The sequence below is a fragment of the Microcoleus sp. M2_D5 genome (genome assembly GCF_036701935.1).
In the GTDB taxonomy this organism is placed as follows: domain Bacteria; phylum Cyanobacteriota; class Cyanobacteriia; order Cyanobacteriales; family Microcoleaceae; genus Microcoleus.
The window spans coordinates 1-56775 of record NZ_JAUBRP010000017.1; the positions used below are offsets into that span (position 1 = coordinate 1).

General features: G+C 45.8%; 60 protein-coding genes and 1 pseudogene (1 of these 61 only partly in view). 22 read left to right on the plus strand and 39 right to left on the minus strand.

The window, feature by feature from the left end:
* Positions 1-73: 73 nt before the first annotated feature.
* Positions 74-244 carry a hypothetical protein gene (locus tag QUA50_RS09625; protein ID WP_333262463.1) on the minus strand — a complete coding sequence of 57 codons (171 nt, stop codon included), beginning with the start codon at positions 242-244 and terminating at the stop codon, positions 74-76.
* A gap of 455 nt (positions 245-699) precedes the next feature.
* On the minus strand, positions 700-3555 hold the full coding sequence (locus QUA50_RS09630) for a diguanylate cyclase (protein WP_333262465.1): 2856 nt from the start codon (positions 3553-3555) through the stop codon (positions 700-702).
* A 523-nt stretch (positions 3556-4078) separates the two neighbouring features.
* Between QUA50_RS09630 and QUA50_RS09635 the strand changes: the two genes are divergently transcribed.
* The 7 genes from QUA50_RS09635 (at position 4079) to QUA50_RS09665 (ending at position 10373) form a co-directional block, all read left to right on the plus strand.
* Positions 4079-4759, plus strand: coding sequence for a class I SAM-dependent methyltransferase (locus QUA50_RS09635; protein WP_333262468.1), 681 nt, complete (start codon positions 4079-4081; stop codon positions 4757-4759).
* Between the two features lie 96 nt (positions 4760-4855).
* Positions 4856-5095 carry an SMI1/KNR4 family protein gene (locus QUA50_RS09640; protein ID WP_333262471.1) on the plus strand — a complete coding sequence of 80 codons (240 nt, stop codon included), beginning with the start codon at positions 4856-4858 and terminating at the stop codon, positions 5093-5095.
* 95 nt (positions 5096-5190) lie between these two features.
* Positions 5191-5436: an SMI1/KNR4 family protein gene (locus QUA50_RS09645; protein ID WP_333262474.1), complete on the plus strand. Its 246-nt coding sequence runs from the start codon at positions 5191-5193 to the stop codon at positions 5434-5436.
* Positions 5429-5974 (plus strand): RNA 2'-phosphotransferase, encoded by a 546-nt coding sequence (locus QUA50_RS09650; RefSeq protein ID WP_333262477.1) that lies wholly within the window; start codon positions 5429-5431, stop codon positions 5972-5974. Before QUA50_RS09645 ends, QUA50_RS09650 begins: the two co-directional genes overlap by 8 nt.
* 71 nt (positions 5975-6045) lie before the next feature.
* The gene (locus QUA50_RS09655) at positions 6046-7254 is read left to right on the plus strand and encodes an AAA family ATPase (RefSeq protein WP_333262479.1); all 1209 of its coding nucleotides are present in this window, start codon (positions 6046-6048) and stop codon (positions 7252-7254) included.
* 585 nt (positions 7255-7839) lie between these two features.
* The gene (locus tag QUA50_RS09660; RefSeq protein ID WP_333262482.1) at positions 7840-10053 is read left to right on the plus strand and encodes a PAS domain S-box protein; all 2214 of its coding nucleotides are present in this window, start codon (positions 7840-7842) and stop codon (positions 10051-10053) included.
* A gap of 26 nt (positions 10054-10079) precedes the next feature.
* On the plus strand, positions 10080-10373 hold the full coding sequence (locus tag QUA50_RS09665; protein ID WP_333262485.1) for a TIGR03792 family protein: 294 nt from the start codon (positions 10080-10082) through the stop codon (positions 10371-10373).
* A 237-nt stretch (positions 10374-10610) separates the two neighbouring features.
* Here QUA50_RS09665 and QUA50_RS09670 read toward each other — a convergent pair whose 3' ends face one another.
* The 8 genes from QUA50_RS09670 to QUA50_RS09705 all read right to left on the minus strand — a co-directional run bounded on the left by QUA50_RS09670 (position 10611) and on the right by QUA50_RS09705 (position 13377).
* The gene (locus QUA50_RS09670) at positions 10611-10823 is read right to left on the minus strand and encodes a hypothetical protein (protein ID WP_106147613.1); all 213 of its coding nucleotides are present in this window, start codon (positions 10821-10823) and stop codon (positions 10611-10613) included.
* Positions 10807-11082: a BrnT family toxin gene (locus tag QUA50_RS09675; protein ID WP_333235588.1), complete on the minus strand. Its 276-nt coding sequence runs from the start codon at positions 11080-11082 to the stop codon at positions 10807-10809. Before QUA50_RS09675 ends, QUA50_RS09670 begins: the two co-directional genes overlap by 17 nt.
* A gap of 122 nt (positions 11083-11204) precedes the next feature.
* Complete coding sequence (locus QUA50_RS09680; protein WP_333262487.1) at positions 11205-11471, minus strand: hypothetical protein; 267 nt, start codon at positions 11469-11471, stop codon at positions 11205-11207.
* A gap of 49 nt (positions 11472-11520) precedes the next feature.
* Positions 11521-11688, minus strand: coding sequence for a hypothetical protein (locus QUA50_RS09685; protein WP_333262490.1), 168 nt, complete (start codon positions 11686-11688; stop codon positions 11521-11523).
* Positions 11689-11771: 83 nt separating this feature from the next.
* Positions 11772-12050 carry a hypothetical protein gene (locus QUA50_RS09690; protein WP_333262492.1) on the minus strand — a complete coding sequence of 93 codons (279 nt, stop codon included), beginning with the start codon at positions 12048-12050 and terminating at the stop codon, positions 11772-11774.
* 93 nt (positions 12051-12143) lie between these two features.
* Positions 12144-12584 (minus strand): hypothetical protein, encoded by a 441-nt coding sequence (locus tag QUA50_RS09695; protein ID WP_333262494.1) that lies wholly within the window; start codon positions 12582-12584, stop codon positions 12144-12146.
* A gap of 132 nt (positions 12585-12716) precedes the next feature.
* Positions 12717-13055, minus strand: coding sequence for a hypothetical protein (locus tag QUA50_RS09700; protein WP_333262496.1), 339 nt, complete (start codon positions 13053-13055; stop codon positions 12717-12719).
* A gap of 52 nt (positions 13056-13107) precedes the next feature.
* A complete protein-coding gene (locus QUA50_RS09705; RefSeq protein WP_333262499.1) occupies positions 13108-13377 on the minus strand; it encodes a hypothetical protein in 270 nt (89 codons plus the stop codon).
* Positions 13378-13635: 258 nt separating this feature from the next.
* Between QUA50_RS09705 and QUA50_RS09710 the strand changes: the two genes are divergently transcribed.
* Entirely contained in the window at positions 13636-15006 is a 1371-nt protein-coding gene (locus QUA50_RS09710) for an NB-ARC domain-containing protein (RefSeq protein WP_333262501.1), read from the plus strand.
* A gap of 340 nt (positions 15007-15346) precedes the next feature.
* Positions 15347-15823 (plus strand): type II toxin-antitoxin system antitoxin SocA domain-containing protein, encoded by a 477-nt coding sequence (locus QUA50_RS09715; RefSeq protein ID WP_333262504.1) that lies wholly within the window; start codon positions 15347-15349, stop codon positions 15821-15823.
* Positions 15824-16529: 706 nt separating this feature from the next.
* On the opposite strand, the gene QUA50_RS09720 is transcribed toward QUA50_RS09715, so the two are convergent.
* Positions 16530-16664: a hypothetical protein gene (locus QUA50_RS09720; RefSeq protein ID WP_333262507.1), complete on the minus strand. Its 135-nt coding sequence runs from the start codon at positions 16662-16664 to the stop codon at positions 16530-16532.
* A gap of 176 nt (positions 16665-16840) precedes the next feature.
* On the minus strand, positions 16841-16969 hold the full coding sequence (locus QUA50_RS09725; RefSeq protein ID WP_333262509.1) for a hypothetical protein: 129 nt from the start codon (positions 16967-16969) through the stop codon (positions 16841-16843).
* 144 nt (positions 16970-17113) lie between these two features.
* Here QUA50_RS09725 and QUA50_RS09730 point away from each other — a divergent pair, with 144 nt between their 5' ends.
* Positions 17114-17950, plus strand: coding sequence for a hypothetical protein (locus QUA50_RS09730; protein ID WP_333262512.1), 837 nt, complete (start codon positions 17114-17116; stop codon positions 17948-17950).
* 202 nt (positions 17951-18152) lie between these two features.
* Entirely contained in the window at positions 18153-20255 is a 2103-nt protein-coding gene (locus QUA50_RS09735; RefSeq protein WP_333262515.1) for a M3 family metallopeptidase, read from the plus strand.
* A 113-nt stretch (positions 20256-20368) separates the two neighbouring features.
* On the opposite strand, the gene QUA50_RS09740 is transcribed toward QUA50_RS09735, so the two are convergent.
* The 8 genes and pseudogenes from QUA50_RS09740 to QUA50_RS09775 form a co-directional block, all read right to left on the minus strand.
* Positions 20369-20536: a hypothetical protein gene (locus tag QUA50_RS09740; protein WP_333055927.1), complete on the minus strand. Its 168-nt coding sequence runs from the start codon at positions 20534-20536 to the stop codon at positions 20369-20371.
* 852 nt (positions 20537-21388) lie between these two features.
* Positions 21389-22648 (minus strand): glycosyltransferase, encoded by a 1260-nt coding sequence (locus tag QUA50_RS09745; protein WP_333055928.1) that lies wholly within the window; start codon positions 22646-22648, stop codon positions 21389-21391.
* A 691-nt stretch (positions 22649-23339) separates the two neighbouring features.
* Complete coding sequence (locus QUA50_RS09750) at positions 23340-24299, minus strand: DUF362 domain-containing protein (protein ID WP_333262518.1); 960 nt, start codon at positions 24297-24299, stop codon at positions 23340-23342.
* Positions 24300-24381: 82 nt separating this feature from the next.
* Positions 24382-24682, minus strand: a pseudogene (locus QUA50_RS09755) (transposase family protein); the annotation flags it as partial.
* A 275-nt stretch (positions 24683-24957) separates the two neighbouring features.
* The gene (locus QUA50_RS09760) at positions 24958-25167 is read right to left on the minus strand and encodes a CsbD family protein (protein ID WP_333262521.1); all 210 of its coding nucleotides are present in this window, start codon (positions 25165-25167) and stop codon (positions 24958-24960) included.
* A 387-nt stretch (positions 25168-25554) separates the two neighbouring features.
* Complete coding sequence (locus QUA50_RS09765) at positions 25555-26382, minus strand: PHP domain-containing protein (RefSeq protein WP_333262523.1); 828 nt, start codon at positions 26380-26382, stop codon at positions 25555-25557.
* Positions 26383-26600: 218 nt separating this feature from the next.
* Complete coding sequence (locus QUA50_RS09770) at positions 26601-26882, minus strand: hypothetical protein (RefSeq protein ID WP_190740781.1); 282 nt, start codon at positions 26880-26882, stop codon at positions 26601-26603.
* Positions 26883-26921: 39 nt separating this feature from the next.
* Positions 26922-27200 (minus strand): hypothetical protein, encoded by a 279-nt coding sequence (locus tag QUA50_RS09775; RefSeq protein ID WP_333262526.1) that lies wholly within the window; start codon positions 27198-27200, stop codon positions 26922-26924.
* Positions 27201-27354: 154 nt separating this feature from the next.
* Between QUA50_RS09775 and QUA50_RS09780 the strand changes: the two genes are divergently transcribed.
* Positions 27355-27678: a hypothetical protein gene (locus QUA50_RS09780; RefSeq protein ID WP_333262528.1), complete on the plus strand. Its 324-nt coding sequence runs from the start codon at positions 27355-27357 to the stop codon at positions 27676-27678.
* 148 nt (positions 27679-27826) lie between these two features.
* Here QUA50_RS09780 and QUA50_RS09785 read toward each other — a convergent pair whose 3' ends face one another.
* Positions 27827-28294, minus strand: a complete 468-nt coding sequence (locus tag QUA50_RS09785; protein ID WP_333262531.1) for a hypothetical protein — start codon at positions 28292-28294, stop codon at positions 27827-27829.
* A 55-nt stretch (positions 28295-28349) separates the two neighbouring features.
* Here QUA50_RS09785 and QUA50_RS09790 point away from each other — a divergent pair, with 55 nt between their 5' ends.
* Positions 28350-28970, plus strand: a complete 621-nt coding sequence (locus tag QUA50_RS09790) for a histidine phosphatase family protein (RefSeq protein ID WP_333262534.1) — start codon at positions 28350-28352, stop codon at positions 28968-28970.
* Between the two features lie 60 nt (positions 28971-29030).
* On the plus strand, positions 29031-29414 hold the full coding sequence (locus QUA50_RS09795) for a VOC family protein (protein WP_333262537.1): 384 nt from the start codon (positions 29031-29033) through the stop codon (positions 29412-29414).
* A 137-nt stretch (positions 29415-29551) separates the two neighbouring features.
* On the opposite strand, the gene QUA50_RS09800 is transcribed toward QUA50_RS09795, so the two are convergent.
* Both QUA50_RS09800 and QUA50_RS09805 read right to left on the minus strand, forming a co-directional pair.
* Positions 29552-29842, minus strand: a complete 291-nt coding sequence (locus QUA50_RS09800; protein WP_190661269.1) for a hypothetical protein — start codon at positions 29840-29842, stop codon at positions 29552-29554.
* 42 nt (positions 29843-29884) lie between these two features.
* Positions 29885-30556: a phosphoribosyltransferase family protein gene (locus tag QUA50_RS09805; protein WP_333262540.1), complete on the minus strand. Its 672-nt coding sequence runs from the start codon at positions 30554-30556 to the stop codon at positions 29885-29887.
* Between the two features lie 168 nt (positions 30557-30724).
* Here QUA50_RS09805 and QUA50_RS09810 point away from each other — a divergent pair, with 168 nt between their 5' ends.
* On the plus strand, positions 30725-31411 hold the full coding sequence (locus tag QUA50_RS09810) for a uracil-DNA glycosylase (protein WP_333262542.1): 687 nt from the start codon (positions 30725-30727) through the stop codon (positions 31409-31411).
* A gap of 382 nt (positions 31412-31793) precedes the next feature.
* On the plus strand, positions 31794-32240 hold the full coding sequence (locus QUA50_RS09815; protein ID WP_333262545.1) for a hypothetical protein: 447 nt from the start codon (positions 31794-31796) through the stop codon (positions 32238-32240).
* Between the two features lie 442 nt (positions 32241-32682).
* On the opposite strand, the gene QUA50_RS09820 is transcribed toward QUA50_RS09815, so the two are convergent.
* From QUA50_RS09820 to tyrS, 3 genes are all read right to left on the minus strand, one after another.
* Positions 32683-33282 (minus strand): hypothetical protein, encoded by a 600-nt coding sequence (locus QUA50_RS09820; protein WP_333262547.1) that lies wholly within the window; start codon positions 33280-33282, stop codon positions 32683-32685.
* A gap of 36 nt (positions 33283-33318) precedes the next feature.
* Positions 33319-34029, minus strand: coding sequence for an orotidine-5'-phosphate decarboxylase (gene pyrF, locus QUA50_RS09825; RefSeq protein ID WP_333262681.1), 711 nt, complete (start codon positions 34027-34029; stop codon positions 33319-33321).
* Positions 34030-34145: 116 nt separating this feature from the next.
* Positions 34146-35378 (minus strand): tyrosine--tRNA ligase, encoded by a 1233-nt coding sequence (gene tyrS / locus QUA50_RS09830; protein WP_333262684.1) that lies wholly within the window; start codon positions 35376-35378, stop codon positions 34146-34148.
* A gap of 317 nt (positions 35379-35695) precedes the next feature.
* Between tyrS and QUA50_RS09835 the strand changes: the two genes are divergently transcribed.
* Complete coding sequence (locus QUA50_RS09835; RefSeq protein WP_333262549.1) at positions 35696-37615, plus strand: penicillin-binding protein 1A; 1920 nt, start codon at positions 35696-35698, stop codon at positions 37613-37615.
* Between the two features lie 199 nt (positions 37616-37814).
* Here the strand turns inward: QUA50_RS09835 and QUA50_RS09840 are convergent, their stop codons facing one another.
* The 4 genes from QUA50_RS09840 to rimI form a co-directional block, all read right to left on the minus strand.
* Positions 37815-38138 carry a DUF1825 family protein gene (locus QUA50_RS09840; protein ID WP_006632589.1) on the minus strand — a complete coding sequence of 108 codons (324 nt, stop codon included), beginning with the start codon at positions 38136-38138 and terminating at the stop codon, positions 37815-37817.
* Between the two features lie 287 nt (positions 38139-38425).
* Complete coding sequence (gene lepB / locus QUA50_RS09845; protein ID WP_333262552.1) at positions 38426-39019, minus strand: signal peptidase I; 594 nt, start codon at positions 39017-39019, stop codon at positions 38426-38428.
* A 396-nt stretch (positions 39020-39415) separates the two neighbouring features.
* Positions 39416-41893: an ATP-dependent Clp protease ATP-binding subunit gene (locus QUA50_RS09850; protein ID WP_333262554.1), complete on the minus strand. Its 2478-nt coding sequence runs from the start codon at positions 41891-41893 to the stop codon at positions 39416-39418.
* A gap of 741 nt (positions 41894-42634) precedes the next feature.
* Entirely contained in the window at positions 42635-43249 is a 615-nt protein-coding gene (gene rimI / locus QUA50_RS09855; RefSeq protein WP_333262556.1) for a ribosomal protein S18-alanine N-acetyltransferase, read from the minus strand.
* 180 nt (positions 43250-43429) lie between these two features.
* Between rimI and lysA the strand changes: the two genes are divergently transcribed.
* From lysA to QUA50_RS09870, 3 genes are all read left to right on the plus strand, one after another.
* Positions 43430-44848, plus strand: coding sequence for a diaminopimelate decarboxylase (gene lysA, locus QUA50_RS09860; protein ID WP_333262687.1), 1419 nt, complete (start codon positions 43430-43432; stop codon positions 44846-44848).
* 237 nt (positions 44849-45085) lie between these two features.
* Positions 45086-45979, plus strand: coding sequence for a diadenylate cyclase CdaA (gene cdaA, locus QUA50_RS09865; RefSeq protein WP_333231148.1), 894 nt, complete (start codon positions 45086-45088; stop codon positions 45977-45979).
* A gap of 20 nt (positions 45980-45999) precedes the next feature.
* Positions 46000-46746: an isoprenyl transferase gene (locus tag QUA50_RS09870; protein ID WP_333262559.1), complete on the plus strand. Its 747-nt coding sequence runs from the start codon at positions 46000-46002 to the stop codon at positions 46744-46746.
* A gap of 145 nt (positions 46747-46891) precedes the next feature.
* Here the strand turns inward: QUA50_RS09870 and QUA50_RS09875 are convergent, their stop codons facing one another.
* From QUA50_RS09875 to QUA50_RS09890, 4 genes are all read right to left on the minus strand, one after another.
* Positions 46892-47164: a DUF3143 domain-containing protein gene (locus QUA50_RS09875; RefSeq protein WP_333039717.1), complete on the minus strand. Its 273-nt coding sequence runs from the start codon at positions 47162-47164 to the stop codon at positions 46892-46894.
* Between the two features lie 90 nt (positions 47165-47254).
* Positions 47255-47734, minus strand: a complete 480-nt coding sequence (locus QUA50_RS09880; RefSeq protein WP_333208094.1) for a J domain-containing protein — start codon at positions 47732-47734, stop codon at positions 47255-47257.
* A gap of 159 nt (positions 47735-47893) precedes the next feature.
* Positions 47894-49480: a chloride channel protein gene (locus QUA50_RS09885; protein WP_333262562.1), complete on the minus strand. Its 1587-nt coding sequence runs from the start codon at positions 49478-49480 to the stop codon at positions 47894-47896.
* A 411-nt stretch (positions 49481-49891) separates the two neighbouring features.
* Positions 49892-51325 carry a hypothetical protein gene (locus QUA50_RS09890; RefSeq protein WP_333262565.1) on the minus strand — a complete coding sequence of 478 codons (1434 nt, stop codon included), beginning with the start codon at positions 51323-51325 and terminating at the stop codon, positions 49892-49894.
* Positions 51326-51396: 71 nt separating this feature from the next.
* On the opposite strand from QUA50_RS09890, the gene QUA50_RS09895 reads away from it, so the two are divergent.
* Positions 51397-51912 carry a pentapeptide repeat-containing protein gene (locus QUA50_RS09895; RefSeq protein WP_333262568.1) on the plus strand — a complete coding sequence of 172 codons (516 nt, stop codon included), beginning with the start codon at positions 51397-51399 and terminating at the stop codon, positions 51910-51912.
* Positions 51913-52063: 151 nt separating this feature from the next.
* Here QUA50_RS09895 and QUA50_RS09905 read toward each other — a convergent pair whose 3' ends face one another.
* The 5 genes from QUA50_RS09905 to QUA50_RS09925 all read right to left on the minus strand — a co-directional run bounded on the left by QUA50_RS09905 (position 52064) and on the right by QUA50_RS09925 (position 55132).
* Positions 52064-52192 carry a hypothetical protein gene (locus tag QUA50_RS09905; protein ID WP_333262570.1) on the minus strand — a complete coding sequence of 43 codons (129 nt, stop codon included), beginning with the start codon at positions 52190-52192 and terminating at the stop codon, positions 52064-52066.
* Positions 52193-52330: 138 nt separating this feature from the next.
* A complete protein-coding gene (locus QUA50_RS09910) occupies positions 52331-52585 on the minus strand; it encodes a hypothetical protein (protein ID WP_333102299.1) in 255 nt (84 codons plus the stop codon).
* A 27-nt stretch (positions 52586-52612) separates the two neighbouring features.
* Entirely contained in the window at positions 52613-53440 is an 828-nt protein-coding gene (locus QUA50_RS09915; RefSeq protein ID WP_333262573.1) for an N-acetylmuramoyl-L-alanine amidase, read from the minus strand.
* A 65-nt stretch (positions 53441-53505) separates the two neighbouring features.
* Positions 53506-54384, minus strand: a complete 879-nt coding sequence (locus QUA50_RS09920; protein WP_333262576.1) for a peptidoglycan-binding protein — start codon at positions 54382-54384, stop codon at positions 53506-53508.
* Between the two features lie 157 nt (positions 54385-54541).
* Entirely contained in the window at positions 54542-55132 is a 591-nt protein-coding gene (locus QUA50_RS09925) for a C39 family peptidase (RefSeq protein ID WP_333262579.1), read from the minus strand.
* Positions 55133-55357: 225 nt separating this feature from the next.
* Here QUA50_RS09925 and QUA50_RS09930 point away from each other — a divergent pair, with 225 nt between their 5' ends.
* On the plus strand, positions 55358-56775 hold the 5' portion of the coding sequence (locus tag QUA50_RS09930) for an NB-ARC domain-containing protein (RefSeq protein ID WP_333262582.1). It continues 184 nt past the right edge of the window; only the first 1418 of its 1602 coding nucleotides appear in the window; it begins with the start codon at positions 55358-55360; its stop codon lies off the right edge, out of view.

The window sequence follows — 56775 nt, forward strand, 5'->3', positions numbered from 1 at the left end:
TTGCACTTTTCACTCGCTCGCACGCTCTCGATCGCTTTCGCTACGTAACGTGCGATCGATTATTCAGCAAACCCTAAGTAATTCCCTGAATTAACGCGCGCCGAACTTCTGCATTCTGTTCCTTCAACACCGGGTGAGAATGTCCGGTGACTTCACCTTCGGCGAGAGTGAGGTGAGGTTTTTTTTCTCCTTCGATTTTCGGCACGGGAGTGAGAATTACGTCCCCTTGTCGGATGGGTTGCATAGGTTTTTTCTCAATTTTGTTTACTGGTGTCGATCTTTTCTACCAGAACTTAATGCTACATTTGTAATACAGGATTGTCAACAGCAACCAACCACATTCGATAACTCTTTGCTGCACTCACAGGGGTTATATTGAAGTGTTAAAGTCGCCTGGGTGAGGGTGGCTTTATAGATATTGTCGATGTGAATGAAAGATTTTTGGTGAAACCCGCCCCTACAAATATTGTGGTTAATTCATGGAATCAGTTATTACTTGACCTATTTGGGATTGCAACCTATCTCGTCTTTGTTGCTAAGGTTGCTGTCATGGCACGACCTCCTTTAACTATATTTATAGCAATTTAAATTAACCCTATTTTCCCAGCAAATTTGTATGTTGCGTCCGATACCAAAAAAGATATTTAAATCGAAACGATAGATTTATGACGCACCATACAAGTTGATTTAACTATTATATTATCCTTGAAATGTGGCAACCGCAACGCGATCGCGCCCTGCTTCTTTCGCCCGATAAAGCGACTCATCGGCCATTGCAATTAGCTCCCCCGGCTGCGATTTCGCCCCCGGAATGCAGCAAGCTACACCCAAACTCAGCGTTACATATTCGCTGACAGCAGACTTATCGTGAGCTATATGCAAACCCCGCACCTGTTGTGCGATCATTTCAGCTACGGAAGTGGCACCTTCAATATCCGTATTCGGCAAAACCACTACAAATTCTTCTCCACCGTAACGCGCTACTAAATCTGCAGCTCGCTTTACCGAATGCTGGATCACCGCTGCCACTTGCCGCAAACATTCATCTCCCGCTTGGTGCCCATAAGTGTCGTTGAAAAGTTTGAAATAATCAATGTCGCACATAATTAATGACAGCGGTGCTTCTTCCCTCGCCAAACGCCGCCATTCCGTATCGAGGTATTCATTAAAAGAGTGGCGGTTTCTTACCTCAGTCAAACTGTCGTAATTGGCCAAATACTGCAAGGCTCGATTCACTGTTTCTAACTGCTGTTTCTGCTGCTGCAACTGACGGTTGAGCTCCGCCAACTGCTGTTCGGCTGAGTGCGATCGCAACAAATTTCTCACCCTCGCCAGCAATTCCCTCTCGTCAAAAGGCTTTGAAATATAATCGTCAGCACCCGCATCCAAACTTTCGATCCGAGCGTCCATCCCCGATCGCGCTGTCAAAAAGATTACCGGAGTAGATTTCAATTCTGGCGTGTTCCGAATCTCCTTGAGCAAATCCAGTCCGTTTTGTCGGGGCATGATTTGGTCGCTCACAATCAAATTTGGCTGCAAACTTTTGGCTTTTTCTAAACCTTCAACCCCGTCACTCGCCACAGCGACTCGATAGTACGGAGTTAATAAAGTTTGGAGGTAAGCCTGCAGAAAATTGTTGTCTTCTACTACCAGCAACAGCGGTAATTCTCTGCGGTCACTTGTTAATTGTTCCAGATGATTTTTGTCGTCAAAACTGTTAGGTTCCGGCAGCCGTGCCGGGGGTGCGATCGCCCGGACATTTCCCGAACCCCACTCTCCGGAGCCGAATCCAGTCAGTCCAGCCAATTGGGCGATCGCACTCACCAACTGATTCGCTTCCACCGGCTTCGACAAATGCCTCTGAAACCCCGCCTCCAGCGCTTCGGCCGAATCTTCTTCCTCAATCCCTCCCGTCAGCGCCACGGCCGGCAGCAGTTCCCTGTGCTCGGACATTTCCATTGCTCTGATGCGGCGGATTAAATTGCAGCCGTCGGCTCCCGATACCGTCATATCGCTCACCAACACGTCCGGGCGCGACTGTTGCAACTCCGCCATCGCTTCGGCGGCGCTACCCACCGCTGTTACCTTGGCTCCAAATGCTTCGAGGCCAGTTTTGAGAAATTGCCGGATCTCGGCGCTGCTTTCGACAACCAGGACTTGCTTTCCCGCTAGGGGTTTGGAAACCGATCCGGGTCTGCTTTCGGTTTGGGCGATCGCAGCAGTGCGATCGTCGGGTGCATTTTTGTTGGCGCCCGGTAGCAGCACATCAAAGGTCGCCCCCTGACCGAGGCCGGGACTCGAAGCCCAAACACTTCCCCCGTGCAGTTCCACCAACTGTCGCACAATTGAGAGTCCGAGCCCGAGCCGATTTTGTTCCTTGTTCTGGAAGTTGTCTGCTGGGCGGAAGTAGTCAAAGATGTGGGGCAGAAATTTGGGGTCGATGCCGCAACCGCTGTCGCTGACCCGAATCAACACGCCCGACTCAGTAGGCTCGATCCGCACTTGAACTGGGTATGGTGTGGATTCTGGGGTGAATTTGATGGCGTTGGCCAGGAGGTTCCAGACTAATTGCTGCAAGCGTTCTGCATCCGCCAAAACGTAGCTGACGGCGGGGTCGAAATGTTTTTCTACGCGGAGGTTTTTGGCATCGGCGGCGGGACGGAGAGTGTCGATCGCAGATTCCACGATCGACGGGAGGTGAACTTCGCCGAGGTTGAGGCACACTTTCCCCCGCAGCAACCGCGAGAGGTCGAGGAGATTGTCTATTTGCCTGTTTTGTAATTTGGCGTTGCGCTCGATAATTTCCAAAGCGCGGCTGGTGGTGGCTTCGTTTAAATTGCGCGATCGAGCTAGCTGCGCCCATCCCAAAATCGCGCTCAGGGGCGATCGCAGTTCGTGGGAGGCGATCGCCAGAAATTCGTCTTTTGTCCGGTTGGCTTCGGCTTGGGCTGCTTCAAAGGCTTTGCGATTGGTGATGTCGAATCCGATCGCCAAATACTGACAGGGTTTTCCCTTACACCCCAACAGTGGAACTACTGATGCGTACACCCAATAATCACTTCCATTCTTGGCTTTACTCTTAATGTCTCCTTGCCAAACTTCACCTTTGGCAACAGTTGACAGCAGATTTTTGATAATTTCCGAAAATTTATATTCCGAATGGAGGATGCCGAAGTGGCTACCGATTAGTTCTGCCTGGGAATATTTGGATATGGAGCAAACTCGCTCGCTGACATAGTTGATAATTCCTCGCGCGTCAGTCCTCACCGCCAGTGCCGATCGGTCGATCGCTCTTTTAAAATCTAAACATTCTTGTAGCGACGAATCTAGTTCTTTTGTCGTAGAAAATTGACCTAGCCGATCGGACGCGTTTTGTTGCTGGCGATCGGGCTTATCCTTACTCCGTTGTTGGATTTCCATTGTTTCTATTTTCCCCTGACGGCTGACACCTAATCTACTCGCATCCTGATTCATTATCACAATTTTCTTTCCCGCACCGACGGGTGTAATATTTTGTATCTCTTCATCTTCCTGAAAAATTGGCAGGCACCACATCCACTCCGGAGTAACCTTAATTTTTGTTTATAGTTGGCTAAAGTTTGTCAATCTGAGGACTGATTTTTTCATGTCTAGCCGATCGTCGGCTGCTGGCTCATTCCTTTTTATCTTTTATCTTTTGCTAGGGGGAATCACTGAGGAATTTATGGTGTGGAGTACACACCGACAGTTGCATTCTTGTTTTAAACAGATATCATAACCGTCAACTTTTTGCTCGCAATTAGTCCTAGTATCTGGCACAAAGTCTCGTCTTCGGCAGGCTTTCGCGTCTGTGGCATTCTGCCTCACCTGCACTCAAGGAGATATATGTGCAGCGCTAGACAGTTCCCAAATCACGGGCGGGTTGGGGCGCACAAAGTCCCTGTCTGGCGATCGTCCGTAACTTCTTTTAAATTATTTTCTTCAACATCTTGACAGCTCTGTATATTTTTTGTATTATACTTTGTAACACAGTTCAAGCAATAGAACCGCCAAACTGCATTGGCGCACTCAACTATTAACAATTTGAGGAAAATCGTCTGTGAATTTAGACGCTGTACGCGAGCAATTTGAACAAATAGCATTTGATTATGACGGCTTAATTCCTCGCCTCATTCCGCGCTATCGCGAGCAACACGATTTAATATTGCAGTTAATCTCTTTTGAAACTAATGCTAAGATAAAAGTTCTGGATTTAGGCGCAGGGACGGGCCTACTGTCGGCTCTGATCTTGCAAGGATTTCCGCAAGCTAATGTTGCAGCCTTTGACATCGCGGAAAATATGCTAAAAATATGCCAAACTAATTTGTCCGCTTTCGGAAAACGGCTGACATTGCAGCAGGGAAACTTTGCCGAAGATGATTTCGGCAGCGGTTACGATTTGGTAGTTTCTGGATTGGCAATTCACCACCTAGATAGCGAAGGGAAACAAAAACTTTTTCAGAAACTTTTCCACTCGATGAATCCAGGGGGAATCTTGCTAATTCGAGATATTGTGACAGGTGCTACCCCCAGGCTGACTGAGCAATACGAACAGTTGTGGCGGCAGTACGTGAAAGCTAATGGAGAAGACGATGCAGCCTGGTTTCAAAAATATTTAGAAGAAGATATTCCCTCCTCTGTGGAAGAGCAGACAAAGTGGCTTGCAGAAGCTGGTTTTGCGGACGCAGGATGTCACTGGCGCTATCTAAATTTTGCTATTTTTGGCGGAGTTAAGGAGTGACTGCAACTGGTAAAGCTTCGTTAGGATCGGCGATTGCGACAAAAATCTTAACCGATAGGAGTCTGTAAATATGCCATAAATTAACGTTACACTGTCATGAAAATTATCTGGAATCGGATTGACTCTTGGCTTGCTGCTAATGCGCCAGAAATCCTGAACAACCTGCAACCGGGAGCAACCCATGAAGCTATAAAAGCAGCCGAACAATTTTTAGCAATCGAGTTTCCTGAAGATGTAAAATCATCTTACCGCATTCATAACGGTCAGTTTGAAGAGAGATATTCAGTAATGCCATACTGGCAGTTTCTTTGTTTAGAAGGAATGATAGGAGAGTAGAATTCTTGGAAAGAATTACTGGATGCAGGCGACTTTAACGAGGAAGATGGCAATGATTGCGGCTGCGCTTCAGATGGACTGATTCGGACAGAATTGTGGTGGAATCCGAAATGGATTCCGATCGCGCTTCCGACCTCAGCGGCGACAGTCTTTGTTTGGATTTAGATCCAGCACCAAGAGGTCAAGTTGGGCAAATTATTTTTATGTGCCACGATGATGGTTACAGAGGCTTTATTGCTAAAAGTTTGCGAGAATGGTTAGAACAGTTAGCCACAGATTTAGAAGCTGGTAAATATAAATTTGAGAAAACAAGCTTTTATTTGAAAAAACAAAGTGAATAATTCACGCTTAGTCAAAATTAGCAAATACCTCAGCCGACATCTGCGACACGCGCCCTCGCGCATCGGCATTCAACTCGCTCCCGGCGGCTGGGTTCCTGTCAGCGAACTCCTTGATGCGTGCCAAACAAATAACTTTCCTGTTCAGCTTGCCGAACTCCAGAAAGTAGTGGCGCAAAACGACAAACAGCGCTTTTCCTTCGACGAAACGGGCACTCTAATTCGTGCCAACCAAGGACACAGTGTAGAGGTTGACTTGCAGTTAGAACCGGCTGTTCCCCCGGATATTTTATATCACGGAACAGGTAGCACTGCCGTCGAGTCTATTCTCAGTCAAGGAATTAGGAAAATGTCGCGGCATCACGTTCATTTGTCGGTGAATATCCAGACGGCGCGCCAAGTAGGTGCAAGACACGGCATCCCGGCAGTCTTTACTGTAGATGCCGCAGCCATGCAACGCGACGGTCATACATTTTACTGCTCGGAAAACAAAGTTTGGTTGGTAGATTTTGTGCCGCCCGCTTATCTCAAAATAAGTTGAGAATTTTCACTTTTTTTGTAGAATGTCTACCACAAAAGCAGTAAAATAAGAGTAAGTAGGAGTTTTGCCAAATGAGTGCGGAAGATATGGGCGATCGCGAAAACAATTTTCATCAAAATAATTCTCCAAATAGAGGTCTGCTAGGCTCTGGTTGGCGACCTTTTTACCGTCAATTTGATTGGCAACACCTGGTACATTTAGCGTCTAGCGACCCCCAAGAACTAGCTCAAAAAACTTTAGGTGCAGCTAGCGACATTGCCGACGCAATGGGACGACACCAGTATACTTGGTGGGCAAATATTTTAAATGTATTCTCCGAAAATACTCGCTACGAAATGGATGAATTTTGGGATTACATTACTCCGCAGCCAGTTTACCCGGATTACCGCTACAAAGACGTTTTAGTTACGGAAACTCCTGTGGTGCAATTTGTCAGCCGCGCTAGCATTCCCATCGACTACGTTCTCAACAAACTCCAAGAAATTACTGTTTTCAAAGTTCTGGATTTGCTAGGGAAACCGGATGCGATTACCCAGTCTTTTATGGAGCGACATTTTTGTTATCCCCCGGAGCGGTTTGTTAGCTGGGAACGCTTGGAAGTTTTGGGTACTGTTTATGCTTCTTGGGCTCGATTCGGCTGCTGGCTGCAAATTGACAGCTACGACAGGGGAAGACGCTGCTACACTCTGATTTGCCAAGATATTGCGCCGCTAGTTAGCAAGGCAACTTATAATTTAGCGGTGATTCTGGGCGGGTACAAAAGCCGCGTCGGACAGGTTCACAGCCAGTTCCCTATTCGCACGTTTACGGAGGAGGTTCAAAGTTTTACCGATACAGTTCAGCAGGCAATTCTGGATCGAAATCAGTTGGCTGTTTTGGTCAGCGGCGAACCGGGGACTGGCAAAACTGCTTGGACGCAAGCGGTAGCAAAGGAAATTTTAGTGCCTCTGGGTTATGTGATTTTTATCTTAGACCACGATGCTGTGGAAAATTTTGTGCCGCCTAGTTATTTAGAGCGGATTTGTATTATTATCAATGAGGCTGATAATTTGGCTCAAGATCGATCGACTGCCGAGGCACAACGCACTAACAAAACTGAACATATTTTGAGTTTGCTGGACGGAACTTTGTATCAAAGCGTCATTGACGAACACGGCATTCAATTTCAGCAAAAACTCGTAGTTTTGATGACTTGCAACACGACTGAAAGATTAGATCCTGCAATGTTACGGAAAGGGAGAGTGGATTTTACCAGTGAATTTACGCACAAATTTGTTTGAGCGCTCTATTGCATTCTCAAGCTATCTGGCGATCGCACTGAGTACACGATCTAATACTATGTTTGATGTTGGATTTTCAATTAAAGAATTGGGAATGACTGATGAAGCTCATGGTTTGGATCGCGGGCCGACAGCTACATTCTTTTGAGAACTTGTATAAAATACCGCACAATCACCAGCAAATGTTCTGAAGATCAAAGTTTGGGGGAAACTTTCTTGAGTAGCTATAGACCATTGGTGTCAACAATCGCCTCAAACCCTTTTTATCCCTCGTTTTTTGCCTAGTCTGGCTGCCCTGTTGCGCCCCGGAATAGTCTGGGGACACAACAGAGCACTCCAGTCCCCTCCGACTATTATTCGGGGGCGCCAGCGAGATATATGCCTCACCGTCAAACAGCAACCGGGAACTAGCTTTGGTCTTAAATTGACACTAATGCCTATAGACATATCCCCATCAAAAATGATATCAATGATGGGTGATACCCTCTAAGGGTCTCGTCCGAGAGAGCAAATCAGGGGAAAACAGCATTTTTGGTCTCAAATAGAATTTTTCAAACTTGACAGCTATGGAGGGAATCCCAAACCGTGCAAACTAAGCCAGTTCAGCAAAAAAGTCAGGGACTGGGAAGGTACGTTGACGGGACTGTCCCGATCGCCCAACAACCCACAGAGGCAGCCGTGTCCGAGAGTAAAGACCGATTTCGGCGGTTTGTGGAGCGCTCCGCCGAGGCCGTGGCAATGGTAGATTGTGAAATGCGCTATCTGTCGGTTTCTCGTCGCTGGGAAACAGATTGCGGGTTGGGCGACGGCGAGGCGATCGGCCGATCTCATTGGGAACTGTTCCCGAATCTCCCGGAATATTGGGAGCAAAATGCCCGGGCTTGTTTGACGGGAGTTTTGGAATACAGCGAGTTTGTGGCAGGGCGATCGATCGCATCTTTATCAGGAAAAACCGCAAGCGGCTGTGTCAGCGAGTCGGTAAGGTGGGTATTTCAACCTTGGAAAAATAGCGAAGGTGCGATCGGCGGTTTGATTTTGTTTGCATCTAAGATAGGTGAGGCTTCCGCTCAAACCAATTGCTATAATAATAAATTTCAGTCCGAGGTCAAAAGCAAGCAGTTAGAAACTATACCGCAACTAACTCAAATTGCCCTCGAAAATGCTGCTGATACAATCTTTTTTAGTACCTCCGACGGTCAAATTTGCTACGCGAACACAGCCGCTTGCCATCTTTTCGGCTACTCGGAATCGGAACTGCTAAACATGAGGGTTAGCGACATCGATTCGCACTTGCCAGCATCGGATTGGCGAGAACACTGGGCTCAACTCAAGCAGCAAAACAACCTCACTTTTGAAACCAGTTACAAAACCAAAGACGGCACCCGTTTTTCCGTCGAAGTTAAAGTCAATTATTTAGAATACGGCGGCTGCGAATACCGCTGCGCGATCGCCCGCGACATTTCCGCTCGCCAAGTAGCAGAATCAGCGCTCGTAGAGGCAAAAGAGCAACTTCAAGCCGTTTTGGACGCGGTGCCGGGATTAGTTTCTTGGGTAAGTTCCGATTTGCGCTATTTGGGAGTAAACCGACATTTAGCTAGCGCTTACAAAATGCCGTCCGAACTATTTATCGGTCAAAAAGTGGGTTTTTTAGATACAAGTCCCAAATTTAACGATTTAGTATACGATTTCTTTGGCAGCCATAAAAAAAAGACATCTCAAGAAGTAACAGCGAGCATCAGAGGAGAAAATAAAACTTATCTAATAGTAGCTCAAAAATACCATAACAATACGGCGGCGGTATTTGTGGGATTGGATATTACAGAAAGCAAACAGTCTCTTTTAGCTTTGCAAGAATCAGAAGAACGGCTGCGACAACAAGCGGCTAAATTAGAGCAGACGCTGTTAATTTTGCAGCAAACTCAAACTCAACTGATTCAAACAGAAAAGATGTCATCTCTGGGGCAGTTAGTAGCAGGAATAGCGCACGAAATCAACAATCCAGTTAGTTTTATTTCTGGCAATGTCAGCCACGCCACTGGCTACATTCAAGAACTGCTGCGCTCGATCGACCTTTACCAAAAGTATTATCCCCATCCCGTGCGGGAAATTCAAGATTTGATAGAAGAATTAGACTTAGACTTCATCAAAAAAGACTTGCCAAAACTGCTAAATTCCATGAAAGTCGGTTCGGAAAGGATTCGCGATGTCGTGCGATCGCTCCGCTTGTTCTCGCGTACCGACGAAGCCCAAATGAAGCCGGCTGATATCCACGAAGGTTTGGACAGCACTTTGCTGATCTTGCAAAATCGCCTGCAAGCTAAAGGGGGACGGCCGGGGATTTCTCTAGTTAAAGAGTACGGGGATTTGCCGCTAGTCCGCTGCTATCCGGGACAATTAAACCAAGTGTTCATGCACTTGTTGACAAATGCGATCGATGCTTTGGAAGAAGGAGGGAGAAATCCCGAAAAGTATGGTAAAATCCAAAATCAGTCTTACTTGTCTTCAGCCCGGTCGAACTCTGAAATATTCAATCCAGAAATTCGGATTCGGACTTCCGTGGTAGGGGAAAACGAAGTTGCGATCGCCATTAGCGATAACGGTCCGGGGATGACTGAAGAAGTCCTCGGCTGCATCTTTGACCCTTTGTTTACCACTAAATGTCCCGATACGAGCACTGGTTTGGGTCTAGCAATCTCCCAGCATTTAGTAGTAGAAAAGCACGGCGGTAAGTTGCACTGTGTTTCGCGTCCGGGAGAGGGAACGGAGTTGATAGTTAAAATTGCGATCAGCAACGATTAATTAGCTATTTACAAATAGGAAATAAGATGGTAATTGAGTGGCTCAAATTTAAAGTACCTCAAGAAAAGTGGGAGCAGTTTATTGAGCGAGATCGGGAAGTTTGGACGGCGGGACTAAAAAAAATCGACGGTTTTTTAGGCAAAGAAATTTGGGTAGATCCGGTGGAAAACGAGGTGGTGATCTTGATTCGCTGGGAAACTAGGGAGAAGTGGAAGTCGGTGCCGCAAAGCACAATCGATGAGTTGGATGCCCAAATGGGGGATTTGCAAATTGCGATCGCCGAAAGTCGCGAATATCAAGTTCGCAAGTTTTTGCATTAGTTAGTCAGCAGTCAGTCGATCGTGTTCATTTTTGAAAGATTAATCATGCGTTTTACTTTTATTGTACCGCAGACATTGATTTGGTATTTGGTGTGAAGGGCGATCATTCTCGGTAGAATCATTGCAGTGTTTGGTATTTGGTGTTAGGGGCGATCACACCACCCCTTGCTTTCCACCTATGCAACCACAGATAACCTGGAAACTTTCGGATCTGATTTGTTGTGCTGTGTGCGCTACCTAGACAGTGACAGACTTGGCAATTTTTGCCAGCAATCGTAACGCTTCATTGACAGAAGCTGAGTCTCGAAATATTTCTGCTACGTCTGGATCGAGAATCACAACATTACTTGATTTCATATAGGCTTCATAGTATTTGCCACGGACACCACCTGAAAAATCGTATTCAGGTCTCATCTCGTCATTAATTGTTACTTCAGGTTCCTGACTCATAGCTTTTTCTCTCTTGTCGGGTGGCTAAACGGGCGCTGATTAAACGCACTTCACCTTCTCGTTCTGTATGGGACACAACAAAAAGGCGCTGTAAATTTGACTGACCGATCGTTAAAAGACGGAACTCACCTACAGAGTGGTTAGGGTCAGAAATTGTAATAGCCAGTGGATCTCCGAAGACAGTGACAGCTTCTTCAAAAGACACACCATGCTTTTTGGCATTACTACTGGCTTTGTTTGAGTCCCACTGAAACTTCATAGATCTATTCTACTCTCAAGCAGAAGAGGGAGGTTGGCAATTGCCTAGCTTACTGCTCTATTTTACTATTTAGGGCAAAATGGCGAAAATCAAAAATGTCAATGTGACTGACTTCTAGGAACTCATAGACTCTGAGGAATGTTGAACTGCTGCTGTAGCGCTTTCATGGCTTTATCGACTGGAATACCTTCACCTCGATCGAAGCTTTCGAGTCCTTTGCGGATACCGATGATGGCTTCGAGGTAGTCGATACGTTCTAGCAGTTGTTCGTAGGTATTGAGTTGGGGGTTTGGAGTGGATTTTAGCGATCGTACCAAGCTGAGAAGATCCGCAAGCAGTTCGTCAGGGGTGCTATCGATTTCTTGGATGAGGAGTTCTTTGATGGTCATCGCGACATCTCAGGAGGATTGATACTTTGATTATAACGAGTGTCGAGCGCTATGAGTTTTGATGGGCGATCGCTCTTGGTAGAATCATCGCAGTGTTTGGTATTTGGTGTGAGGGGCGATCGCTCTTGATGCGTGAGGGGCGATCGATCTTGGTAGAATCATCGCAGTGTTTGGTATTTGGTGTGAGGGGCGATCGCAACTCGTACAATGATCGCATTGAAATAGTGGAAATAGAGCAGATTGTAAGTGGAAAAAGAGGTTGGGTAACACCAGCGTCAACCCAACCTAAAAGTGAGGGCGCTACAGCGAGAGAGCTACCGATACAGCAAGACTGACAAGGCTTGGATATGCAGCTTTAATTTCTCTTTTTCCCCATCTATAACCATCGTTGTGAGGATCAGAGAAGTGAACATCCTCAACATCTCCATTTCTTGAGTATTTCACAGTCCAGTGTGGATACTCACTGCTTTGCCCCGCTCTTCTCAACAAGTAGGCACGAGCATCATCACGTACCTTGTATTCGAGAGCATAACCTTCATCATCAGAAAAACCTGCTGATTGCCAACTAGAATATGCCATTTGTTCACCTCTATACTTTATTCGGGTTTATACAGGTGCATGCACCCCAAACGGATACTTAATCGAATGCAAAGAGTTTGTTTTACAGCTTCACTATCCTCTAATTGCTTGTTCTGTCATTCTCTCAAATTCATCGCATTTGTTGATAAGGGTTTGCACAATTTTGATGAAATAATTGATATCCAGTAAACTGATTTCTGCATTGTGCATTATCGAAAAAACCTGCCTCCCATTAATTTCCTCTAGACACCAAAAACCAGTTTTATACTTACTACTTTCCTTAAGAAGATATGACGAAATTTGATGAGGAATATAATCAAAACTATCAAATTTTAAACCGCTCGGACAAGAAAACTCCAAGGTTGTGTCGTATCTCAAGATAAACACTGTCTGCGTACTTCCCGAAGCCATGTTAAATTTTATGATAGCCTTGTTAGAGTTGATGTCAGCAATTCTCCAGCCAATTTGATTGCAATATCCTCTGACTGTTATCTGAAAGTTGTTAGACGAAAACAAGTCTTTTTCAATTGCCATATGCTACTCCTCAAGTTAATGATAATTATGACTTTAAATTACATTACGGTAGATGCCTGATTTGCGGGTCAGGGATAATCTTGCCAGTTGTGCTAGTTTTGGCTAAATTTTCTCTGCATTTAGGTTAGGTGTCTAAACAAACCATTTACTATTGGCTGTTTCACCTCCTATACCTATATCAACGCGGTAGGTTTCTCCAGAATATTTAAATTCTCTCCGTGCAGCAGGTATATCTCCATTACCGCCGTAACTTGTTGCTCTATTGTTTCCGAGCCAACTAATTACTTTATCTACAGTACGCTCAAAATCATCATGAGCTTTTCTAGGCAGTTCTGATTTTCCTTTACTTTTCAACCCTTCAACCACAGCGACAGCTTCGCTATAAGTTGGGGGCTGAGAAAATGCTTTGTCTGATGTAGCTAAATTATCTGTATTCTTCTGCAATTGAGCGTAGAACCTATATGTACCCATGTCTTACTCCATTGAATCGAGTATATTTAACGATCGCTTTCAGCAAAACTTCCTACCAAAGAGGTCTCGCCCCAGAAAGAATTTGCTGGATGTCATAATCAGATAAGTCGTATACCCTACCTTGCTCGTCTCTAAAAGTAGCACCTTGACCAGTTTCTCCAACCTTGTAAATATGAATGTGATCTTTGTCAGCTTGTTTATCACTTAAACTTGAGCGAGCCATAAGAATATCGGTACACTTACCCTTGTTGTCAAATTGATATTTGACTTTGTAAGAACCTTTATTCTCCCAACTATTTGCACCAGGATACCACTTACTCATTTGCGTAGTTTATTGAATAATTTGGATTTTAGACTTGAGGCAAGGGTATAAAACGCCAAGAGTTTAATCCCTAAATTACGTTTTAATACTTATCCTATTTTCGTTATTGTTCAAAATTTTGTCTATCCAAAAAAGCTCAATTTTGTTGGCAATTTTGTCTGCAAATTAAACTCGCTACATGAAAAAAGTTGGAAAATGCCGTAAAATGTTGGAAAATGTTAGGTACAATACGGAAAATCACAACATCTACGATGCTACATGAATCTTAAGGAAGTGTTAAAAATGGCTGACGAGATGGTGTTTGCCAAGACGGGTCAGCACCTTGATGATTTGCAAGAGGCAATTGTGCAAGGAACCATGCAAGGTGAAAAATACACCAAAATTGCCGATGATATTCACTGTAACGAGAGTTATGTTAGGGATGTTGGCTCAAAGTTATGGCAAATCCTTTCAGAGGAGTTGGGGGAAGATATCAGTAAAACTAATTTTCGATCGGCAATGGAGAGATTCCAACTCTCCCTATTTTCAAATGTTGTACAAGATTATGTCGGAGCTGGTAGCATTAATATCTGTGGAGAAGGTAGACACCCGCCAGATATACCACACTCACCTAATGGAGAAACATCCAATTCAAAACCAGCCAAAGCTCTACATCAAGATTTAAGCGAAATGCCGGAGTTGGGTAATTTCTTCGATCGCACCCCCTCTCTTAACACCCTCACAACCTGGATTCTACAACAAAACTGCCGCCTCATCACCCTCACCGGTATCAGCGGAATCGGCAAAACATCCCTAGCAGTACAACTCGTAAAACAAATCAAAGACGAGTTTGAATACGCAGTTTGGTGCACCCTAGACGAATGCCCTACCATCGATAAATTTCAATCCAACCTAACACAGCTTTTTTCCAATTCCGAAAACCCAGATTCATCCCCAACCAACCAGAAACAATTACCCTTAATTAAATATTTCCAAAACCATCGCTGTTTAGTAGTCTTGGATGACGTTCACAACCTTTTCTGTAGCGGCGAATTAGCAGGAAAGTATAAACCGGAATATGAAGAATATCGCTCCCTATTCAAACAAATAGAAAAATTATCCCATCAAAGTTGCTTTCTGCTAGTCGGTTGGGAACCGCCCAAAGAAGTTCCTCAACTCACCAGCGAAAATACTCCCATTCGGACTTTACAACTCACTGGCTTAGATACCGCAGCCGCACGGGAAATCCTCAGAGATAAAGGATTAGCAGAAATCGATAACTGCGAAGCACTCATTCACCGCTACCAAGGCAATCCGTTATGGTTAAAAAGCGTGGCGACTTTGATTCAAGAGTTGGGCATCGGCGCGACAGAGTTATTACTAGATGATACCATATTGTTACCCGAAGATTTGAAAGATGTTTTACAGCAGCAGTACGATCGCACTTCCGAACTAGAAAAACAAGTTATGTCATTGTTGGCGGCAGAAAACCAGCCAGTCAACTTCGCCAAATTGCTACAAAACGGACAAATATCATCATCCGATTTGCTAAACGCATTGCAATCTCTATCGCGGCGCTGCTTAATGGAAAAAGAAGCAAGTCTTTACACTCTGTCACCTGTACTGAAGCAGTATATCAAAGGATTGTAACGCTCGATATTGGTGCAATATCGAGCGGGGGCTTTTTTGTGGGTGGGGGCGGGTTTATTTAATTTGTTTGCACCCTTTAAGACTGTTGGCGAACCCGCCCCTACAGCTACAGGAATTCGCTATTATACCAGTAATCGGCGAATATATCAAAGGGTTATAACTGATATCTTACACCTGCGGTCAAAAACCTGTAGGGGCGGGTTCACCAATAACCTTAAAGGATATCTAGAGACTAAAAAACCCGCCCCCACCCCGCGCGAAACAGTTGAAATTATTGTAATTATGGAGGCGGTTAATCGATGTGCTATCATAGAATACAAAACTTATTGAGTCGAGTTATATGACCACAATAACTACAGTCACAACAGCCTCAAAACTCGCTGATTACTACATCTGGTTTGCGAATGATGTAGGCTCCTATCTCAGCAACCACAAGCTACAAAAACTATTGTACTACGCCCAAGCATGGTATCTCGCCTTTGAGGATACACCGCTGTTTGATGAAGATTTTGAAGCTTGGGTGCACGGGCCGACTATCCCGGCTTTATTTTATGAATACAAAGAACAATTTGACTGGAAGCCAATTCTCAAAGAAGTCGAAAAACCAGAGTTTCCCGAAGAAGTACAAGAATTTTTAGACGAGTTAGCTGACGATTATTTCTTCCGGGACGCTTATGAGTTAGAATTGATGGTGCGACGTGAAGACCCTTGGATTAATGCTAGAGGTGAGTTGCCAAAAGATGAACCTTCTCATGCTATTATTACGAAGGAATCAATGAGAAATTTTTACAAAACCCGTGTCATCGAAGAAGCATAAAAAAAGACAAGATACAGATATTCGTCGTCAGCCATCTTCAGCACCGAGAGAGGTTGTGAAAATACAAATACCGGAAGGAGTTAGTTTTTCTTTCAGGTATTATCAGGATGATCGAGATAAGTTTTCAATTGGCGGTAGAGATGCTAAGTATCTAGCATCTCTATTGAGAAGGCTGCGCGATTTGTCACAATTGAACGCTCAAGAAGTTATCAATAATCAGAGTAAAAGCCTGCGCTGTCATGGCATAGTTTAGAAAAATACTACTGAACCTAATGGCTTTGGGATTCCCAATGAAGATATCCTAATCAATATCCCCTACCAGTTTCAAATCTCTGCGAATGAATACGGTAGGGTGCATGGCTTTTTTAGTGAAAATGTTTTTTATATTGTCTGGCTAGACCCAGACCACAATCTTTACAGTTGAAATTATAGCCGAAGGAAGAAGGAAGAAGGAAGAAGGAAGAAGGAAGAAGGAAGAAGGAAGAAGGAGAATGCAATCCAAACAAAATATCTCGTGCTTAAGATTTGAGACTTCTTGAAGAAGTTGGGAATCTCAAACAGTCTGGGACTGACTCGGACTAAAGAAACCGGGTTTTTTACCCCGTTGCTGCGATTAAAGAAACCGGGTTTTTCATGGAATCTGTGGCTGCGACCAAATATTCTCGCAAAAAACCCGGTTTCTGGGCCCCCGTGCTAAGTCCTAATTTTAAGAAAGTTTTGCATAAATAGCTAAAATAAAATTAACGCTTAAAAAGCCTACTCCCAGTACGAGAATGATAAAGGTTGCGATACTGAAAATAGACTTTAGCCGATCGCCAATTCCGGGTTTTTCTGAGTTCATCGGTCAATTTTTGCAGTAAATTGGAGAGGATAAATTGAGAAAGAGTAGATTATACCAATGGGCGAACAAAAAGGCAACTCCCGACAAGCTCCCAACGAATATCGCCCTGAGTAGGTCGCATTTTTTAACTTTTAATCTAAAATCTAAAATCTAAAATAGTCTCAGGCATTTTTCGGTTAGCCCGGACAGCCCGAAGTCGATCGCCCGAACCCGATGGCGCTAACTCCTGTAAAATAGAGGGCGCGTTGGGGCGAACCTTTTAACAGCCGGAATTTGGCGCGATCGTCACAGGCTCCCAAATACATAATAATATGGCAGTCATCCTTAACTTACTCACAAAGGTAAAAATAGAAGAGTGCCAAGAAATAATCTAAAACATATAACTGAAAAAAGGATAGAAATCGATGCTCCACCCAGTCTCGCAACCTTACCCACAACGAGTAAATACTATGACCCAAAGAGCCGTGCGGAAGCCAAAACCCTCTGTTGCAAACCACTTGAGACCAAGTTTTCCTCAAAGGCACTGGCTGGAGATGGCAGAGTACGCCTCTCTGGCTGCCTCTGGTGTGGGTTCCCTGGCGGTGGCAGTGTCGGGTCAAGCTTTTTACGGGGTGGCTCCCCTAACTTTGGCTTTGTCGCTGAATGTTGCTAATCGGTATCGGTTCGAGCAGCAAGTGCGGGTGCATCAAAATTCGGAAATGGCCCAAGTCCAAAAGTCTGTCAATAAAGTCGAAAAAACGGCGGTGACGGTAATTGTTAAATTACGCAGGCAGTTGTCAGCAGATATTGCAGCGCTGCGCCAGCAAATGGCTGCACTGCCTAGGGCAGAAGGCTTTGAGGAGTCGATAGACATCCAGCGCCAGTTGCTGAGTTTGGGAGAGTCGGTAGCTTCTTTGCAAGAAATCGTGGCGTCTGCTGTGCTCGATGTCCGCCAGCAGGTGAGCGCACAACTGCAAGATTTATCAGTTGACCAATCGGCGCATCTCCAAGCTGTAGAACAGGCTATAGAGCAACTGCAAAACGCCACGCAAGGCTTGGCAGAAACTTCTCTGACGCGAGACGACTGGGAAGCAGTAAATACTCGATTTTTGGAAATCCAAAAAGTCATGGCCAATTTGCAAAGCCAACTGCAAACTCCCGCACACCAATCGAGTGCGGATTTGTCGCTTGTCCAAGCTCAAATCCACCGTTTGGAACACGAGCAGCAAGAAGTTGTCAAACCTCACCTCAAGCGCTTAATTTCGGTTGTCAAGGAGTTGCAGCACACACCAGAGAACCGTCAGTAGTCATTAGTCAGCAGTCATTAGTCATTAGTCATCAGTCATTAGTCATCAGTCAGAAGGAAGATTTTTCCCATCGGACAAGCTAGACATTCTCCGACTCTCCGACTCTCGCCCGATCGAGTCCAAATTTTTCGACAACTGTGTTAAAAGATTAAAAGCTAATCTCTCTAGTTCAACTGTTTTCAACCTGTTACAAGAAAATTAAATGACTGCAACCGTAACTATTGCTGATAACCCGTTACTAATCGGTCAAGGATTGCCCCCATTTGACGCGATCGAACCCGAACACGTAGTCCCCGCTGTTACCCAACTGCTGACCGAACTAGAAGCCTCGCTAGCTACCTTAGAATCGTCTGTAGAGCCGACTTGGAGCGGCTTAGTAGAACCGTTGCAGCGGCTCGGAGAGCGTTTAAATTGGAGCTGGAGCATTGTCGGACATTTGATGGGCGTGAAAAATAGCCCGGAACTGCGATCGGCTCACGAAACAGTGCAGCCGGAAGTAGTAAAATTTTGGAGCAAGCTCAGTCAAAGCAAACCGCTTTATGAAGCTTTTAAAGCGCTGCGGGCAAGCGAAAATTGGGACAGCTTAGAGTCAGCTCAAAAGCGAATTGTCGAAGCCGCTCTCCGAGACGCCCAACTCTCCGGCGTCGGTTTAGAAGGCGAGCAAAAAGATCGTTTTAATGCCATTCAATTAGAATTGGCCGAAATTACTACCCAGTTTTCTAATCACGTCCTCGACGCTACCAAAGCATTCAGCATCACCCTCACAAACAAAGACGAAATTGACGGTTTGCCACCGAGTTTGTTGAGTTTAGCAGCTCAAGCCGCTCGCAGCGCGGGCGAAGAAAATGCGGATGCCGAAAACGGCCCTTGGCGGATTACTTTAGACTTTCCGAGTTACGGCCCTTTCATGCAGCACAGCACCCGCAGTGACTTGCGCGAAAAGTTGTACAAAGCTTTTATCGGCAGAGCAAGTAGCGGAGAATTGAATAACTGGCCGTTGACCGATCGCATTTTAGCTTTGCGCCAGGAAAAAGCTGCTTTGGTAGGGTTTAGCAGTTATGCCGAATTGAGCTTGGCGAGCAAAATGGCTCCCGATGTTGCAGCAGTGGAAGCTTTGTTAGAAGAATTGCGTCAGGCTAGTTATGATGCTGCTGTCAAAGATTTAGAAGAATTGAAAGCTTTTGCTGCCGAAAAAGGCGCGGCGGAAGCTGGGGATTTGAAGCACTGGGATATTGGTTTTTGGTCGGAACGGCGCCGGGAAGAAAAGTTTGCTTTTAGTGCCGAAGAATTGCGGCCTTATTTTGCTTTGCCACAGGTATTAGAGGGATTATTTGGATTAGTAAAGCGGCTGTTCGGTGTGACAGTAACTGCGGCGGACGGTCAAACTCCTGTGTGGCACAAAGATGTGCGCTATTTCCAAATAGATGATGCAGCAGGAAATACGATCGCCAATTTCTATTTAGACCCCTACAGTCGCCCCGAAGAAAAGCGCGGCGGTGCTTGGATGGACGAGTGCGTGGTGCGCGCTAAATTTGTCGAAGCGGGAAAAACAACTACGCGGTTGCCGGTGGCTTATTTGGTGTGCAACCAAAGTCCTCCGGTTGACGGCAAACCGAGTTTAATGACTTTCTTGGAAGTCGAAACTTTGTTTCACGAATTCGGTCACGGTTTGCAGCATATGCTGACAACGGTAGACTATCCGGGGGCTTCGGGAATCAATAATGTTGAGTGGGATGCAGTGGAATTGCCCAGTCAATTTATGGAAAATTGGTGTTACGATCGCGCGACTTTGTTCGGGATGGCAAAGCATTACGAAACCGGGGAAACTTTGCCGGAACACTACTACCAAAAACTGCTAGCAGCGCGCCACTACATGAGCGGCACCGTCATGCTCAGGCAAGTACATTTTAGCAGCGTTGACATCGAATTGCATCACCGCTATCGATCGGGCGGCAACGAAACTGTGGCCGATGTCCGCAACCGTATCGCTAAAACTACGACTGTTTTGCCTCCTCTGGAAGAAGACGCATTTTTGTGCGCTTTCGGACACATTTTTGCGGGCGGGTATGCGGCGGGGTATTACAGTTATAAATGGGCTGAAGTGCTCAGCGCTGATGCTTTTGCGGCGTTTGAGGAAGCGGGTTTGGAAGATGAAAGTGCGATCGCATCTACAGGCAAGCGCTTCCGAGATACAGTGTTAGGATTGGGCGGCAGTTTGCACCCGATGGAAGTGTTTAAAACTTTCCGGGGACGCGAACCGAGCACTAAAGCTTTGTTGAGACACAGCGGTTTAGTTGCTGCTTAATCTGGCTTAATCTAATCTGGAATAATTGGGGATTAATGCGGGTGAATTTCTTTGCATTAATCCCTGTTTTTTTGTTGAATAAGATTTGGGCATATGCTGTATGTTTAGGGTGTTTATACAGCATATTCCATGTATATGTAGTACACACTATCTTGTAGTAAATAAGGTGCGGATACACCCATCAATCTGCAAGTTCTATTTAAAAGGTCGATAAAACTTACAGATTGACGGGTGTATCCGCACCAAACAGCAGGCGATCGCTCTTCTTGTGTGTACCACATCTACATGGAATATGCTGTATCTCAAATGAGTTCAAAAGAACCACTCTTGACACGATGATCCTTTATATCTTGCCCTTAAAGTCAAGTACAATTTATCCCAAATTAGATGAGCTTACCCTGCTGTTTCAACCCCCATACAGTCCGGAAGTAAACCCCATAGAATGACTGTCGGGCTACGTAAAAAAACATTGAAATGGTTGAGATTTGACCAAATAGAAGAGTTGAGAGCAGCGGAGAAAAAATAGTTAAATAAGTTGACGTTGGAAGTTATTGCTTCTTTGAGGGGATGGAAATTTATTTGATAGGATATCTCTGTAGCAGGACTTTAGGAAATTGGTAAGCAGTCGCGCATTTAAATTGTATATTCAGGGCGGGCAGGACGCCCATCCCACAAGACTTTGATTTTTTTTTGACATACAATTTAAAGGCCGCAACAGCTTATAAGTCGGCGCTTTAAAACGCCACTATGTAAACGATGTAAAATGTCTAAATGATCTCTACTGGCTAACTTAAGCCTATTTACATACTGTTACAGTATTCGGTTTAATCCCGCCTACCTACTTAAAACCCCTGTTAGTTTTGCCAGTTCCGGTGGAAAGGAAAATGAGTTGGTCGCTCCATTGTTTATAGTTGCTGTGGGATCTGATAGTTGCCAAGAAAATGTAACCCACTAAAGAATACTTGATAACCTATGGAACAAGTGCGATCGCCCAGTCGAGTTGGATGCTATTAAGTTTGAGAAAAACATCTAAATCTAATGACGATCGCTCGCCTCAACCATTGCCTTTACAAAACCTCCGATTTCCGTGGCTACCTTAATGAAACCTGTCTCAATCATAGGCAGAAGGATTCTTAAGGCAGTTGACTGTACGCCAAAACCATATCGGGAGCATCACATACTTGACTTTCGGTGACTGGATTAGGCCGCGTTGAGTAGGCAATAGCGTGCATATGTTTTACGCGAGCTTGAAAAGTCTTCTCAAATGTGTGCTGTTGAGCAAACTTGAGGGACTTGAACGACATCGATTTAATTTCTTCCCGGTTGTGGCTGAGTTCTGCAATTTTCTTCGCCATCTGTTTAGGCTGATTCATTGGCACAACCCATCCCGTCTCCGACATTTCTGCAATTCCCTCGAATGCTTCGTTAGCATAGCCAACAATCGGCACGCCAGCAGCCATAGTTTCTATGTAAGTACAAGAAGGATCGCCCTGCCGGTGACAGCAAACAAACAAATCAATATTGTTCTTCACAAAGGGGAAGAAATCTGTTTTAAAGTCAGGCACTCCAAGCATTTTTACACAATCATTAAGTTGATTGGCCGCTATTTGCTGGTGCATCATCTCTTCTAATTCACCAATACCACTGATGAACATTTCAAATTTCACCTTCAGTTGTTTGAGTTCTTTAGCGACCTCAAGTAAATGATCTGCTCCTTTCATCTTAATTAGGCGACCTGAGAATACTAGCCGCAGAGGCATATCTGGAGAGCGGTTTTCAGTGCGCCGTTCAATATCAGCTTCTGTTGCTAACATATCCTCGCTAATCCGCGTGTCAAAGAAAAACTGTGGATTGCGATTGATATGCTTGTATTCTTGGTAAGTAGGGGTGCCGTTGCACTGCAATCCATCTGCCATTGCGATTGCCTTGCGCTGCTTATATTCCTGAATGTAAGTCCAAATAATTCTTCGCAAACGGAGCAAGGGATTGCTCGTACTCACATTCACGATCTGTTTGCGAGTTTTCAGACTGTATTCGGAAACGTAAATACACGGTACTCCCGCTATTTTACACACTTTACTGATATGGTTCTGTCTGTATTCCGGGGCTGCCAATACCAGCGAACTCTGATGCTGATGTAGTAAAGCTGGGGTGATTTTGTCAAAAGAAATTATTTCCAGTTTGAATGGCAATTCATCAAGTTTGAATATTTTTGAATCTATCTGGTCGTTGTCTTTTTTCGTTTCTTCCATCATCACCGTAATAGATCCCGACCAATACTCGGCTAACTCACCAACTGCTTCAATCAATTTGCGGGTGAGTAAAACTTCACCGTTTGGCAAAAGCTTTACTTTGAGGGGCTGTACGATAGTCAGATTGTTGTTAGTAAGCATAGATTAGGGACTCCCTGATTGTAAGTTTTTACGGTTGATGCGGTAGTAAATCTTTGGTGTTCTTTGCAAGGGCTGTTTATCAATATAACAGACATTTACCGAAGTTAAAGTTCGCCGCCTGATACGAAAAGCATTTCAGACTCGGTTTCGGAGATATCTAATACTTAAGATTGATTCAGCAACTGGATTAGACCTTTATTATTTAATTAGAGGTCTGTTTGATATGTAGCAATCATCTGCTATCTACGTATAAGTGTCAATAACCTTTTCCGAGCTTTACTCAATCTTTATAGTTTAGCGGTCAATTATAAAGAAAAGTGCAATTTTAGGGTGAATTTGGTTAAAACAAGGGCTATTCTAAGTGTTTATACTTAAGTACAATCATCTAACTAGCAAGAATCAGCGCGAGTTGCGAATAGGGCGATCTCAATGCTTTAAGTAAGTCGATGGAAAAAAACGGCCCTAGGTAAACGAGGGCAAAGTCTCCAAATGCTCTCTAATGGCTGACTTAAACCTGTTTACATGGTGTTGCATTATGCGGTTTAAGCCGGTCTACGTACTGAAACCATAGAGTTATAACAAATTTATTAGAAACTTTACATAAATAGATATCTTGTAACATAATAATATTTCTTGACAATTACCCTGGCGAAGTAGAAGGAGTAAAAAAATTTTACCCCTTCTGTCTTCGCTAATGCGAAGGCTTGATGCTGAACTTTTCTTTTATAAACCGGATATAAAGGTGCTTGAAAGCCGACTTCACCACGCGGGGCATACCAAAGTCTATCGCCATCATGCTTTCGGGCAACTTCCAATCCAAAACCTTGAGATTTTCCGGCTGCAAAAGCGGAAAATCAATCGCCTCTAAATTCGAGCAAAGCCCCAATCTCATCGCCGCAGCTACAGTGGGAACCGCCTCCGGATCGGCATTAATAATTTCAACTAAAGTTCTGTCCAAGGCAAACACATCATCAGAGGCGGCCAAAATTCCCAAAAACTTAGGTTCGCCCCCACTTGGCCCGTTACCTTCGTGACCGATAATTCCATCCAAAATCGTCAAATTTGGGTTAATTGCCCTGGCAGTTTCTACCAGCATTTCACCGAATCTGGCGCTATCTTTGCCAGCTTCCATGTGCCACCAAGCCTTCATTTTGCCGGGAACGCAGCCGAACAAATTTTTCACGCCCATTGTCACCGTTAATTGAACGTGAGATTTGAGTTTGGGCAAATTAATCACTACATCCGCTTCCATTGCTTCTTTGCAAATTCGCAGATGATTGAAATCTTTGCTGACTGTTTCGTAGCGTTTTCCTTGAAACTCAACAACTGGCAAATTCAGTTCTTCCAACAGAGGCAAATAACCATTAGCTTTTGCCACACCCATCGCGCTACCAAAAGCCGGACTATCGCCTAAAAAGGGTTTTCCTCCCGCCTCAATGACCATTTTAGCGACGCAGTAAACCAATTCTGGGCGGGTGACACATTCTTTTGTAGGGCGAGAACCGGTGAGGAGATTGGGTTTGAGTAAAACCCGATCGCCCGATTTGACAAAAGCCGAGATTCCGCCCAAGGGTGCGAGCAAACTTTCTAGAGATGTTTGTAAAATTTGGCGATCGTATGAATTGGCCTGAATTAAGCTAACAGCAGACATAATTATGAATTCCTTGGTAATTGGTTATCGATCTGGAATAATATACCTCTTGCAAAAAAGATATATGTTATCATCACAGGTGTTAAATTGAATCCCCTATATCTAACTCATAATTGTAAATTGCTGAGAACAAATTACAAAGCAGACCATAACGGCGACCATTCTGATAACGACTCGACAATATTTTAAAAAATTTGAGACTTCGATTAACCTGTTCAATTCCCTATTCGCTCCTGTGCTAAAACTCTATTGTAATCTTTTTCTCGAAGATACAGTTTCCCCTTTTTAGGTGTATTTTTAGGCATATAACTATTGGTGCGCTCATCCTTTATCCCTTGATAGCCACTATCTTGTAAGCTATTTGTTTCGGGATGAAAATTAATTTTATTTTTTTACTCAAATTAAAATTTTGGTAATGCTCCGATCCAAAAGCAGCGAGGAGTTGGGATTCAATCAACTAAAGCAAACATTTTCATTATATCATAAAAATCTTTTGCAAGAGGTCTAATAGGGACTTCTCCAGTGCGCTTTTGAGGAGATATCGCAGGAGTCACCCATTTTTTTGCACATTCCAAAAATAAATCATATCAAACCCTTGATAGCAAAGGATTTGATATGAAGCGAATACTCTTTGCCCGGATTGGGTATAGCGCGGTTTCTACAATTTGTCGATCGACCTTTTGGCTTGGTCTGCCAGATTTTTAACCGCATTTTTTGCATCTTCTGCTGCGTGGCGGGCGGCAGCTTCGGCTTGTTTGGCTTTACCTTCAACCTGGTCTTTTCTGTTGCCCGTAATATTACCTAAAATTTCCTGAGCTTTGCCTTCTAAATTTTTGCCGATCGCCTTCGCTCTGTCTTCTGTAGTCATGATAAGCTCCGTTTGGCAAGTTGCTATAGTAACATTGTAAAATTAACTCGCCTGCAATTGCCTTTAACTTCATATTAATTTATATTCTGCTTGACCTCGGTCTTCTGCTGATGACTTACTTCCGGCAAATTACTCACTCAAAAAGCGAAGGATGCTTTTTTTTGACAACTGTATACCTCCGCAAAATTAGTCATAACTTAGATATTGCACCATTCTAAATTAGGCTTTTATGAACAGGCTTTTCGGCCTGTTCCACAAGAAAATTTATCTTTTGTGGAACGGCTTTTATGAACAGGCTTTTCGGCCTGTTCCACAAGAAAATTTATCTTTTGTGGAAGGGGCAGGAGAGCCCGTTCTTGATAATGGTGCAAAATGCGTCATAAAAAACTATTTCAAACTCGCCGCAGCAACTTTAATCGGTTCGAGTAATTCTAACGGCAAATGCAGCATATTCAATTGCGTGCTATCTGCTGCTTTCCTTTCCGGATCGGGGCCGTGATAATCGCTGCCACCAGTTGCTAGCAAACCGTAATGAAGACACAAATCTTTCAACTTTTGAATTTGGCTAGAACTGTGGGTGGGATGGTATACTTCAACTCCCATTAAACCAGCATCTACTAATTCTTGTAAGACTTCCTCAACAGCGCCGCCGCGAAATAAATAAGGGTGAGCCCAAACTGGTACTGCGCCGCAACTTTTCAGTAAATCAATGCCTTCGACGATCGAGAATTTCTCGTAATGCACATAAGCCGGGCCGTCATCTCCCAGCCAGCGATCGAATGCTTCCCGCGATGATTTGGCGTGACCGGCTTTTACAAGTGCAGAGGCAATGTGAGGCCTTCCCGGTGCCATTCCTGGCGATGTTTTTGGCAGTTCGATCGCGTATCCCATTGCTGCTAATTTTTCGACCATTTCCTGCGATCGGCGAAACCTTCCTTCCAGGCGATCGTTCAAAGGAACGCGCAACTTATTTGCATCAGGATAAAAACCTAAAATGTGCAGGGAACGGCCGTTGTGAACCGTGCTGAGTTCGAGTCCGGGGACTATTTCGATACCGTACAAAGCAGCAGCGGCGAAGGCTTCATCCCAACCCGACATCGTATCGTGATCCGTGACAGCCAAGGCGCGAACCCCCGAAGACACGGCGGCGGCTACGAGTTCGGCAGGGGTGAGAGTGCCGTCGGAATAAGTTGTGTGACAGTGGAGTTCTAGCATTTTTTTCGGTAAGTTAAAGTCTGCGAAATCGGCAATTATTCCCCTCACTCATGCCACATATATCGTCCCTGCGATCGACAATTTTTTGGGTAATTTCCATCTGTGAGCTGTAATAACTTTTCGCGCATTTAATGGGGAAATTTCTGTTTATTAAAAGCTTGCGTGGGGTGGGCATCTTGCCCGCCATTTCTGTTAAATTTAGATGCAGAACACCTTAGCTATTTCTTGATTTCTCGCATTGGGTAAAGGACACCCTCTGGTAATTTGGGAGGAACCGGCGATATTTCAATACTTTGTATGTTATGAACTGGGATAACTACCAGTTTATCTGCCAATTCGAGAATTACCGGGTCTGCTGTCAACATTTTGTGCAGGCGAGTCCCTAAAGTTGCTTGCTCTCCTACTGTTCCCTCTGGCGCAATGAACTGGAAGTGTTGCTGTTTGCCGTTGGTATAGTGGATTGTCAGATTGATAATTCCTTCTTGGTTGGTTGCTTGCATAATTTTTTTTCCCTAACAGTCGATCGGGACTTCGCAAAATTAACAATAAATCAAAACTGGCGATCGCACCACCGTTGGAAAGCTCGTTGCAAAGCTTTTGACCAAACGAGGCTGTCGGTACGAAACTCCGGTTACTGCTAATTTTACCACAAAAACTGTACGGAAACTCGCCAACTTACCCAGTATACAATTGGCAGTCGCGCTGTCTTCGCTCCTCAATGCGCGAGAGCCTTCGCCAACAATATTTGGTCGATCGGGCTTTCTTCTATGCCAGTTGGCAAAGTGGCTCAATTTAGCCTCTCTAGCGACTTGAGTCAAAGCGGACTCAAGTCATACAGCAAAAGCATTTGAGCGCTTTGGGTGTCAAGGTTTTTCGATGTGGCAACTGTGGAGGTTGGGATAGCGGCATTCTGCTTTCACTGCGGTAGAGGATTTTTTTATAAATTTATAACATAACATTCAGGTACAGCTTATGAAATCCACACTTTGTTTTCCAGAAACTTCTCTTCACTCTAACGCAGTCACTAATAATAAGGCTATTGACTCTTGTATCCTTACTGCTTGGATTGACTTAGTAGGAGGAGATTTTGAGAGCTTGGGAGGAGATGATTGGCTTCCCTTGTGCGGCGACATTGATGACGGAGAAATTTACCGGGAATGGTTTTTGTGGCAAGACAGCGAAGTAACTCAAGAATGGGAAGCTTACGATCCCATTACTAATTATCGAGTTGTGGCATCTAGCCGAGAAATGATGATTGCTAAAATCGACCAAATAGAAGATGCCAGAACAATTTAGTTGAGAAGGAGAAGGTTAAATCTTGATTTTCAACTTTAATAAAAATTCTGTAAACAAACCCGGTTTCTCCCAACCACACTCAAGAAACCGGGTTTTTCAGACCTCAAATCTAGGTGTGAGTTGAGTCCTACTGGTTGAACACAATAATTTATTTCGCTACTGCTTTTTGTTTTTCTCGTTCTAATTTGCGCTGCTTCAAGGCTGCCAGATTTTGTTTAATCGTGTCGATCGCAAATCCAGCCTCCTGCTGTTGGTATAATTCGCTTGCACGGATCAAATCTGCAACAGCCTCGTCATCCGATCGCAAATTTGCAAAAGCCAAGCCGCGATTGTGGTAAGCTTCTGCCAAAGTAGAAACTTGTTCTACAGCGCTGGTAAATCTATCTTTAGCTTTGCGGTAATTTCCAGACTGATAAGCCTCAATTCCTTGTTGAAAATAAACGGAAGCTTTGCTGCCGCTGTCGGTATCGGGAAATTCTGGGTAAGTTAAAATTGGTTCTTTAAAGAGTACAGAAATGCTGCCCTTGCCGAAGTAAGCCCAAGTCATTGTTCCAAACCCAATCCCCAGCACGAGGGCAATAATGACAGACAGAGCAATAAAATTGGTGAGTTCCATAGAGCAATATTTGTTGTATTATAATATGATAAGATAATTCCTAACTTCTGCAACAATGGCTGCACGGATTTACCTTAACTGGAAATGGTTGTTCCGGTCGCTAGCTTTAGTATTGTCGATCGGCTTAATGATTGCAACTGCAAGTTCTGAGGCAGCAACCAACGCCCAAACTCAAGCAGGGTGGCAATTGTTGCAGCGGGATGAGACAGGGTTGGTGGTAGCAATGCGACACGCGATCGCCCCAGGTACGGGAGATCCTGCTAACTTTAAGTTGGGCAACTGTTCCACCCAGCGCAATTTATCAGCACAGGGACAAACCCAAGCCAAGCAAATTGGAGCCGAATTTCGCAACCGCAACATCAAAGTTGCCAGAGTTTTATCGAGTCAGTGGTGTAGGTGTTTAGAAACAGCAAAATTGATAAATTTAGGCAAAGTCGAACCCTTCCCAGCGCTGAACTCGTTCTTTAAAGACAGCAGCAAAGAAGCCAGACAAACAGCGGCAATTCGCAAATTAATTGTGGACAACCGCAACACAAAAGGCGCGATTATTCTGGTAACGCATCAAGTAAATATTACCGCAATTACTGATATTGTTCCCCAAAGCGGCGAAGCTGTCATTCTCAGAGCATCTCGACAAGGTAAAATTGAAATACTCGGACGCATTGGAGGATTTTAAATACATATAAAGTTATAATATTACCAATTCCCAATTCCCAATTCCCAATTCCCAATTTATATGAGTTTCCAATACAGCGCCGCCCTAGTGACTTTAGCCGACCTTGATAAAGAAGTTCTCGTTAAATTTTACACAAAATTTCTCGACATAGAACCAAACCCTTACATTCCCAATACTTATGCTGAATTTCAACTCCCCGGCTTAAGACTCGGCATATTCAAACCCAAAGATTCTCACAAATCGGAATTTTCCAATCGAGCCAAAACAGGCATGAGTTTGTGTCTGGAAGTCAGCGATATTGAAACTGCGATCGCCCGAATTTGGGCTTTAGGTTATCCACCCGCAGGAGAAATTATCAAAGCTTCTCACGGTTTAGAAATTTATGCCTTCGATCCCGCCGGCAACCGCATAATTTTACATCAATCTAATGAGAATGTAGGATGATGGCTAATGATTTGTGAACTCTCGATCTTCTCTTCCTTCGCGTGTTCGCGTCTTCGCGGTTCGTTCAAAAAAACATCTAGTTCACAACCCGCTAATGACATTGTAAAACCCGCCTCTACAAATCAAAACTGCCTTAACTATCTAATCAGTTCAGCAAAACTATAAAAACTGATAATTAATAACAGCAAGGCTGTTAGATGAGTTAGCTGAAATTGAGGCCGCGGGCCGATGGATTCCCGCACCAAAATAGAAAAAGACGAACCAATTATATAACTCAGAGACAGCGTTAAATATTGCCACTGCAATGTTACACTCCACAGCCCCAGCAAAATCATCGCCAAAGTCAACATCACCAACTCAACAAAGCGAGGCGGATTGTGCTGAGTAGACAGAATCAAAGTGTCCAACCAATATTGCCAAGGTCTCATGTGTTAGCGATCGAGCTTTTAGATTTAGCCTTCTAGCTTAACCTACGATCGCCATTCAGTTTGTTGCTGCAAACACCTTAAAGCTTCCGCCGTCTCAACCTGCGGAAATTGCTCATAAAAGCGACTGACACTGTAAAAAGGGTGAGGAGTCTCCAAAACGATCGACTTATCGCCCATCTGCGCCAAAAATCCCATCAACTCTGCCGGGGCGACAGGCGCGCAAATCCACAAAGCCGCCGGTTGCTGCGACTGCAAAGCCAGCGCCGCCACAGCCATCGTCATCCCCGTAGCAATGCCATCATCTACCAAAATCGCCAAAGCCCCCGCCGCGCTGACATTGGGGCGTCCCGAAGACAAATCTGCCAGCAGAGATTGAGCATTATTTTGGGCCACGGGCAATGCTGATTTTTGCAAGCGCAAATTGTGCTGCTTTTGCTTTTGCCAGAGGACGTGGCCGTCAGCAGTTGCAGCCCCGATCGCCAATTCTAAATTATCTGGGCGAGTAATTTTCTTAGCGACAACCACATCCAAAGGACAGCCCAAGCGGCGCGCAATCGGCACAGCAACGGGCAAACCCCCGCGCGGCAAGGCGTAAACAATCGGTTTCACCGCCTCCAGTGCCGTTAAATTCAACTTGCCGAACTCGTCCGCAACTGCCTCTGCCAGTTTTTCGCCAGCATCGGCGCGATCGTCAAAAAACGGGTTAGAGAACATATTTTTGCCTGTACGAGCTCAACCAAACAATTGGAGATTGTGCCAGTGTTAATTGGAGATTGTACGCTCGACAGCATCACCTACAAGCTTCTAGCGAATCTCAAATCACCAAACCCGATCTAAACTATAAACTCTAGACTCGAAAAAATCTCCCTAATTGTAAAATGTATGTCCAGCGACTTGCAACTCAGCCTTTTTGACAACAATGAAAGTGCCAGTTTCCAAACAGACTCAATACCAGCAAATGCCAAAATTCCCATTCCTCCCGGCACTTATCAAAATATGGAACAAATCGGCGAGCACTGCAACCGCTGCTACCGCTGCGAATTGGGCAACAGCCGCACTCACGCCGTCATCGGGCGCGGCAATCCTCAAGCCTCAATTTTGATTGTGGGAGAAGCGCCCGGACAAAACGAAGACGAAACCGGATTGCCCTTCGTCGGGCGATCGGGCAAACTGTTAGATAAGATTTTAGAATCCGTGGGATTGAGTGCAGAAACCGACGTATTCATTGCCAACGTCATCAAATGTCGCCCTCCCAACAACCGCCCTCCCACAGCCAAAGAAATCGAAGCTTGCAAACCTTACTTGCTCGAACAAATTCGCATCTTAGACCCCAAAATTATTTTATTAACCGGTGCAACAGCCCTGAAAGGTTTGCTAAGCGACAAGCGGCCCATTAGTAAAATCAGAGGTCAATGGATTGAATGGGAAAATCGTTTGTGTATGCCGATTTTTCACCCATCGTACTTGCTGCGAAACCCCTCCCGCGAACCGGAAACTCCGAAATGGTATATGTGGCAAGATATGCAGGCTATTAAGGCTAAATTGGATGAATTAAAAGAGCAATTATAATCAATTTTTGTTGTTGATTTGTATGGGCGGGTTTCACGAACAATAATTGCCTAAAACAGATAATCTCTCTCGTAAACCCGCCCCCCACGGTAAATCCCTCAACCAAAAATTCCTGGATTTTCTTATACCTCTGTCAGGAACAGGCAAGATGCCTGTTCCACAATCACAATTATTTTCTGTCAGGAACAGGCAAGATGCCTGTTCCACAATAAAAATTATTTGATGTGGGGAGTAGGGGCCCTAGCGTCTCGCCCGCCCGCAAGATGGGGAGCGTGTCATTTTTGCGATGAGTATAAATAATGGTGAACCCCACCATGACTTTTTTACCGATCATCAGTATAATAGGGAATAATTATCATCTCTTCCCACTTGATATATAATCATGACAAACTTTATTGAAGCTATTGGTGGACTAATAGGACTCATAGGTTTTTTGAAAGGCATTCTTGAGTTCGTAGAGCTCAATAGGATACGTAGATATGAGAAGTTTCATGAGATGAGCAAAAGATTCGATGAGAACGAGTCAATCCAGAAAGTCTGTGAGCTTTTGCATGATAGCTCTAGCAGCATATCAGTCACAAAACAGGAAAAAGAGGTATTTATCTGCTTTTTGGAAGAGATTTACTTTATGATTATGTCTGGTGTAATGAAAAAGGAAATTGCACTGTACACATTTGGCTATTATACAAGAGAAGCAATGCACAACCAAAGATTTTGGCACGATCTTGATAGTGGGGAAGAGTATTACACAGTATTCCATAAATTCTGTCGAATGGTCTCTATCTTTGAGCCAAGCAAACTCGGAGTCAAGGAAACGCTGAAATACTGAGCACCATGAAAATAAATTCTTAGGTCACAATGTACTTTTGACGGGTTATCCTTTGATTTAGAATTGAGTATTTCCTAATTTAGAAGGTCAAACATCTTCGGAATTTCCAACTTATCTATTTCCACCTCGTGATTTATTAACAGCGGACATTCTACTAGATATTATAAAAAAAGGTGTTATTAAAAAAAGAGGTACAAGTAATGACACAGGTATAAGTTCTACAACCATCGGCACTCCAACCCCAGGGTTAGAACTAACAAAAGACATGAAGCCGCTCCAATCCAGACTGTTAATTAGACCCCAACCAACAACCAACCGCAAGATGCCTGTTCCACAATAAAATTATTTTCTGTCAGCAACAGGCAAGATGCCTGTTCCACAATAAAAATTATTTCATGTGGGGAGTAGGGGTTGGGCGTCTCGCCCGCCCAAAAAATACAATTTAGTTGCGAGACAACTTATTTTTTGCACGACAATCTCGCAGCCACAAACGAATAGCCTCAGCAATTTCGCTTTTATCGCTATCTTGTCTGAATAAAGGACGAACATCCGCCGCAGTACCAAATCGAGAAACAATTTCTACTAACTCCCATCCGTTCTCCGTTTTAGTGAAAAACAACCAATGATATTGCTGAATTTCGACTGATTTTCCCTCGCGATACTGCCGTTCCAAAGTCGTAATGAAAACTTGAGTGGCATTTTCAGGAAGCGCATCTTCAAAATTTAAAGGTAACGGTTCAAACTCCGGGCGGCCCGCTAAAATTATTTGAGGCAGCGCGTAACCGGGCCGTGTGTTAGTGTTAGGAGAAAAGTACGATCGCACAATTACGCGATTAGCATAACTCGGCAAATCTTGCAACAGGCGATCGACCAAAGTTTCTAAATCAGCCGGACAGGGCGATCGCGCTAACAAACCGTACCGACTTGCGTTTATACTGTTAGCATGATTTGTCACAAAATTAACAGCCAGAGTCGGACTTGCAACCGCAGATGTTAGCAGATAAACACAGATGAACGCTGATAGGATTTTATCTGGGTTCATCTGTGTTCACCTGGGGTTTAAAAAACATTCATCTTGTTATCCCAACTCTTCACAAATACGCGCAAAAGCCGCCGCCGGATCGGGCGCAGCAGTAATTGGCCGCCCAATCACCAGATAATCCGCACCAGCTTTCAAAGCAGCCTTTGGAGTCATCGATCGTTTTTGATCGCCTCCATCGGCCCATTTCGGACGCACACCGGGACAAACTAACAGAAAATCATCCCCGCAACTCATTCTTAACTGTTCCACTTCTTGCGGAGAACAAACAGCCCCAGCTAAACCCGTTTCCTTAGCCAACAATGCCATGTGCAAAGCAAATTCCGGCAACTCCAAAGGTATTTTCAACTCAAAAGCCAACTGTCGCGAATTCAAACTCGTCAATAGAGTAATTGCAATCAACTTAGGACTCGGTTTATCCACAGCCGCCGCCCCTTCAGTCAATGCCAACTGTGCCGCTTTCAAAGCATCTTTACCGCAAGTAGAATGGATAGTCAATAAATCCACATTGTACTTAGCAGCAGCACGACAAGCACCAGCCACGGTATTCGGGATATCGTGAAACTTCAAATCCAGAAAAATCCGCTTTTCCCGCTGTTTTAAAATTTCCAAAATCCCCGGCCCGGAACTCACAAACAGTTCCAAACCGACTTTCCAAAAAGATACATCAGGCAGTTTGTCAAGAAGTGCGATCGCCTCTTCTTGACTCGAAACATCCAAAGCAACAATAATTCGATTATCAGCGTTCATAGCGCGTTCATCTTCAGTATTCATCTGCGGTTAAAAAAATAGATTAGTCATCGCAATAATTGCCTGTTTTGAACAGGCAAGATGCCTGTTCCACAATAATTATTGGAGATGTCTATTCAAGAAACCAATCGCACAAACTTATTCTTCCCCACCTGCAAAACCTTACCGCCTAAATCAGTTGGTGATTCAAAAGTAAGATTAACATCAGAAACCCGATCGCCCTCCAACTTCACCCCACCGCCCTGCATCAACTTCCGCGCCTCACCGCTGCTTTTACAAAGCCCGCTAGCACTCAGAATATAAAACAACTTAGCCGGAAACTGCACGCTTGCCAAAGCAAATTCCGCCACAGCATCAGCTTGTCCCGCAGCACCTTTAACCAGCGCCATTGCATCTTGTTGTGCGCGATCCGCCGCTTCCGAACCGCGATACTGGCGCACCACATCCACAGCCAAAAGTTTCTGTTTTTCTCGCGGATTTTCTGGCAATTCATCAAGCGGCAAATCTGTCAACAGTTCAAAATATTGGGCGATCGAACTATCAGCAATTTTCTCCAACTTAGAATACATCGTCAGCGGGTCTTCCGACAAACCCACATAATTGTTCAAAGACTTCGACATCTTCTGCACGCCGTCAGTCCCGATTAAAATCGGCATCAGCAAACCAAACTGCGGTTTCATCCCAAAATGCCGCTGCAAATCTCTCCCCACCGCAATATTAAACTTTTGGTCAGTTCCCCCCAACTCCACATCGGCTTCCAAAGCCACCGAATCGTAACCCTGCATTAGCGGGTACAGAAACTCATGCAGATAAATCGCATTCTCCTGCTGCATCCTGTTATCAAATCCCTCTTTAGCGAGCATCTGCTGCACCGTCATCGTCCCCAGCAGTTCCAAAATCTTCGCCAAGTCCAATTTCGACAACCACTCGGAGTTGTAGCGAATTTCCAAACGTCCGGGCGTGTCAAAATCTAGAATCGGACGCACTTGGTCTAAATAAGTCTTGGCATTTTCCGCCACTTGTTCGCCAGTTAACTGGCTACGCATCTCCGACTTACCTGTCGGATCGCCAATTCTTGCGGTAAAATCTCCGATCAGCAGTACCGCTGTGTGACCGGCATCCTGAAAAGCCCGCAGCTTGCGGACGCAAATGCTGTGTCCCAAGTGAATGTCACTGCCTGTCGGGTCAATTCCCAGTTTGACGCGCAACGGTCGATCGACTTGGGCCAGCAGTTGGGCTAAATTTTCGTCAGGGTTGCTAGAATCAGGTCGATCTGGAAAAATCTCGCTGACGCCGCGGTAAAGTGCTGAAAGGTTAGGAGTTATCATCGGGGAGCGATCGTCCATCATATTTTGCCAAAGTGCAGCAGAATTAGTTACACTCACTGGTTGACGCATAAAAACATAACTATCACGCTACTATAATCCGAAACCTGACCGGCTTTCATTAGCTGACCCCGCCCAAAAACGGATACCAGCCCCGACAACAGTCGCCGACATCCCACAATTTTAGACGCTAGTTCAAACTCCTAAATTGATCTGTGGAGTAAATCTAAAATCTAAAATCTAAAATCTAAAATCTAAAATCGATCGACTGACAGTCTCTAGGTTTCGCATCTAAAATTAAAAGTCTTAAACCCCAAATCGAGTGAGGAAGTGAAATCCACGTGTCAACCAACGCAGTCCGCAATAACACGGAAAACTCAGCCCCCGTATTCGAGTTTGTTCAGTCAGTCAGTAAAGTGACCGCCGGAACCATACTCAGCATGACAATGCTTGCCAGTTCCGTAGTCGCTGGCGGACTGGTTGGCTTAGCGATCAGCTTCCGCAATTTGCCAGATGTTCGGATCTTGCAAACCTACTCTCCCACAGAAACTACCCACATTTACGACATCAACGGCAAGCCCCTAGCCAGCATCCACGATGAAGCCAACCGGGATGTCGTACCCCTTGACCAAATCTCCCCGAACCTGAAACGAGCTGTTCTGGCGATCGAAGATAGCAACTTCTTCACCCACAAAGGCATCAACCCCGGCGGGATAGCCCGAGCTCTGATGGTCAACCTAGAGAAAGGTAGAACCGTTGAAGGCGGCTCGACTATGACTATGCAGCTAGTCAAAAACCTGTTTCTCTCTCCTCAGTCAAAATTGAGTCGCAAGGTAGCTGAAGCGGTAATGTCTATCCGCTTGGAGCAAATTCTCAACAAAGACCAAATTCTGCAACTATACCTGAATCAAATCTACTTAGGTCACAACTTGTACGGCGTAGAGACAGCCTCTCGAAGCTATTTCAACAAATCAGCAAGTAATTTGACTCTTTCAGAAGCAGCGATGCTGGCCGGCTTAATTTCTGCCCCCGAAGAATACAGTCCTTTCGTCAATTACAAGTTGGCAAAAGAGCGGCAAGCCCTCGTTTTAGACCGCATGAAGGATCTTAAATGGATTACGCCGGCCCAAGAGACAGCAGCCCGCCAGGAAAAAATTAAGCTAGGCAAAATTACCTCTTTTGGCGGCTCTCAAGTTCCTTACGTAACCCAAGCCGTAGTCCAGGAACTGACAAGGCGTTTCGGGCGAGATGCTGTGGTTAAGGGAGGAATGCGCGTTCAAACCACGATCGACCTCAAAATGCAGCGCATAGCCGAAGAAACCGTCAAAGCGTGGCACAATCGGCTTTACTACCAAGGGCTGTTTTACGATCGCGATGAAGGTCAAATTGCCCTAGCAGCCGTCGATCCCCGCACCCACTTCGTCAAAGCAATGGTTGGCGGCGTCGATTACGAAAAGAGTCAGTTCAACCGCGCCATTCAAGCACGCCGCCAGCCCGGGTCTTCTTTTAAACCTTTTATCTACTACGCTGCCTTTGCTAGCGGGAAATACAGCCCCGATTCAGTTGTATACGACTCCCCTGTCGGCTACCGCGACGGCGACGGCTACTACTACCCTCAAAACTACGGCGGCGGCTTCTCCGGTGCAGTCAGCATCCGCAGAGCTTTGGAAGTATCTCTGAACATTCCCGCCGTCAAGCTTGGCCAAGAAGTCGGATTGAATAAAGTGATTGAGATTTGCCGCGTGCTCGGCATCAGAAGTCCGATGGAACCGGTGATCTCTTTGCCCTTGGGTGCAGTTGACCTCACTCCTTTGGAAATGGCCGGATCTTTTGCTACCTTCGCCAACAACGGCTGGCATTCTGACACCACATTTATCGTGCAAGTCACTGACAGCAGTGGCAACGTCTTGCTCGACAATACGCCCAAACCTAAATTAGTTCTCAATTCCTGGGCAGCGGCATCTGTCAACAGCGCCCTGCAAGGAGTAATTACCAGCGGAACGGCAAGGGCGGCTCAACTTGGGCGGCCTGCTGCCGGGAAAACTGGTACAACTTCCTCAGAACGGGATATCTGGTTTGTGGGTTACGTGCCGCAGTTGTCGGTGGCTGTTTGGATGGGCAACGACAATTATAGACCGATGAGCTACGGTGCTACTGGCGGTACTATTGTCGCCCCTGTTTGGCGCGATTTTATGAGCCAAGCTTTGCAGGGAGTTCCCGCAGAAAGCTTCAAACCTGCTTCATCTTTTGAGCGGCCTTAATTATCAGTCATGGGGCATTGGGCATGGGGCATGGGGTATGGGGCATTGGGCATTGGGAATACTTTCTTTTTCTTGCTTCTTCCTTCTTGCTTCTTCCTTCTTGCTTCTTCCTTCTTGCTTCTTCCTTCTTCCTTCCATCCGTTACATCCGTTACATCCGTTACACAATCCGTTGCCGAACTTCCTTCTTCCTTCTGACACTAGGATTGTTTTTCCAGCTCAGATTTCATCCGCTCCAGCGTTGAGTTCATTTGCTCAAACATCTGCTGGGGCGTGATTCCAAATTGATTGAGCTGTGTTTTTAACTGCTCTACAGTCATCTGAGCCATGAAGTCCTCAGACAGCTCGAAGCGCTTCATAAAAATACGGTAGCGCTCCATCATCGATTCCATCTGAGCGATGAACATTTTCTTTCCTTCGCGATCGAATTTGCCGTAATTGCCACCGAGTTTGATGAGAGATTGATAGTCTTCAAACAACAGCTTGGCTTCTTGCTGAACAATTTCCGAATCAAAAAATCCCATAGCTTTCCTAATTTTTTAATATTCAACTAATTTTGATCGAGGCGAGAAATCCCGCTGCTTTTTGTACCATTTTATCAGTTGCCGGAGGAAGTCCCTACCCCTGAAGGTACAAGAATTAGTAGAAATTTCCGTACAGCAGAGGCATTGGGCATCGGGCCCGATGCCCGCGCAGGGCATCGGCCCGCGCAGGGCATCGGGCCCGAAAAGCGTTGGTTATTGGTTATTCAAACTAACAACCAACCAATAACCAATAACTAATGATTGATAACTGATGACTAATGACTTCTTCAAACTTCCCCGATGCGTTCTAGAGGCCAAAACCGCACTACAGCGCGGCCGATGATATTCTGCTTAGGTAAAAATCCCCACCTGCTGGAGTCGTTGCTGTTGTTGCGGTTGTCTCCCATCACAAAGTATTCATTTTCTGGAACGCGATAAGGCCCCCACTGGTATTTAGGAGGTTCGGCAATATATTTTTCGACGAGGGGTTTGTCGTTGAGATACACTAAACCTTGTTTAACGGCGACGGTTTGACCCGGTAAGCCAATTACCCGCTTGATGAATGCTTGGTCTTGAGTAAAGCCTTGTTCTTGCAACTTTTCGGGGGGAGAAAATACTACGATGTCGCCAGTTTTTGGAGGTTCGAGGTAGTAGGAGATTTTTTCGACTACGACACGATCGCCCACGTGCAAAGTGGGTATCATAGAATCTGAGGGTATATAGCGCGGTTCGGCGACCAAGGCTCGAATCACTATTGCTAAACTCAAAGCAATAATCACTATCTGAAGATTTTCAAAGCTAGACTTCCACGCTTTCTGCCACCAGCTTTCAGGCGGATTTTCTGCTACTTGTGTACCCAAATTCTTTTTTTCAGATGTCATGAAAGTCCTCGCTATATAGTTGCCACTAATTATCTGATTAAGCTCGCTCAGCATTTAAATTGCATCTCTACAAAGCATCAAACCATGAGCGCGTCCCACACGCGAACCTGCCCCAAATATACAATTTAAATGCAGTACAGCTTACCGTTGAAGTATGTCGCTGTTAATTACTAGACGTGAAGTGCAGGCATTTGCAAAGTTGCAAAGTATCTAGAAAGGCACCTGCGATTTCCCTATCAATCAAAGATTTATACAATAAGTCTTCTCTTGATATTAACTCATAAAAAAGGCAGAGAATTTAAATTCTCTACCTTTTTTATGTGAGGATTTTGAGTTGTTGGCGATCGCGAGATTGGTTATTTCAAAACTTAACTCGCGATCGCACAAAACTCAAACTTACTCAGCGCCTTGGGGCAGCAATTCGCGCTTTTGACCTTGCAGCACCTTAACAATTCCGTCCTCGCCCACATCCACAACAGCGGTGTCGCCGTCTTTGATGCGGCCAGAAAGGATTTCCTCAGCCAAGCTGTCTTCCAACAAGCGCATGATGGCGCGGCGCAGGGGTCGGGCTCCGTAGCTGGGGTTGTAGCCTTCTTCTACCAGCCGTTCTTTGAATTTTTCGGTCACTTCCAAGGTGATGCCCTGTTCTGTCAAACGGCTGAACACTTCTTTGAGCATGATGACCGCGATTTCCTTGACTTCTTCCCTGTTCAACTGGCGGAAGACGATAATTTCGTCTAGGCGGTTGAGGAATTCGGGACGGAAGTAGTTTTTGAGTTCTTCGTTAACCAAAGAACGAATGCGGTTGTAATTAGCATCGGCTTGGTTGTCGCTGAACTCGAAGCCGAGGCCGCCGCCGCCTTTTTCAATCACCTTAGAACCGATGTTTGAGGTCATAATCAGCAGCGTGTTTTTGAAGTCCACGGTGCGACCTTTGGCATCAGTTAAGCGGCCGTCTTCCAATATTTGCAACAGCATATTGAAGACATCGGGGTGGGCTTTTTCGATTTCGTCGAAGAGCACGACGGTGTAAGGACGGCGGCGGACTGCTTCTGTGAGTTGGCCGCCTTCGTTGTAGCCGACGTACCCAGGCGGAGAACCGATGAGTTTGGAGACGGTGTGCCGTTCCATGTACTCCGACATATCCAGACGAATCATGGCGTCTTCGGAACCGAAGAAGTAGCCGGCTAGGGCTTTGGTGAGTTCGGTTTTGCCGACGCCTGTGGGCCCGGAGAAGATGAAACTGGCGATCGGGCGATTGGGATTTTTCAAGCCTACCCGCGCGCGACGAATGGCGCGGGAAACGGCTTTCACTGCTTCTTCCTGACCGATCAAGCGCTGGTGCAAGGTATCTTCCATGTGCAGCAGCTTTTCGGATTCGGATTCGGTCAGTTTGTTGACCGGGACTCCCGTCCAGCTTGCCACGATTTGAGCGATATCTTCTTCGGTGACCACTGGCGATGGGTCTGTTTCGCCGGTGCGGGCAGAGTCGGTTTTTTTGGCTTGGGAAATAGCGCGAATTTCGGCTTTGATGGTCATTTCTCGATCGCGCAATTCGCCGGCTTTGTCAAAGTCTTGAGAACGCACCGCTTCGTCTTTATCTTTGAGGACTTGGCGGAGTTCTTTGTCAAGTTCTTTGGCTGCCGGGGGCAGTTGGGAGTTGATCAGGCGAACTCTGGAACCAGCTTCGTCTACCAAGTCAATTGCTTTGTCTGGGAGGAAGCGATCGGAGATGTACCGATGTGAGAGTTTGGCTGCAGCTTCCAGGGCCGTGTCCAAGATTTTCAGCTTGTGGTGCTGTTCGTAGCGTTCCCGGAGACCGAAGAGAATCTCGATCGTCTCGTCAACGGTGGGTTCGCCGACCATCACGGGCTGGAAGCGCCGTTCTAGGGCAGCGTCGCGTTCGATGTGTTTGCGGTACTCGTCTAAAGTTGTAGCGCCGATACACTGGAGCTCGCCTCTAGCCAAAGCCGGCTTGAGAATGTTCGCTGCGTCGATCGCCCCTTCAGCCGCACCTGCACCGATCAAAGTGTGCACTTCGTCAATCACCAAAATCACGTTACCCGCTGTGCGGATTTCGTCCATGATTTTTTTGAGGCGTTCTTCAAATTCGCCCCGGTATTTCGTGCCGGCAACCAGCAAGCCGATGTCGAGGGTAACGACGCGCTTTTCTTCGAGGATATCTGGGATGTCGTTGTTAGCGATGCGCTGGGCCAGACCTTCGGCGATCGCGGTTTTACCGACTCCGGGTTCGCCGATGAGCACCGGGTTATTCTTGGTGCGGCGACCGAGGATTTGAATTACCCGTTCAATTTCTTTTTGGCGTCCGACTACTGGGTCTAGTTTGCCATCGACCGCCATTTGAGTGAGGTTGGCACCGAATTCATCCAGGGTTGGGGTTTTGGTGCGGGCGCCGCCGCCCGTGGCTGCGACTTCTGCGGTTTCTCCCAGCATCCGAATCACTTGGGTGCGGACTTTCGACAAGTCTACTCCCAGGTTTTCCAGGACTCTGGCCGCTACTCCTTCACCTTCGCGGATCAGGCCCAGCAGCAGGTGTTCAGTACCTATATAGTTGTGTCCGAGTTGGCGAGCTTCTTCTAGGGATAGTTCTAGAACCCGCTTGGCGCGGGGGGTGAACGGAATTTCGACTGCCACGAAGCCGGAACCGCGCCCGATGATTTTTTCCACTTCAATCCGAGCGTCTTTGAGGTTGACCCCCATTGATTTGAGGACTTTAGCTGCAACCCCGGTTCCTTCTCCGATCAGACCCAGGAGGATCTGTTCTGTCCCTACGAAGTTGTGACCCAGGCGGCGAGCTTCTTCCTGGGCCAACATGATTACTTTTATTGCTTTTTCTGTGAAGCGTTCAAACATGATTTATTCCCATCACCTGCTGCTATGTGCCCGTTTCGAGGTCACGCTCGCACAACGAGCGTTTGTGTTCGAGTGTTAACTCGTACTGCTTATTCTAGCGCGACACTCCCAACCTATCTGCCGCACTCGGCTGCGGTTGCAGATTCCAGGCTCATGTTGCAGGGTGGCTTTCAACTGGGAAGACCCAAATGGTGGCTGACCTACAACCTCCCCTAGACTGCAAGAAGATTGCTCTTCTCGGCCCGTGCCCAACCTACGACTGCGTATTGATGGATTCTAGCATAATCTTTTTGGCTGTCATGCAGGTGCCAAATGGATATTTCTCGAAGTGTAGGACAGTTTTTTTACAAAAGTTCTTGGTTATATGGGCGATCGATCCCCTAAACTCATCCTTAACCGGCAGCCCATATCAAGAATTTGTTGCTTTGGGAGGCCCAGAGCTAGCTGGGCTTTTTTTATCTAAAATTTGGCCTCAGATGCGTGGGGAATTTGGGTAGTATTCATATTGTCAGTTGTGCGATCGCTCCCGATCGATTAGTAAGTGTTGCTACACTCCGAGGGGTTTGGCTCAGACTATAATCTGCACGGTTCAAACGAGGGCGAAGCAAAGCGGTAAGTACGATCGTGCAGGCAGAGGTTTCTTCCCATGCTGAGGTTGATTGCCTATGAGGATTTTGAACTAAATTTATATCGAGTAACCCATTATTGGTCAATGCAAGTTAAAGACTCAATAAATTACATTTAAAACTCAAAACTATCGATCGCCAAATGCCAGTTTTTCTGATGCAGCCGATCGCACATCTCCCGTTTCTCAACCGCCAAATATCGCTGAAATTCCGGTTTTTCCAGACCGCTGCGCCACATCACCAGAGCATCTTCCCCGGTGTCTTCGTAGTATCGCTTGCGCCGTCCAGCCTCTTTATAACCAAATTTTTTGTATAGAGAAACTGCGACTAAATTCGAGTCCCGCACTTCTAAAGTCGATCGCTCTAATTGCCTGTCACAAGCCGATTTTAGCAAAGCCAAAAGCAGAGCTTGTCCCAAACCCTGACGTTGAAACTGAGGATGAATTGCCAGCATTATAATGTGAGCTTCTTCTAAAATCGCCCACAAACAACCGATACCGATGAGAGTTGGGGGAATCTGTAGGGGCGGTGTCCCCGTGCTCGCCCGGTTTTGAGCTGATTCACAGTCGTCAGTTTCCCATGTCCAAAGACCTAATAAATCGCTGTTAGGACTGTCTAACTCGCGCCTGTAGCCTTCGATCGTCCAAAGTCCCGCAAAACAAAGCCGATCGAGTTCGACTGCACTGTTGAGGTGTTCTGCTGCGAGATGTTTAATTTGTAGAAAACGCACAGTCGATTTTAAATTTTAGATTTTAGATTTTAGATATGATAATTACTCACTGCAAGGATGCTCCAGTTCGATCGAGTCTCAGTCAGTCAGCCTGCTTGCGGAATGAATCTGGGAGCAACTGACCCAATTGCTTGCCGTCAATTGTACACTGGGAAAGACCGTAAGGATAGTTATTGCGCGATGGTATCAACTCAATCTATCGGGGTGGAATCGGGACTTAAGTATCTGTCTGAGTCTCAACAAGCCCTGCACACTCGATCGCCCAATCAAGAACTGTTACCGCTGACAGCCAGTGTTAACAGCAGCGATCGGTTGGAAATCGGAGGCTGCGAGGTGACAGCTTTGGTTGAGCAATTTGGCTCGCCGTTATACATTTTAGACGAAGAAACGTTGCGGGCTGCTTGTACCCAGTACCGGGATGCTTTTAAGCATTACTATCCGGGCGAATCTCAAGTGCTCTATGCTTCTAAAGCATGGAGTTGTTTGGCAGTTTGCGCGATCGCAGCTTCCGAAGGTTTAGGGATAGATGTCGTATCCGCCGGAGAAATCTACACTGCACTGCAAGCCGGTGTCAGTCCCGACAAAATCTACTTCCACGGTAACAACAAGTCTCGCGAGGAACTGCGACTAGCTGTCGAAAGCGGCTGCATTACCGTAGCCGACAATTGGCGGGATTTAGAGACTCTAGCAGAGTTGGGAGAATCGGGTGTCAGCAGCCTCACAGGTGGGCCGACACGAGTTATGGTGCGGTTTACTCCTGGAATTGAGTGTCACACCCACGAGTACATTCAGACGGGTCAAATCGACAGTAAATTTGGCTTCGATCCCAACTCGCTCGATCGAGTTTTTAAATTTATCAGCCAACAATCGTCGTTATTTTGCGTGGGAGTGCACGCTCACATCGGCTCTCAGATTTTTGAACTGCAACCCCATGACGATTTAGCTGAAGTCATAATTCAGGCCTTGACAAAAGCACAGAGTTATGGTTTGCCAGCTACAGAAATTAATATTGGCGGGGGGTTGGGCATTCGCTATACTGAAGCGGACGATCCTCCCAGCATAGAAGATTGGGCTCGTACAATTTGCTCCGCAGTGGTAGCAGCTTGCGAGCGGCAGCAATTGCCATTACCAAAATTGCTTTGCGAACCGGGTCGATCGCTCGTCGGTACAGCCTGTGTCACTGCTTATACCGTTGGCTCTCAAAAAGTCATTCCGGGAATGCGGACTTATTTAGCTGTGGATGGAGGGATGTCGGACAATCCGCGTCCTATTACCTATCAATCAGTTTATCGAGTCCTCGCAGCCGGTAAAATGTCTGCTCCCTTAACGCAAACAGTGACAATTGCTGGGAAACACTGCGAGTCAGGCGATGTTCTGATTAAAGATGCCAAATTGCCAGAGTGTCATGCCGGAGATGTTCTCGCCGTTACGGCCACAGGGGCATACAATTACAGTATGGCTTCTAACTATAACCGAGTACCCAGACCGGCAGCGGTTTTAGTGAGAAATGGGGAAGTTAACACGATTGTACAGCGGGAAACTTACCAGGATTTGCTGAGGCTTGACCGCCTTCCTGAACGACTCGGAGCTCCAAAGTAAAAACTTAGAAGTTAAAAGTTAAAAGTTAAAAGTTAAAAGAAAGACAATCTATGTTTACTTAGTGATGATTGTTTTTTCACTTTTAACTTTTGCCTTGTTCAGTCACACGATTGGATTGACACTCCCCGGTCTAAAAACACGGGGATTTTCAGAGTATTCCTTATAACAACTGTTCATGGTTCACGGGTTCGAGTGCATCACGGTTCGCGGTTCACAGGCGGTAGCGTTCGATGAACCATGAACAATCAACAATCTGGCTTTGACTTGGCCCTGGTTCAGTCCTTATTGATTCAAGGGATCGATATTGGACTGGTTTTTGCCCTTGCGTATTTGGTGCTCGTCATTGTTGGCGAGCGCAGAACGCTGTGGATGGTACGGGGATTTATCATTTTGATGCTGGCGGCGGCGGTGAGCAACTGGGCTGGATTGAGGCTGTTGCACGTTGCGCTCAATAGCTTGGTGACTGGTTCGGCTGTGGCAATGGCGGTAATATTGCAGTCGGAGTTTCGCCGATTTCTGGAACAATTGGGTCGGGGGGAATTTCGGCAATTGTTTGGACGCGATCGCCGACCAACTCCCGAACCGGACAGCGTAATAGATGAAATTGTGGACGCAGTAAAAGAACTTTCGCAAAACCGCACGGGCGCTTTACTAATTATAGAAACAGATTCTCCGATCGACGATCGAGATTTTTCTGTGCCGGGGTTAAAGCTAAATGCTGAAGTTTCTAAAGAATTGTTGCAGACGATCTTTCAGCCGCAAACTTTGCTGCACGACGGGGCTGTTTTGATTCGAGGTTCGCGGATCGTGTCGGCGGGAGTAATTTTGCCTTTGTCCGATCGCACTGCGTCGCGGCAGTTGGGAACCCGCCACCGGGCGGCAATGGGGATTACGGAACGGGTGCAAGCTTGCGTGTGCGTGGTGGTGTCCGAGGAAACGGGTTCTATTTCTTTAGCCCAGATGGGACTTTTAAATCGACCTTTGACTAGCAGCAAACTTAAGGAATTGCTGGAAGCAAAGCTGTTCCCCTCCGAGGGAGAAAGAGTTGTGGCTCCAATTCCGATCGGCAATCTCGGACGCCAGATAGGATTGAAGGGAGTGACGCTATTAAAACGGATACTGCGCCGTTAGTCGGGTAATCGGGAGAAACCATGAGTCAAGGAATTTGCTTGGAAAAGTTGCCGGAGGATCTGCAGCAGGAACTACTGCCTAAGCACATAGCAGTGATTATGGACGGGAACGGGCGCTGGGCTAAGAAGAGGGGGTTGCCGCGGATTGCGGGACACCGCCGAGGAGCTAGCACTCTGAAGGAACTGCTGCGCTGCTGCAAAGATTGGGGGATTCCAGCTTTAACGGCCTATGCTTTTTCGACGGAGAATTGGGGGCGGCCGGCTGGGGAAGTGGATTTTTTAATGAGTTTGTTTGAGGGAAAGTTGCGGCAAGAATTGCGGGAGATGGTGGACGAGGACGTGCAAATTCAATTTATGGGGAATTTGCAGGCTTTGCCGAAGTCTTTGCAGGCCCAAATCGAGCGTTCTGTGACGGCAACTCAGCACAATCAGGGGATTTTGTTTACGGTGGCGACGAATTACGGGGGGCGTCAAGAGATTGTACAAGCTTGTCGGGCGATCGCCACTCAGGTGAAAGAGGGCAAGTTGCAGCCGGAGGAGATTGATGAGGTTTTATTTAAACGCTATTTGTATACTGCTGATGTTTGTGACCCGGATTTACTAATTCGGACGAGTGGGGAAATGCGGTTGAGCAATTTTTTACTATGGCAAATGGCTTATTCGGAAATTTACATTACTGAGACGCTGTGGCCGGATTTCGATCGATCGGAGTTTCACCGCGCTTTGTCTGATTATCAGAAGCGCAGCCGCCGATTTGGCAAAGTTTAACGATTTTGGATTGGAGATTTTTGATTTTAGATTTTTTGGTTGATTTTTTAGTTTCCAAGTAGGTCATCTCCTGCTCAACATAACGATTTTAGATTTTAGATTGGAGGACAAATCTAAAATCTAAAATCTAAAATCTAAAATCCAATTAGGGGCCGGAGAAAACGGCCGCTTCAATGTCCTGACGTGAGAGGGAGTATTTGAATGCTCGCTGAATGTCTTGGCCGTCGGCTCCAGCATCGATGTAGCGGACGGTAAGTTGGTCGATATCGAGGGAGAGTTCTGCTTTCCATGTAAGTTGCTCGATCTGCCAGCAGTGGAGTTCTCGCCGATCTTGCTGGCAGCCGCGGCTTTTTAGCCACTGCTCGATTTCCGGGAGTGGATGGTTGTACAAAGGAGTGTCAGCGGAAGGAAGAGTCATGGGATTTTAGATTTTAGATTTTGGATTTTAGATTGGGGATTTCGGATTGGGGATTTCCGATTGTAGATTGGAGATTTGGGATTGGAGGCTTTAATTGCCGCGAATTAAGCCGATCGCGATCGCCAGTACCAAACATCCGATTAAGCTAGCTCCCATGATAAACAGAGCGAACATTTCTCCGGGAGAAAGGGGTCGATCCGTGGGATCTAGGTAAGCGGAGTTGGAAGTTTTTTTGCCCGATGCCGAAACCGGAGTATTGAAGCCTGGGGGCGACTGAATCACGTTCAGACGAGAATAGCCTATTTTGAGGTCGTAGGCGAGGCGACGTTCTGGGTTGCTGAGGGTGGCGTAGGCGTTATTTAGCTGCTGAAATTTGGCTGTGGCGACTGCGGGCGGCAGCTCGGTGGTATCGGGATGGTAGAGTTTGCTCAGTTCCCGGTACGATCGCCGAATTTCGATTACTGAGGCTGAAGGATGCAGCCCTAACAAGCTGTAATGAGTCGAGCCCAAGGGGGTTTTGCCGGGTATTTTTTGACTTTTGTTTTTTGCAGTTGCCTCGTTTCCTGCCACCGAAGCCCCTCTCTGCCTATTGTTAATAATATTTGGTTATTTTAGCTGAAATCTGAAGGAAGAGGAATTAACCGCAGAGGGCGCTCCAGAACGCAGAGGGAAGAGGGAAGAATTCTAAATTCTCCCGTTCTTTACCTGTTTCTGCTGGTACGCGGTTTTTTATTCTTTATTGGGGTTGACTTTTTCAGAGGAATGTGAATTGGCTAGGGCTAGCACTGGAGTGTCGGTTGGTTCTGGTCGATCGATACTGTGTTCGCCGTCGGTGGGAATTTGGCAAGAAATCAGTTCTGTGACGATGCGATCGCCCAGAACATCTTCCCAATCTTGCAACTGTTCTCTGGCTTTGATCGGTGTATTGAGAGCCACGTCTACGCCCATTTGCTGAAGGTTGAGGCTGTGGGCTGTCGATCGGCGGTTGACACACTCCACCAGCCAAACGCTCAATCCGACTGCTGCCATCAAAGGCAAGACAATCCGGTAATCGCGGGTTAATTCAAACATCAATAGGATGGCTGTCAGCGGTGCTCTGGCGCTGCCGGCGAGGACGGCGGCCATTCCCACCATTGCGTAGGCGGCAGGGCCAGCGACTCGATCGCTCATTGCCGGCAGCATTTCCAAAAACAGGCCGTAAGCCGAACCCAGGGAAGCTCCCAAAAACATCGCCGGAGCGAATATACCGCCCACTAAACCGCTGCCGAGGCTGATTGCTGTCATCGCCAGTTTGACAAACAGCAGCAGCAGCAGCAAAGGCAAGGAAAATTTAACATCTTGGAGCATGGCTTGGACTGTTTCGTAGCCGACACCCAAAATTTGAGGAAATTGCAGGGCGACTAAGCCGACGCAGGTCCCGCCGATGATGGGCTGAAGCGGTCGGGGGATTAGTCCTAGCCAAGCAAATCCTCGGACTTTTCCTTGAAAACAGCCCTCGGCTAATTGAATTGCTTCTGTGTAGGCTAGAGACACTCCGCTCGCTAAAAGGCCCAATCCCATATACAGAGGCAGTTCCAAGGGGCTGCGGACATCGTAAACTGGCAACGCAAAGGCCGGCTGAGATCCCAAGCAGATTTGAGCGATGAGCGCCGAAACTACGGCGGAGAGCAAGACTACGCTGACTGAGGAAGTGGCGAAGGTGCTGCCGAGCACGACTTCTAAGGCAAAGAATACTCCGGCGATGGGAGAGTTAAATCCGGCGGATAAACCGGCAGCAGCTCCCGCGCCGAGGAGCAAGCGCTGCCGTTCTGGGGAGAGCTGTAAAATTTGAGCCAGCAGCATTCCGAAGTTGGCGCCGATTTCGACGCTGGGGGCTTCCGGGCCGAGGGAGGCGCCGGTGCCGAGGGAAACTGAGGCTGCCACCATTTTGGTGATGGGTTTGAGGGGGGAGAGTTCTTGCAGGCCGCGGGTGGCTGCAATTAAGGAAGACATATTCGGGCCAAAGTCCCGAAATCGCCACCGCATCAGCCCGATGATGACTCCGCCGAGGGTTGGAATGCAGGCTAGCGTCCAAGAGCCTTTGGAGGCGATCGCCCCCATGAAGTCTTCCAGCATCAGGCTGTGGATGAAGTGGATGAGGTAGTGAAAGGTGACGACGCCTGCGCCCGTAACTCCCCCTATGACTAGGGACAGGATGAGCAGGAGGGTTTCTGGGCTGGGGTGCAGGCGGTTGAATAGCGGGCTTAGTCGGGAGGCTTGGGGAGTTGCTGCGGTTGGCCCGGGTGGCGGCAGATCCACAGGAGGGATGGCTCTCATTTAGCGGTTAATTCTTCGGTGAGAAGTTATATAATTATTACAATTTATTTCTTATTTTCATTTTGAGTGATTTTAGGGGAATTGACAACTTAATTAAGGCGTATTTTCGGGTAATTTTTTGGGGCTAGCCGCTGAGGTGGAATCACTGATTATCAGGAGCGACGGATTTGGCGTGATTGTATGCTCAGTTACATTCAAACTTAGATATACTCTGGCTATAATGCTAATCAACTATATTTACCTTGTGGGTGGTTAGGCAGATCGCATCAGTGAACTAGCAATATCATATAACTCAGTAAAAAACAACTTTCAAATTAAAGAATTGGCGATGGGAGATTTTACCTGACAACCACAAATCTCAAACCACAAACCTAAAATCTCCAATTTTAAATTCCTCGGTCGCGCATACTATCATATCGGTTGTTGAGCGGGCGGGATTCTTGGTCTGGGTTTGGCGATCGACATTAGCGGATCGCCGATGGTGGCGACTTTCCAGGGCGGGGATTCGAGCTGGCGTGCTGCGATTAAAAAGGGTGCTCCTCGCTTTAGGCGATCGACCATTAATTTAGGTGGAATAAATGCCGATAAAAAAGGTTCGTTGACGCTGCCAATATATGCGTAAGCACCATTCTCTAGCCACCTTCCGGCAACGGTGTTTGTGTCATCTGGCGCTGCTGCTGACCAACTGTGGATCGTGTGGATTGCTGCGGGAAATTGGAGTTTGGGTATGTCTTCAACTAAAGCGTCGCCGTTGCCCACTTGGAATGATTTTGGATAGCCTTTGGAATTCATTAATATTAAGTCAAATGTCCACGGTTTTGAGGCTAAACTCCGCCACTTTTCCAGGCTAGATTCGGGTTTCTGCACTAATTCGACATTTAAACCTATTGTTTTTAGTCCGCTAGCTGCTGACTCCATTTCATATTTTGCCCAATTTCCTTCCTTGGGGTAACTATCATAAAGCATAGCTGTTTCGCTGTCGAGAAATAAGGCGCACATGGCTTGATAGATCGATCGCACCTCGGAACCGTAAATCCAGCCAACAACCGCCCAGCGTTCGCCGTTGGGGTGCCTTCCCAAACCGTCGGTAACGGCTAGTTGTTCGTCTGGTTTTTCAGGAGATTGATATTTGACTGCTAGTTGGCGTACAATGGTTATTGTGTCGATCGGGTCTGCGAGTTGAGAATAAAAAAATCCGGTTGATTCGACGGCTTTTGTAACTGCTAGTTGCAGATTTTTCCACTGTGTGTTATCGAGGGTATCGTTGGGTGTTCCGAAGTTGCCTTCTAGAAACACTAACGGTTGGCCGTGAGCGGCTGCTAAGGCAACTGCTGCTGAGCGTGCGGGGTCATTTTCTGATGCGATTACTACTCCTGGGGGTTCCCAGCCGAGTTGCGTCCATTGTGCTTTTAAGGTTTGAGTATCGGTGGCATTCCAGGCTGCTGCTGCGCTGTTGAGCATTAATTGTTGGAGTTTTTTATTTTTTGGCAGTTGCTGTTTGATGCTGGGCAAACGGACTATTTCTTCGGGTTTAAAGCGCTGCACAAACATGGGGGCATATTTTTTGTCTTCGATGAGAATAGGCCAGTTTCCTTTGAGATTCCATTTTTGGATTGCTGCTAAGAATGTGGCTTCGTCGGGTACTAAAACTACGCGGTTGACTGTTGGTATATTTTCGCGGAGGATAGCCGATCGGAGACCTGTTTGAATTGGCCAGGGTTCTTGTTTGGCTGAGGCGGGAAGTTGAAAGGGTTTTGTGAAAAGGCGATCGCACCCGATACCGATTGTTGCTAGGATGGAGATAAGGGCGATCGCGAGTAATTTAAATTTTAACTGTTTTTTCATAGGTCGGGGAAGGAAGGAACTAGGTTATAAATACGAACAATTATCGAAATATTTTTAGGGGCTGCAAGCGGATGTTTCGAGGCGCGGGACAAAGGAAGGTTGTAAGTGCGATCGGGCTGGCAACTTTTATTATTATTGCCTTAGCAACTACAGGTTTAATAATTGTCGCAGCGAACCGTTCGTCAGTCAAGCATCAAGTCCGGCAATTGCTGAGGGCGAGAGAATGTCAAGGTTGCAATCTTTTCGGGGCAAATTTGAGCGAAGTTTTTCTGGAAGGGGTCAATTTAGAACAAGCCAACCTGAAAAATGCCCATTTGTGGAGCGCGCATTTGGTAAACGCTAACTTGAAACAGGCCAATTTGACTGGGGTTTACCTGATAAGCAGCAATTTGGCCGGGGCAAATTTGGAGGGAAGCAATTTAGAAAATGCGTTTTTAGAGGATAGTTATTTGGAAGGAAGTAATTTGAGAAATGCTAACTTAAGAGGTGCTTTTATGAAAGGTATTTTTCTCGCTAACGCTGATTGGGAAGGGGCGAATTTGGAGGGTGCTAATCTGTGGATGGCTAATTTGGAAGGGGCGAATTAGAAGGGTGGTAATCTGAGAAATGCTTTGCTGTTGGATACTAATTTGGCAGGGGCGAATTTAAAGGGTGCGGTGATGCCTGATGGTACGCGACATGAATGAAAGTCATTAGTCATTAGTCATTAGTCATTAGTCATTAGTTATTAGTCATTAGTCAGAGGAAAGAGCGATCGCACCTGCCACCTTCATTTCCTGTTATTTGGTGAGGAGATGAAGGAGTGACGAGGCGCGATCGCTCTTCTAATAGAGCAGATTTTACAAGCGCGTCGGCTGCTTTAATCATCTATCTAACTCAGCCAGTCTTGGACGCACTCCGACTCCAGAAACCGGGTTTTTTACCGAATCAGCAGGTCACAACCTGTGTATTTTCGTAAAAAAACCCGGTTTCTAAGCCCCTGTGCGTAAGTCATACCAACTTTACTTACACACGTTCTGCAAATTTTTGAACAGCTTTTGGCGCGAAAGCAGCAACTAAAAAAGCAGTTGTAATGTATTTCCCCTCAGAATCTTTGCTAGTTATTGTTATTGCACCAAACACAATCGCTGCAATCAGCGCAATAAAACTCATGGCTCGCATTGTCGAGTATTTCCCATTATCTTCCTGGAATAATTCGGCCAGCTCTTTTCCATGTTCTGAAGAATTTGGTTGAGTCTCAACTATAGAAGAATGTGTCATTTGATTAACCTCCTAAATGATTAAAGCTTAACTAAGTCCTAACTTAGTTCGAGTGTGGCTACCAACTATTCCATCATCTTCAAGTCCAACAGAACGCTGGAAAGCTTTTACAGCCGTTTGTGTATTTTCACCAAATACACCATCAACTGCTCCTGGATTAAATCCCCGATCGCGCAATCGCTGTTGGAGTTTGATAACGGCTGAACCTGTTGAACCAAAGCGTAGAGTCACAAATGGCGACTCATTTTCTAGCTGTTCGGGAGTGAATTGCATACCTAGCTTATCAGCAACTTGTTTTCTCAAACTGGGAAGTTGACTGTACAGCAAATCACCCGGACAATCAGTATTGCTGAAATCTCTGTGTCCCTTGATATTGAGCGGACTAATATTGCAAGAATCGCATAATGACACACAAAGTTCTACAAGGCTCTCCCATTGCTTTTCACTCATTTGGAAAGTCATGAAATTCCCTTCATTTTCAATACCAGGAGATTGATTGCCGTTGGCTAATTTTCCTGGATCTTGCCCTGCATGGGCTGACTGAATGCAAAACCCTTTTTTCACAGCATCTAGGGAACCGTGCCGACCTTCTAAAATAAACCCTCCGGTTGTATTTAAGAAGTTGTGTCCTGAGTCCGACCAATCATTATCATCCATGTGAAAGTTTTGAATGTTTCGCGCTAACTTAATCGCTCCTTCCAGCGTGCCTCTTGAGGCATCGTTGGGAGGATTTTGGTTGTTTGTATGATGGACGATGACATAGCGAGGAATAGTCCTTTGAAAAGAAAATGTTCCAGATTTTGGAGGTCTGGCTCCCCAGACTTCTGCTGTTACAACTTTTGCTGTAAATGACATAAAAAATGACTCCTAATTGTTTAATTTGTAGGTGGAAGTTACCCCACGGAGGGGGCAACTTCTGTTTAGGCTATGGCTTTGAAGTAATGCTCAGCGATCTGCGCGATGTGGTCAGCCCTGTCCCGTCCATTCACTATTTTTCTAGCCTTAGAGAAATCGCGCCGATCGCCAACAATGAAATCACTCAAACCTACACCCGTAAAGCTACCATCGCGCATTCCCCGAACTAGAATCATGGCAGCGATTTCAGGGAGAGCGGCTTTTTCTGGATTATCTATCAAATGAATTCCGAGTTTTTTACTCCAGATTTGGTAGTTGCGACGCCCTGTAATTTGGACGAAACCTCTGCCTTTGAAGCGAGGCCCATCACCGGATTCAGTGTTCCCTAAATCTTCGCGGCCTTCATAATCCCACCCATCAGCTAATTCCATCATCAAACGTCCAAAATGGGATTCATGTTCGGCCGTTGCAAAAACATAGGCAATTTGCCCGCGATCGATGACACCATTATCGAGACATCGATCGAGGATAAGAGGCAAATTTTTCTTGGCAAAGGGACGAATTGCCGACGGAGATTGAGCGATATCTAAAATACGATCGACGCTAGGGAAGTCACTGGGCATATCCCACATCTTGGGTTTGCGAGTAACTATTGCGATCTCTTCTGGCTTTACCTTCAGCAACTCGGCCCAGGTATTGCGATCGACTTTACCTGTTACCTTTAGTCCACCTGAAACAAACTGGCTTTTATCCGCAGGGCGCATCCGTTGAAATTGCTCCACTGCTGCCTTAGTGACAGACCCAAAAAGCCCGTCAATTTTGGCATCTTTTGGTAATAATCCCCAATCTTTTAAGCGCCTTTGCAGGATCTCGACATCATCAATCAGGTGAGGGGTATCGATAATCCCGTCATTGATTTGTAACTCAACTTTTTCAATCGTCATATTCACAAATCCAAGTAGTAATAATGTTTGTAGTAAAGACTGAATTCCTTTATTGCATATTTGGGTAAAATGCGGACTAAAGTCCTCACTACGAATCTTGTTAGTCTGGCTAAGTCACCGAAGTAATATCAATTGAAAACTCCGGCATTTTTTTGACTCATTTAGAAATCCGATGCAGCCACATTGTTGCAGTAGATTCGATCTTGCTGCTGTCCCAATTGTCATAAAAAGATAAAGCTTCACGCAAACTAAAGGCATTGGCAGTGGCGGAGATCAATTTACGACTGTATATCTTGTTTTCGCCTTTGTTATCTGGTGAAAATGGGGAATTTTTCCGATAGCCTGAGTAGAACCATTCTCCGGCTGGATCGTTCACAAAAAAGTCACCGTTGTTGTTATAGCCGCGAATAACTAGAATGTGACCCGGAACAGTCCAATAACCGTGCAATATACATATCTCGCCAGAATCGAGAGACCGAGTGATGTCTGAAAGACTCCCTTTCAATGTCAAATCATCTCTCAACCCCAAACCCTCTAACAATCTTTTGATGCCATCGGGAGAACCGTGATCGATTCCCAGCCTGTCGAAACGTTTTTTAACATCATCTTCGTACTGTGCAAAGAAGCCTAAATCTGCAACTTGAAAGTATTTCAGACACATTGCCGAACTTGTAGCACCGCAAGTGCGCCAGGGTTCAATTTCGTTATCATGTTGACTGAAATACGGAACCTTATGATTGACAGCCATAATTTACCTCAAGGTAAGTGTTGTAAACGATTGATTTGGTCTCAGACCATTTGTTTGAGCTGATATTTATACAGTAGCGAGTTGTTATTGTACGGTCGATATAGATAACCTAAGTTGTTAAAAATAAATCCAAAAATAGAAAAACTGAGGCAACCTCAGTTTAAATAAGTAAACCTCAGTAAACTTCAGGTTATACTCAAGATCAAATGAAAAATTTTTAACGTTATGAATTTTGAAGAAGCGCTGAAACTCGCAGATACCGCCGTATTTGCCCAAGCAAACAGACACTTAAAAGATATAGAAGTAATAATTCTGAGGGGATCTTGGGAAGGTCATGAGTATCATAAGATTGCAGAGGCTTACGGATATGCTGCCGAATACCTGATGCAAGATGTTGGCCCCAAGTTATGGAAGCTGCTTTCGGAAGCTTTAGGCGAAAGAGTCAGTAAAAGAAACTTTCAAACGGCATTGGAAAGGCGATCGCACTTGCAGTCACAGACAGCCGCACAGCCAATTTCAGTTACAAGCACTCCTTTATGCCAAGATTGGGGTGAAGCGCCGGATGTCTCAAATTTTTTCGGCCGCGCCGCAGAATTAAATACCCTGAGTCAATGGGTACTCCGCGATCGCTGTCGCTTGGTGGCGCTGTTGGGTATGGGAGGTATTGGTAAAACGGCTTTGACTGCTAAACTGGGAGAACAAGTTCAGGGTGAATTTGAATACCTAATTTGGCGCAGTCTCCGTCATGCACCTCCTTTGCTGACAATCTTGACTGAGTTGAACTCATTTACCAGCAGTTCCCCAGAAACGCAACTGCCAACTACTATAGGCGAGCAAATTTCTTCCCTAATCAAAAGTTTGCGCGATCGCCGTTGTTTGCTGATCCTAGATGATTGGGAAATGATTTTGCAAAGTGGAGATATAGCTGGGTATTACGGAGATGGTTATGAAGGGTACGGTCAACTATTGAGGCGAATCTCAGAAGAAAGGCATCAAAGCTGCTTGCTACTTTTATCGCGAGAAAAGCCTGTAGAGGTTGCATCTTTAGCAGGCGAAACCTTACCTGTGCGTACATTACAAGTTAAAGGCTTAAAACAAACAGATGCAAAAATGCTGTTGGCAGCCATTGGCTTTTCTGACTCAGAAAACGGCTTAGATGAACTGATACAAGTATACCGAGGTCATCCGGCTGCACTGAAAATTACTGCTACCACAATTCAAGAGTTGTTTAATGGAAATATCAGTCAATTTATCGGTCAGAGTTCCTTAGTTATTGGCGATATATTTGCCAATTTACTTAACGAACATTTTCAGCGGTTATCGGATTTAGGAAAAGCTGTCATGTACTGGCTGGCGATCGAACAGCAGCCGATTTCCTGGAACCAACTGAAAGCAAAATTATCAGCAGGCGTTTCTAGTTCAGAATTACTAACAGTATTAGAATCCTTGGTAAGGCGTTCGTTAATCGAAAAAGAGCTTTCTCCCTCTAGTGCTGAAGCAAAATTCACTCTCGAACCCGTGATGATGAAATATGTCACCCATAATTCGATCGAACAAATATGCCAAAATATTCTCGAAGCAATGGAAGCGCAATCCACCGACAAGCTAGGTTTAATCGGAAGTCATGCTTTCGAGCGATCGCC

Bases quoted from the DNA above. Each gene is read 5' to 3' on its own strand.
- QUA50_RS09810 (WP_333262542.1), top strand. From the start codon at position 30,725: ATGTCCAGCGACTTGCAACTCAGCCTTTTTGACAACAATGAAAGTGCC.
- lysA (WP_333262687.1), top strand. From the start codon at position 43,430: ATGGTATCAACTCAATCTATCGGGGTGGAATCGGGACTTAAGTATCTG.
- QUA50_RS09630 (WP_333262465.1), bottom strand. From the start codon at position 3,555: ATGTGGTGCCTGCCAATTTTTCAGGAAGATGAAGAGATACAAAATATT.
- QUA50_RS09925 (WP_333262579.1), bottom strand. From the start codon at position 55,132: ATGGCTGTCAATCATAAGGTTCCGTATTTCAGTCAACATGATAACGAA.
- QUA50_RS09625 (WP_333262463.1), bottom strand. From the start codon at position 244: ATGCAACCCATCCGACAAGGGGACGTAATTCTCACTCCCGTGCCGAAA.
- QUA50_RS09840 (WP_006632589.1), bottom strand. From the start codon at position 38,138: ATGGGATTTTTTGATTCGGAAATTGTTCAGCAAGAAGCCAAGCTGTTG.
- QUA50_RS09875 (WP_333039717.1), bottom strand. From the start codon at position 47,164: ATGACTCTTCCTTCCGCTGACACTCCTTTGTACAACCATCCACTCCCG.
- QUA50_RS09665 (WP_333262485.1), top strand. From the start codon at position 10,080: ATGGTAATTGAGTGGCTCAAATTTAAAGTACCTCAAGAAAAGTGGGAG.
- QUA50_RS09730 (WP_333262512.1), top strand. From the start codon at position 17,114: ATGACCCAAAGAGCCGTGCGGAAGCCAAAACCCTCTGTTGCAAACCAC.
- QUA50_RS09745 (WP_333055928.1), bottom strand. From the start codon at position 22,648: ATGCTTACTAACAACAATCTGACTATCGTACAGCCCCTCAAAGTAAAG.
- QUA50_RS09675 (WP_333235588.1), bottom strand. From the start codon at position 11,082: ATGAAGTTTCAGTGGGACTCAAACAAAGCCAGTAGTAATGCCAAAAAG.
- QUA50_RS09750 (WP_333262518.1), bottom strand. From the start codon at position 24,299: ATGTCTGCTGTTAGCTTAATTCAGGCCAATTCATACGATCGCCAAATT.
- QUA50_RS09700 (WP_333262496.1), bottom strand. From the start codon at position 13,055: ATGGGTACATATAGGTTCTACGCTCAATTGCAGAAGAATACAGATAAT.
- QUA50_RS09895 (WP_333262568.1), top strand. From the start codon at position 51,397: ATGTTTCGAGGCGCGGGACAAAGGAAGGTTGTAAGTGCGATCGGGCTG.
- QUA50_RS09790 (WP_333262534.1), top strand. From the start codon at position 28,350: ATGGCTGCACGGATTTACCTTAACTGGAAATGGTTGTTCCGGTCGCTA.
- QUA50_RS09735 (WP_333262515.1), top strand. From the start codon at position 18,153: ATGACTGCAACCGTAACTATTGCTGATAACCCGTTACTAATCGGTCAA.
- QUA50_RS09800 (WP_190661269.1), bottom strand. From the start codon at position 29,842: ATGAGACCTTGGCAATATTGGTTGGACACTTTGATTCTGTCTACTCAG.
- QUA50_RS09815 (WP_333262545.1), top strand. From the start codon at position 31,794: ATGACAAACTTTATTGAAGCTATTGGTGGACTAATAGGACTCATAGGT.
- QUA50_RS09680 (WP_333262487.1), bottom strand. From the start codon at position 11,471: ATGACCATCAAAGAACTCCTCATCCAAGAAATCGATAGCACCCCTGAC.
- QUA50_RS09785 (WP_333262531.1), bottom strand. From the start codon at position 28,294: ATGGAACTCACCAATTTTATTGCTCTGTCTGTCATTATTGCCCTCGTG.
- QUA50_RS09655 (WP_333262479.1), top strand. From the start codon at position 6,046: ATGAGTGCGGAAGATATGGGCGATCGCGAAAACAATTTTCATCAAAAT.
- QUA50_RS09685 (WP_333262490.1), bottom strand. From the start codon at position 11,688: ATGCGATCATTGTACGAGTTGCGATCGCCCCTCACACCAAATACCAAA.
- QUA50_RS09705 (WP_333262499.1), bottom strand. From the start codon at position 13,377: ATGAGTAAGTGGTATCCTGGTGCAAATAGTTGGGAGAATAAAGGTTCT.
- QUA50_RS09850 (WP_333262554.1), bottom strand. From the start codon at position 41,893: ATGTTTGAACGCTTCACAGAAAAAGCAATAAAAGTAATCATGTTGGCC.
- QUA50_RS09805 (WP_333262540.1), bottom strand. From the start codon at position 30,556: ATGTTCTCTAACCCGTTTTTTGACGATCGCGCCGATGCTGGCGAAAAA.
- QUA50_RS09720 (WP_333262507.1), bottom strand. From the start codon at position 16,664: ATGAACTCAGAAAAACCCGGAATTGGCGATCGGCTAAAGTCTATTTTC.
- QUA50_RS09795 (WP_333262537.1), top strand. From the start codon at position 29,031: ATGAGTTTCCAATACAGCGCCGCCCTAGTGACTTTAGCCGACCTTGAT.
- QUA50_RS09690 (WP_333262492.1), bottom strand. From the start codon at position 12,050: ATGGCATATTCTAGTTGGCAATCAGCAGGTTTTTCTGATGATGAAGGT.
- QUA50_RS09740 (WP_333055927.1), bottom strand. From the start codon at position 20,536: ATGTGGTACACACAAGAAGAGCGATCGCCTGCTGTTTGGTGCGGATAC.
- pyrF (WP_333262681.1), bottom strand. From the start codon at position 34,029: ATGAACGCTGATAATCGAATTATTGTTGCTTTGGATGTTTCGAGTCAA.
- QUA50_RS09820 (WP_333262547.1), bottom strand. From the start codon at position 33,282: ATGAACCCAGATAAAATCCTATCAGCGTTCATCTGTGTTTATCTGCTA.
- QUA50_RS09715 (WP_333262504.1), top strand. From the start codon at position 15,347: ATGACCACAATAACTACAGTCACAACAGCCTCAAAACTCGCTGATTAC.
- QUA50_RS09760 (WP_333262521.1), bottom strand. From the start codon at position 25,167: ATGACTACAGAAGACAGAGCGAAGGCGATCGGCAAAAATTTAGAAGGC.
- QUA50_RS09915 (WP_333262573.1), bottom strand. From the start codon at position 53,440: ATGTCATTTACAGCAAAAGTTGTAACAGCAGAAGTCTGGGGAGCCAGA.
- QUA50_RS09710 (WP_333262501.1), top strand. From the start codon at position 13,636: ATGAATCTTAAGGAAGTGTTAAAAATGGCTGACGAGATGGTGTTTGCC.
- lepB (WP_333262552.1), bottom strand. From the start codon at position 39,019: ATGACATCTGAAAAAAAGAATTTGGGTACACAAGTAGCAGAAAATCCG.
- QUA50_RS09780 (WP_333262528.1), top strand. From the start codon at position 27,355: ATGAAATCCACACTTTGTTTTCCAGAAACTTCTCTTCACTCTAACGCA.
- QUA50_RS09765 (WP_333262523.1), bottom strand. From the start codon at position 26,382: ATGCTAGAACTCCACTGTCACACAACTTATTCCGACGGCACTCTCACC.
- QUA50_RS09695 (WP_333262494.1), bottom strand. From the start codon at position 12,584: ATGGCAATTGAAAAAGACTTGTTTTCGTCTAACAACTTTCAGATAACA.
- tyrS (WP_333262684.1), bottom strand. From the start codon at position 35,378: ATGATGGACGATCGCTCCCCGATGATAACTCCTAACCTTTCAGCACTT.
- QUA50_RS09725 (WP_333262509.1), bottom strand. From the start codon at position 16,969: ATGTATTTGGGAGCCTGTGACGATCGCGCCAAATTCCGGCTGTTAAAA.
- QUA50_RS09640 (WP_333262471.1), top strand. From the start codon at position 4,856: ATGAAAATTATCTGGAATCGGATTGACTCTTGGCTTGCTGCTAATGCG.
- QUA50_RS09885 (WP_333262562.1), bottom strand. From the start codon at position 49,480: ATGAGAGCCATCCCTCCTGTGGATCTGCCGCCACCCGGGCCAACCGCA.
- cdaA (WP_333231148.1), top strand. From the start codon at position 45,086: ATGAACAATCAACAATCTGGCTTTGACTTGGCCCTGGTTCAGTCCTTA.
- QUA50_RS09910 (WP_333102299.1), bottom strand. From the start codon at position 52,585: ATGACACATTCTTCTATAGTTGAGACTCAACCAAATTCTTCAGAACAT.
- QUA50_RS09890 (WP_333262565.1), bottom strand. From the start codon at position 51,325: ATGAAAAAACAGTTAAAATTTAAATTACTCGCGATCGCCCTTATCTCC.
- QUA50_RS09770 (WP_190740781.1), bottom strand. From the start codon at position 26,882: ATGCAAGCAACCAACCAAGAAGGAATTATCAATCTGACAATCCACTAT.
- QUA50_RS09870 (WP_333262559.1), top strand. From the start codon at position 46,000: ATGAGTCAAGGAATTTGCTTGGAAAAGTTGCCGGAGGATCTGCAGCAG.
- QUA50_RS09905 (WP_333262570.1), bottom strand. From the start codon at position 52,192: ATGATTAAAGCAGCCGACGCGCTTGTAAAATCTGCTCTATTAGAAGAG.
- QUA50_RS09920 (WP_333262576.1), bottom strand. From the start codon at position 54,384: ATGACGATTGAAAAAGTTGAGTTACAAATCAATGACGGGATTATCGAT.
- QUA50_RS09670 (WP_106147613.1), bottom strand. From the start codon at position 10,823: ATGAGTCAGGAACCTGAAGTAACAATTAATGACGAGATGAGACCTGAA.